Here is a 55705-nt window from a genome sequence, read left to right as displayed (position 1 = left end):
CGAGCCCTTCCACGGCCGCGCCGGGCGCGAGCGCGGCACCCTCGCGACTCGCGGCTCCGCGCGCCTTCGCAGCTCTGTCCGCGCTCTCCTGCCGCATCGTCTGCACCGCCCCCGAGAGCGATCCGACGCGGGTGAGGGCTGCGTTGAGTCCGGGGGCCGCGATGTCGACGTCGACGTCGTCAGGCGAGGCTGAGTACACACCGGTCGTGACCGGGGCGACGAGACGATCGCGCACCCTGGCTCCCATGCGCGACGACACCAGTCTGCCGAGGCTCTGACTGTGGCCGATCGTCAGCGGCGGGCGAACGCGATCCAGGTACGCACGCCATGCGCCCGACCACCCGATGATGCGGCGGACGTCCTCCTGGAACGGATTGCCGGGGATTCCGAGGATCCCGCCGACGGGCAGCGGTGCCGCGCCGATGCCGGGGATGCCAGCGAGCCAGGCGCTCCCTGCCGCGGGCGCGACGATACGGTCGGCGAGGCCGAGCTCCTCGATCAGAGCGCGCACACGGCCGCCCCTCGTCGCGTAGCTCTCCGCGCCGGCATCCACCACCACTCCGTCGAGCTCAGCGCGACGGATGGCGCCGCCGACGGCATCCGTCGCCTCGAGCAGGGTGACGCGCATGCCGACCTTGACGCACTCCCGGGCAGCGATCAGGCCGCCGATGCCCCCGCCGATGACGACGATGTGCCTCTCCGCCGCCCTCGCGGCGAGGTCGGCCGGTTCGGCGCGGGGCGTCTCACTGTTCGCTGGCTTCGACGTCATGCGTCAATCCTTCCATCCGCCGGGGAAACGGCTTCCAGCATTCGGCCGGACAAACCCGTCACGCCTCGGTCTGCACCGCGGATTCCCGCCCGGTGCCGCGCTTGCGCACCTCACGGAGCACGATCTGCTCGGGGCACACGGTCGACAGGAAGTCGCCTACGGAGAGGGCCAGCCGCTCGCCGACGAGGGAGTACAGGATGCGATTGGCATCACGACGCTCGCTCACGAGACCCGCCTGACGGAGAACGCCGAGGTGCCGCGAGATCGTCGGCCCGCTCGACGAGAACCGCGAGGCTATCTCACCCGCTGCGAGCTCGCCCTCTTTCAGATCCTGCAGGATCTGGCGCCTCGTCGGGTGCGCCAGAGCCGCGAAGACGTCCGACGCACTATCTGTCATGGGTGCAATCTAGCACTGACGCTATATTGCATCCTCATGAAGCTCGGCCGCGAAGCGCTCTGAGACTTTCAGATCGAGTGGACCAGCTCGACGATACGGGTGAGCTGATCGGGGTCCGCCTCGGGCGGCACGCCGTGCCCGAGGTTGACGATGTGTCCCCTGGCGGCACGCCCGCGCTCGACGACGTCGCGCACATGCGCCTCGAGCACCGGCCACGGAGCGGACAGCAGTGCCGGATCGATGTTGCCCTGCACCGAGACGTCGGGGCCGAGGATCGCGGCGGCCTCGTCGAGCGGCATCCGCCAGTCGACACCGACGCCGTCGGCGATGCCGTCCAGGCGCATGTCGGCGAGGAAGGGCCCGGTGCCCACGCCGAAGTGGATGCTCGGCACGCCGATGGCATCGAGGGCGACACGCGAATGCGGTGCCACGTACGCGCGATAGTCGGCGGTGCTCAGCGACCCGGCCCAGGAGTCGAACAACTGCACGACGGATGCTCCGGCATCCCGCTGGATCTCGAGGAACCGGCGTGAGACCTGCGCGAGCCAGCCCGCGAGGCGGTTCCACGACTCCGGATCGGCGTGCATCATGGCCCGCGCCCGCAGGTGCTCCTTCGACGGGCCGCCTTCGACGAGGTACGCGGCGAGAGTGAAGGGAGCACCCGCGAATCCGATCAGGGGGGTGTCGCCGAGCTCGGCCGTGACGATGCCGACGGCCTCGGCGATCGCGGTGCCGTCGAGCGACAGCGGGTCGATCGCTGTGATGCGATCGACATCGGCGGCAGACCGCACGGGGTCGGCGAACACGGGGCCGCGTCCGGGCTCGATCTCGACGTCCACCCCGGCGAGACGCAGCGGGATGACGATGTCACTGAAGAACACGGCGGCGTCCACGCCGTGACGACGCACGGGCTGCAGCGTGATCTCGGCCGCGAGATCGGGAGTCAGGCAGGCGTCCAGCATGCGCGTGCCGACGCGCAGCTCGCGGTACTCGGGCAGCGACCTGCCGGCCTGGCGCATGAACCACACGGGAGCATGTTCGGGGCGGGGGCCGGTGAGGGCGCGCAGCAGCGGAGCGTCGGAGAGGACCATGCGACCATCCTCCCATCCGCCGCCGGGCCGACCTGCATGAAGCCTCAGGTAGAATCGTCATGTGCTGCTGGTTGTCACGGCGAGTCACAAGACCGCCTCCTTCGAATTGCTCGAACGCCTGAGCCGCACCCCCGATGACGTCGCCTCCACGGTTGTGGACATGGCGTCCTGCGTGCAGGGTGCGGTCGTTCTTGCTACCTGCAACCGCTTCGAGGCCTACGTCGAGATGGACGAGCCCGTCACGGCAGCGGGTGCGATCGGTGTCGAGGCGGTGCTCGAGGCTGTCGAAGCATCGACCGGCATCCGCGCGTCCGAACTCGACGGCGCCTACGAGGTGCACTCCGGTCGTCGAGTGGCGGAGCACCTCTTCTCCGTCGCATCGGGACTCGAATCCGTCGTCTCCGGCGAAGGCGAGATCGCCGGTCAGGTGCGTCGCGCCCTCAAGTCCGCGCGCAAGGAGGGCACCACCTCGCCCGAGCTCGAGCGGCTTTTCCAGCGCGCGAGCCAGGCGCAGCGCAAGGTCAAGAACGTCACAGCCCTCGGCCGGGCCGGCCGCTCGCTCGTGCGCCTCGCCCTCGAACTCGCTGACAGCCGCATCGCCGACTGGTCGACGGAGCGCGTGCTGCTCGTCGGCACCGGTGCCTACGCAGCCGTCACCCTCGCGACACTGCGCGAACGGGGAGCCGTCAACATCTCGGTGTACTCACCCTCGGGCCGAGCCGAGAAGTTCGCCGCGAAGCACGGCATCCGCCCGGTCGCCGCAGAGGACTACGCGCGCGTCGCCTCGCGCTCGAGCCTGCTGATCACCTGCACGACGGCGACCGCTCCTGTGCTGACACCTGAGCACCTGCAGGCGCCGACCGGCATCGCACCCGAGGGATGCCCCGTCGCGTCGCACAGCCAGATGGTCGTCGACCTGGGCATGCCGCGCAACGTCGACCCCGCTGTCGCAGCGCTCGAAGGCGTCGCGCTGCTCGACCTCGAGACCATCAGCCTGCACGCACCGCTCGAAGAGCTGCAGGCGACGGATGCCGCACGCACCGTGGTGCGCGAAGCAGCTGACACGTTCCACGTCGTCGGCAGCCGACAGAGCGTCACGCCGTCGGTCGTCGCCCTGCGGTCGCATATGTTCGCGCTGCTCGAGGCCGAGATCGGCCGCGCTCGCGCACGCGGCGATGACGACGGCAGGGTCGAGCAGGCGCTTCGCCACCTGACCGGCGTGCTGCTGCACGTGCCGACCACCCGCGCCCACGAACTGGCCGCCGCCGGCCGCGCGGACGATTTCGCGACTGCGCTCTCGACGCTGTACGGCATCGAGCCGGTCGAGTCCGCGCTGTCATCCGATACCGACGGCGCCGCGACCGCCTGAGTCGCGCTCCTTCTGCACAGGAGCCCTCCGTGGTGGTCTTTCCACAGCACTCGGGAGAAGCACGGCGGTCGCCCTGGCGGCCACTTCGATGCTTCATATCGTCGAACCCCTGACAGCGTCGATCACGCGGCGCAGACTGGGGGAATGCTCGTGGATCCGAACCTGATCGGCATCATCATCGCCCTCTTCGGCGTCACCGCCACCGTGCTCGGCGGCGTCTCTCGGATGCTTGCAAAGCAGGCCAAAGGGCTCAAAGTACGGTTCGACAGGATCGACGATCGATTCGACAGGGTCGATGAACGGTTCGCGAGGGTCGAAGGCGACATCGCGGAGCTCCGCACCGAACTCAAGACCGACATCGCCGAACTCCGCACCGAACTCAAGGGCGACATCGCCGAGCTCCGGTCGGAACTGAAGCAGGACATCTACGACGTCAAGACAGAGCTCAAGGCCGATCTCGCCGATGTCCGAATCTCGGTCGCGCGTCTCGAGGGCCCCCTTCCCAAGCTCCAGCGCATCTGACTCCGGCATCGGAGCGAGTCGGTGCCAGACTGGATGCATGGCCCTTCACATCACCGGAGACACCGCCGCAGACGCGCTGCTCACCGACAATCCGCTGGCCCTGCTGGTCGGGATGCTGCTCGATCAGCAGGTTCCGATGGAGACGGCCTTCGCTGGTCCTCTGAAGATCGAGCAGCGCACAGGCGCGTCCGACGCCACCACGATCGCGGCCATGGACCCGGACGAGTTCCTCGAGGCGTTCAAGACGACGCCCGCCGTGCACCGGTTCCCGGGTTCGATGGCGGCACGCGTGCAGACCCTGTGCCAGGAGATCGTCGATCAGTGGGACGGAGACGCCTCGGCGATCTGGACCGACGGTGATCCGTCGGGCGCCGAAGTCCTGAAGCGACTCAAGGCCCTTCCCGGCTTCGGCGAACAGAAGGCGAAGATCTTCCTGGCTCTGCTCGGCAAGCAGTACGGCTTCACCGGCGCGGGATGGCGGGAGGCCGCCGGCGACTACGGCACCGAGGGTTCGTACCGCAGCGTCGCCGACATCGTCTCGCCCGAATCGCTCACCAGAGTACGAGAGCACAAGAAGGCCATGAAAGCTGCGGCGAAGGCGAACGCATGAAGCCCACGGGCGATGACGTCGCAGGTCTCATCGCCCGCTCCACTCCGGCGGTCCGCCGCCGGGATGCCGAGACGCTGACCGCGCTCATGCAGGAGATCACGGGCCGCGACCCTCAGACCTGGGGCACGATCATCGGATTCGGAAGCTGCCACTACCGGTACCCGACCGGCACCGAGGGCGACAGCGGCCTGCTCGGCTTCGCCCCGCGCAAAGCGGCGACCACCATCTATCTGTTCGACGGCGTCGATGCGCACTCGGGCGCGCTCGAGAAACTCGGCCCGCACAGCACCGGCGTCGGATGCCTCTACATCAAGGACCTGGAACAGATCGACCTCGACGTGCTCCGCGGCATCCTCGAGCGCTCGCTCGCCTGGGTAGAGGCGGGCGGCACCGATCAGGTGCAGCTGACCGTCACCGGCTGACGCGAGAGGCCCGCCGTCCTCTCGGACAGCGAGCCTCTCGTTCCGGTGGTCCGCGCGTCAGGCGCCCTTGAGACGCTCAGCCAGGTACTCGTGCAGATCGTCGATCGAGACGCGCTCCTGCGCCATCGTGTCGCGCTCGCGCACGGTGACCGCACGGTCGTCGAGCGAGTCGAAGTCGATCGTGACGCAGAACGGTGTGCCGATCTCGTCCTGACGGCGGTAGCGACGGCCGATCGCGCCCGCGTCGTCGAAGTCGACGGCCCACGCACTGCGCAGCGTGTCAGCGACCTCGCGCGCCAGCGGCGACAGGCGCTCGTTGCGGCTCAGCGGCAATACGGCGGCTTTGACAGGGGCGAGACGCGGGTCGAGCTTGAGCACGGTGCGCACATCGGTGCCGCCCTTGGCGTTCGGCACCTCTTCTTCGCGATACGCGTCCACGAGGAACGCCATCATGGCGCGAGTGAGGCCGAACGAGGGCTCGATCACGTAGGGCGTGTAACGGTCGCCGGTGGCCTGGTCGAAGTAGGTCAGGCTCTGGCCCGAGGCTTCGCTGTGGCTCGACAGGTCGTAATCGGTGCGGTTCGCGACGCCCATGAGCTCACCCCACTCCTTGCCCGTGAACCCGAAGCGGTACTCGACGTCGATGGTGCCGGCCGAATAGTGCGCGCGGTCATCTTCGGGAACGTCGAACTGGCGCATGTTCTCGGGGTCGATGCCCAGATCGATGAACCAGTTCCAGCACGCCTCGACCCAGTGGTCGAACCACTCCTGAGCCTCTGCGGGCGGCGTGAAGAACTCGATCTCCATCTGCTCGAACTCACGGGTGCGGAAGATGAAGTTTCCGGGCGTGATCTCGTTGCGGAACGCCTTGCCGACCTGGCCGATGCCGAACGGCGGCTTCTTGCGGCTGGCGGTGAGCACGTTCGAGAAGTTCACGAAGATGCCCTGAGCCGTCTCGGGGCGCAGGAAGTGCAGCCCGGACTCGTCGTCGACGACTCCCAGGTAGGTCTTGACGAGACCCGAGAACGACTTGGGCTCGGTGTACTGTCCCTTCGTGCCGCAGTTCGGGCACGGCACATCGGCGAGGCCGTTCTCCGCCTTGCGGCCCTTGCGCGCCTCGAAGTCCTCGATCAGGTTGTCGGCACGGAAGCGCTTGTGGCAGCTGAGGCACTCGACCAGCGGATCGGTGAAGGTCGCGACGTGACCGGACGCCTCCCACACGCGCTTGGGCAGGATGATGCTCGAGTCAAGGCCGACCATATCGCCGCGGCCGCGCACGAACGTCTGCCACCACTGGCGGCGGATGTTCTCCTTGAGCTCGGTGCCGAGGGGACCGTAATCCCACGCGGACCGCGAACCGCCGTAGATCTCACCCGCCTGGAAGACGAACCCGCGGTGGCGGGCAAGGGCGATGACCTTGTCTAGACGGGACTGTTCGGCCACGGTGGCTCCAATGGTCGGCGGTGGGAAAGCCCGTGATCACGGGCACCTCAATCTTATCCGCGACCGCTTCGCGTCAGGACCCCGGCGAGGCCAGGTGTGCGGCGCTCAGGCCGTGAAGAGGTAGCCCTTCTCGACATCGAACCCCGAGAGAGCGAGGCCGCTGCCCAGCAGCCCCTCCATCTGCGCGCGCAGCCGCGTGCGCCACTCGTGCGCCGCCTCCGGATCCTCGATGCGCATGGTCTCGATGTCCGAGGGGATCTCCAGCGTCTCGACGATCGCGTCGGATGCCGGTGGCTTGGCGATGTCGGCGAGAGCCCACTCGACGTCGAGTCGGTCGCTCTCGTCCCCGGCATCCCCGCCGCCGAAGATGCCGTAGCGGTTGACGGAGTATCCGGTGACACGTGCGCCGAGAACGGTGAGGAAGAAGTGCGCGTTGCGGGCGACGAGCGGATCGAACGTCCAGGTGATGCGGCCGACATCGCGCGAGAACGCCCACTGGCGCTGGTGCTCCTTGAGCTCGCGCCCCCACCCGCGTCCGCGGTAGTCGGGCAGCAGTGCCGTGATGTGCGAGTGCATCGCCCGGCGTCCAGGTGCGCCGAAGAACGCGATCGACGCGCCCACCATCCGCTCTTCGCCGCTCTCGGCGTCGAAGAGGCCGACGACGTAGTTGCCGGATTGCTGCAGGGCGCGCAGCGTGCCGGCGTCGATCACGCGCTCGGGGCCCCGGATGGAGTCGAGCAGGCCCTGCGCGTCGATGATGAGTTCAACGGTGTCCAGATCACGGATGGTTCGCACGCCCCCAGTCTGCCCCTCCGGTCGCCGTTTTCGGAATCGAGCGACGCGAACGGTCTGGGAACCATGCCGCGAGCGGGCGTACCGTGGAGGGATGTCAACCAGCGATACGACCGCCGAGAAGTCCGACACCAGGTTCTTCGGGCAGCCCTGGGCGCTCGTCCACATCTTCGGAGTCGAGATGTGGGAGCGCTTCAGCTTCTACGGCATGCAGGGAATCCTGCTGATCTACCTGTACTTCTCGGTCACCGAGGGTGGCCTCGGACTCTCGCAGGCCGTCGCCGGCGGCATCGTCGGCGCCTATGGAGGGTCGGTCTACCTCTCGACCATCCTCGGCGCGTGGATCGCCGACCGGATGCTGGGGTCGGAGCGAGTGCTGTTCATCAGTGCGATCGTGATCGTCGGCGGGCACGTCGCCCTGGCCCTGCTTCCCGGGTTCATCGGAGTCGGCGTCGGGCTCGTGCTCGTCGCCCTCGGATCCGGTGGCCTCAAGGCGAACGCCACGTCGGTCGTCGGAACCCTCTACAGCGCCGACGACACCCGCCGGGATGCCGGATTCTCGCTGTTCTACCTCGGCATCAACCTCGGGGCCTTCCTGGGCCCGATCCTCACCGGCATCCTGCAGTCGTCGCTCGGATTCCACTATGGCTTCGGCCTCGCCGCGATCGGGATGACGCTGGGGCTGGTGCAGTACTCCTTCGGCCGCAAGGCGCTGCCGGACGAGGCGCGCCGCGTGCCGAACCCGCTCCCCCGGTCGCGCTATCCGCTGGTCGCGATCGTCGCGGTCGCAGCCGTCGCGCTCATCGCGGTGCTGGTGCTCATCGGCGTGATCCAGGCCGACAACCTGGCGGACATCGTCATCATCGGAACCATCATCGCGACGGTCGCGTACTTCGCCGTCATCCTCAGCAGTCGGCGGATCGACGGCACCGAGCGCTCCCGCGTGTGGGGGTTCCTGCCGCTCTTCATCACGAGCGTCGCGTTCTGGTCGCTGTACCAGCAGCAGTTCACCGTGCTCACGGTCTATTCCGACGAGCGCCTCGACCGCAACATCTTCGGATTCGAGATGCCCGTCTCGTGGGTCCAGTCGATCAACCCCGTGTTCATCATCATCCTCTCCGGCGTCTTCGCGGCGATCTGGACGCGCCTCGGCCCGCGCCAGCCCTCCACCCCGGTGAAGTTCGCACTGGGAGCGATCATCATGGGTGCGGCGTTCCTGCTGTTCCTGCCGTTCGCAGGCGGCGGCGCCAACTCCACGCCCCTGCTCGCGATCGTCGGCATCCTCTTCGTGTTCACCGTGGCCGAGCTGCTCATCTCTCCCGTGGGGCTGTCGGTCACGACGAAGCTCGCGCCGAAGGTGTTCCACACCCAGATGGTGGCGCTGTTCTTCCTGTCGATCGCACTCGGCACCGCGATCTCGGGCTGGCTCGTGCAGTTCTACGACCCGAAGAACGAGGTGCCGTACTTCTCGATCCTCGGCGCGATAGCGATCGTGGTCGGCCTCGGTCTGCTGTTCGCCGTCAAGCCGGTGCTGCGACTGATGAAAGGCGTGAGCTGACGATCGCATCGTCCTCGCGCCTCCGGTGTCGCGGACGCCGATAGCCTGAAGCGATGGGAGAGAACGAAGATCGCGCGCGCAGAAGACTCTCCCGAACACCACCCAAGTGGGCCATCGTCGCCGTCCTGGCCTTCGCGGGCCTCTGCTCGTCGTTCATGTTCACGCTCGTCGTGCCCCTGCAGGCCGAGCTGCCGCGCCTGCTGAACGCGTCTCGCGAGGACACCACCTGGGTCGTCACGATCACGCTGCTCGTCGCCGCCGTCGCCACTCCGATCTCGGGCCGGCTCGGCGACATGTACGGCAAGCGCCGAGTGGTGATCGTGCTGCTCGGGCTGCTCATCCTCGGCTCCCTGATCGCCGCACTGTCGGGCTCGATCGTCGGAGTCATCATCGGTCGAGCACTCCAAGGCGCGGTGACGGGTGTGGTGCCGCTCGGCATCGCGATCATGCGCGACGTGCTGCCTCCCGAACGCCTGGGCACGGCCGTCGCCCTGATGAGCGCGACCATGGGCGTCGGAGGCGCGATCGGGATGCCGGTCGCCGCGCTGCTGGCCGTGAACGCGGACTGGCACTGGCTGTTCTGGCTCGCCGCGGCTCTCGGCGTCGTGGGTCTCGCGCTGGTACTCCTCGTGATCCCCGAGGATGTGCTGCGGTTCCCCGGACGCCTCGATGTGCTCGGCGCCATCGGACTCGCGATCGGACTCACCGGCATCCTGCTGTTCGTGTCTCGCGGTGCCGAGTGGGGCTGGACGGCACCGCTGACCCTCACCTGCATCATCGGCGGCGTGGGCGTACTGCTCGTCTGGGGCTGGTACCAGCTGCGGACGAACGATCCGCTCCTCGACCTGCGGGTCGCCGCGCGCCCCGCCGTGCTCTTCACCAACATCGCCGCGATCGGGATGGGCTTCGCGCTGTTCGCGTCGAACGTGACGTTCCCGCAGCTGCTCGAGGGCCCCGCGGCCTCGGGTGCGGGCTTCGGGCTCGACATGGTCTCGGCGTCGCTGATCATCATGCCCGCCGGCCTCGTGATGATGGTGATCTCACCCTTGTCGGGATGGCTCGAGCGCACCGTCGGACCTCGTCCGCTGTTCACCGTCGGCGCGGGAGCCATCGTGCTCGCCTACGTCTTCGTGCTCCTGTGGTCGAGCGAGGTGTGGCACATCCTGGTGGGCAACCTGCTGATCGGCGTCGGCATCGGCTTCACATTCGCCGCCATGCCGATGATCATCATGCGGTCGGTGCCCGCGAACGAGACCGGCGCCTCGAACGGACTCAACGCCCTCTTCCGCTCGGTCGGCACGTCGAGCGCGTCTGCCGTGATGGGCGGCGTGCTGGCCGCGATGAGCATCGACGTCGGCGGGGTATCCGTGCCGACGAGGGCGGCGTTCGACGTGTGCTTCTGGCTCGCGATCGCCGCCGGAATCGTCGCTCTCGTCCTGTCGCTGTTCATCCCCCGCCAGCGCTCGTCCGAGCAGCACCCCTCGCTGCCGGGCTGACCGCGCACGCACACCGCGCACGCCGGCGCCCGCAGTCCACGAACGATCTCCCCTCGCCATCGGGCGTGACCTCGACGATGCGCACGCGCAGGGGGCGCTCGGCCTCGCCCTCGAGCATCCACGGGTCGGCGAGCCACGCGATCCCGTGGTCCTCCAGGGCCGCCTCGGCGTCGAGCCACTCCGTCGGCCCGGACACCGCGCGCCCGAGCACATCGATCGCGACCCAGGCCTCGCCTTCCGGATGGATCCAACCGAGCAGTTCTCCGTCATCACGACGATGCGGGGTCCAGTCTGTACGGGGCATTGCTCGATGCTAACCGCGGCCGACGTCGCGTCGGGCGTGGAATGCGATCAGTGGGTGTACTCCATGAGCTCGACCCCGAGGACGCGGAAGGCGTCGTGCGCGCGGAGTCGGTGCGTGATCGACAGATCGTCGAAGCAGACGATCAGGGAGTAGGCCACACCCGCGCGCGGCCCGGCGAGCACTCCCGCTTCGGCACGCACGCCGCGGTCGCGGCCGGTCTTGTTGATGAACAGCAGGCCGTGCGCGTCGTGGTCGTGTGCGAACGGGTCGAGGCCGGTGGCGGATGCCACCAGGCTCAGATCCTGATTGAGGCTCAGCCACTCGGACACCTGAGCGCTCACCGACGCCCCCACCACCTGGGAATTCACGAGCGCCGAGAAGAGACCCGCGAACTCGCGTGCAGAGCCCACGGCGACGTGCGGAGCATCATCGGGGCCGCGCTCGTCACGGAATCGATCGAGAACGGCGGTGCGGCGCAGTCCGAGAGCCTCGATGCGCTCGCGCACCCGGTCGTGGCCGACGCGCTGCAGCAGAGCGTTGACCGCGATGGGGTCGCCGGCCGTGGCCGCGAGCACGGCGAGGTCTTCGAGCGGCAGGGCGGGCGCGTGCAGGTGGCGCCAGAGCCCCGACGTCGACACCGGATCGACGGCGGTGCGCTCGACGATCTCGAGCGGATCGAGCGTGCCCGCCTCGAACGCGGCCGCCACCTCGATCAGCAGGGGCACGACACCGAGTCCGGCGACCGGCATGGTCACATGGTCGTCGCCCGCGAGGACGTGCGTGTGGTTGTCGAGATCGACGACATGCACCGATACCTGGGCCCCGGCATCCGCCAGCTGTTCGAGCGCCCGCAAGGTCGAGGTGAACGACCTGCGCCCCGCGGCAGCACGGCGCGGCAAGCGTCGGCTGGTCCGCTGAGAGCGGCGCAGCGAGGCCAGCGGCGGGCCGTCGGCAGGCTCGGAAGCACCCACGCGTGATCCTTAACAGGGGGGTTGGATTGGCGGGATGCTGCGGTGTCCATCCGCCGCAGCACGGATATCGTAACCCCGCCAGGTGAGGATGCCCTACATACTCCGGTATACGGTCATCAGAACGTCATCCGGCAGACAGCAGGGCACCCCGACCCGGCGCGATCGCCGAGGCCGGAGCGCTCACCAGATGGTCACGCGCGAGTCCTGCGGCAGCCACAGCGCGTCGGTCTCGGTCACGTCGAACGCCTCGTAGAACGCATCGATGTTGCGGACGATCTGGTTGCACCGGAACTCGTTCGGAGAGTGCGGATCGATCGTGAGCAGGCGCAGCGTCTCGGCGTCGCGGCTCTTCTGCTGCCAGACCTGCGCCCACGACAGCAGGAGGCGCTGCACGCCGGTGTAGCCGTCGATGACCGGCGCCTCGGCGCCGTCGAGTGCGATCTCATACGCCTTGAGCGCGATGCCGAGACCGCCCAGGTCGCCGATGTTCTCACCGATCGTCAGCGCGCCGTTGACGTGGTGCTCGGCGGCGAGTCCCTCAGGCACGAGTTCGTCGTACTGCGCGATGAGGGCCTTGGTGCGCTGCTCGAACGCGGAGCGATCGGCATCCGTCCACCAGTCCTCGAGCTTGCCGTCACCGTCGTAACGGCTGCCCTGGTCGTCGAATCCGTGACCGATCTCGTGACCGATGACCGCGCCGATGCCGCCGTAGTTGGCGGCCGCGTCGCGCGACGCGTCGAAGAACGGGTACTGCAGGATCGCCGCCGGGAACACGATCTCGTTCATCGAGGGGTTGTAGTAGGCGTTGACCATCTGCGGCGGCATGTGCCATTCGTCACGGTCGATCGGCTTGCCGACCTTCGCGACGTTGCGGTCGTGCTCGAAGATCGCCGCACGGCGCACGTTGCCGAACAGGTCGGCGCGGTCGATCTCGAGGCTCGAGTAGTCGCGCCACACGGCAGGGTGCCCGATCTTCGGCGTGAAGGAGTCGAGCTTGGCGAGTGCGCGTTCGCGGGTCTCGGCCGTCATCCATTCGAGGTCGGTGATGCTCTGCCGGTAGGCCTCGATGAGGTTGCCGACGAGCTCATCCATCGCGGCCTTCGCCGTCGGCGGGTAGTGCCGCTCGACGTAGACCTTGCCGATCGCCTCGCTCAGCGCGCTCTCGGTCACCGAGACACCGCGCTTCCAGCGCTCGCGGATCGAGGGGACGCCGGTGAGCTCGGTGCCGTAGAACGAGAAGTTCTCCTGCACGAAGTCGTCGGTCAGATACGGAGCCGCGGCATGCACGACCTGGGCGCGCAGCCAGGCCTTCCACTCGTCGAGACGCTCGGCGGTCAGCAGCGACCCGAGGCCTTCGAGGAAGCTCGGCTGCGAGACCACGACCTCGGCGAACGCCTCGGGGCGACCGGGAGCGACGGCATCGCGCCACGGCTCGAGGTCGACACCGGCGAGCTCCTGGATCTCGGCCCAGGTCTTCAGGTTGTACGTGGCGACGGCATCGCGGCTGCGCACGTTGTCCCAGTGGTGCCCGGCGAGCTCGGTCTCGAGGGCGATCGAGCGGTCGGCGGTGCCCGCGGCATCCGCGACTCCGGCGAGCGCGAGCAGTCGCTCGAGGTGCGCGCGGTATGCCGCCCGGGTCTCGGCGAAGGTGTCGAGCCGGAAGTAGCTCTCGTCCGGCAGCGACAGGCCCGACTGCACGACCACCGGGAGGTAGCGCTCCGGATTGCCCGGGTCGCCGTCGACGTAGAACCCGATCAGGTGCGCCCGGCCGTCGCGATCGTAGGCGCCGACCGTGCGCAGGAACGCGGGGATGCCGTCGATCGCGTCGATCTCGGCGAGCGTCTCGGCGAGGGGCGTCGCCCCGGCCGCGGCGATGCGCTCGGTGTCCATGAAGCTGGCGAACAGGTCGCCGATCTTGCGGGCGAGAGTGCCGGGCTCGGCATCCTGCGACTCCTCGATGATCGCCCTGACGTCCTTCTCCGCCTGCTCGGCCAGCAGATGGAAGGACCCCCACCGCGCCTTGTCGCCGGGGATCTCGGTGCGGGAGAGCCAGGCGCCGTTGACATGGCGGTAGAGGTCGTCCTGCGGGCGGATGTCGGAGCTGAACTCGGAGGTCTCAAGGCCAGAGGGGAGCACGTCGGTCATGCCGACCAGCCTATGCGTCGCTCCGACATTCGGGGGGATGGGTCACGCCCTGCGCCGGAGGCCGAACCGTCGTCGCCGGGGCCGCTCCGGCGTCTCCGCAGCACGCGCCGCGAAGCGCGCCGCGCGTCGCTCGGCCCACGCCGCCACCTCGGCGTCGATGTCGCGTGGACTCGTCACGACAGGCGGACCGCCCTGCAGCTGGCGTCGGGCCTCGAGCACCCGACCGTTGAAGTCCTCGAGCACCGACCGCACGTCGGCCTCGCGACCGAGCAGGTCGAGCTGGTCGTCGAGCTCGCGATCCTCGGTGCGCAACAGGATCGCCGGCGGACCGAGACCCGTCAGGTTCTCCTGCTCGATCTTGCGTCGGATCCACCAGTCGGGGTCGTGGTGCGTTCCGAGTCCCTCGAGGGGCTTGCCCGCACCGGGGAGATCGTCGAAATCGCCCCGGCGGATCGCGACCTGGATCGCCGTCTCGATGAAGGCGGCTCGATCCGTCGCTGCGGCGATGCCCGGCTCTGCACCGGACTCGCTGTCGTCCTCGCCGTCCCCCCGGCTTCGCTGCCGCGCACGGTACCGCGCCGCGGCCTCCCGTAGATCCGTCATGATGCACCTCCGTCGCATCCTGGTCCTTCCAGGGTACGACCGCACCGGATCCGGAGGGCGGAGCGGGCGTGCTGCACCGCCTGCTGTCCGCGCCAGCCCATAGGCTCGGAGGATGACCGAGCGCACTCTCAACCGCGAGATCCTGCGCCTCGCCGTCCCCGCGCTCGGCGCCCTGATCGCAGAACCGGCGTTCCTCATCGTCGACGCGGCGCTGGTCGGACATCTCGGCACGACGCCGCTCGCGGGCCTGGGCATCGCGGGTGCGGTGCTGCAGACGATCGTCGGACTCATGGTCTTCCTCGCCTACTCGACGACCCCGGCGGTGGCCCGACTGTTCGGCGCCGGCAGACCGGGCGAGGCCGTCTCGGTCGGGATCAACGGCATGTGGCTCGCCCTCGCGATCGGGGCCGTGCTCGCCGCCGCAGGCGCGGCATCCTCCCCCTGGCTGGTCTCGCTGTTCGGCGCGAGCGACGCCGTGGCCGCCGATGCCAACGCCTATCTCGTCGTCTCGATGTGGGGGCTCCCGGCCATGCTCATCGTGTTCGCCGCGACCGGGCTGCTGCGCGGGATGCAGGACACCATGACTCCCCTGTGGATCGCCGGCCTCGGGTTCGGGGCCAACGCGCTGCTCAACGTGGTGTTCATCTACGGGCTGGGCTGGGGCATCGCGGGCTCGGCGGCCGGCACGGTCGTCGCCCAGTGGGGCATGGTCGGCGCATACGTCCTCGTGATCCGGCGGCTCGCGGCGAGGCATGACGCATCGTTGAAAGCCCGACGGGACGGCATGGGCAGCACAGCGCGCTCGGGCGGCTGGCTGTTCCTGCGCACCGTGAGCCTGCGCGTCGCTCTGCTCGCGACGGTCGCCGTCGCCACCGGCATCGGCACCGAGGAGCTCGCCGGATGGCAGATCGTCTTCACGATCTTCTCGGCGGCGGCATTCGCGCTCGACGCGCTGGCGATCGCCGCACAGGCGCTGATCGGCAAAGAGCTCGGTGCCGGCGACGAGCGACAGGTGCATCGGGTGCTGAAACGCACCGTGGCCTGGGGCGCGTGGTTCGGCGTCGTGGTCGGGGCTGTCATCGCTGCACTCTCCGGAGTCCTCGGGGTCGTGTTCACCGGCGACGCCGAGATCGCGGCGCTCGTGCAGCCGGCGCTGCTGATCCTCGCGCTCGCGCAGCCGATCGCCGGGGTGGTGTTCGTGCTCGACGGAGTGCTGATGGGGGCGAACGACGCGCGCTACCTCGCGATCGCCGGCGGGATCAATCTCGTGCCGTTCCTGCCGGCACTCTGGATCATCGCCGCGAGCGGAGTCGATGCGTCAGCGGGCCTCATCTGGCTCGCCATCGCCTTCTTCGGCATCTACCTGCTCGCTCGGCTGGGCACTCTCGGCTGGCGCGTGCGCTCGGGTCGCTGGGTCACCGCCGGCGTCTAGCACTGCACGATCGCCGCGAGTCCGGCACGGCCGAGAGGGCTTGCCAGTAGTGGTCGATCTCGGCCTGATCCTCGCACCCGATCACGAAGGAGATCGACTCGTTGAACGCGAACTCGGGGCCTCCGTCGAGGCAGCCGAACGGCGAGCCGTTCAGGGTGAAGTCGCCGTTGAGGACCTTGCCGCTCATGCCCTCGAAATGTCGATCGAGCGATTCGTCGGGGTACAGGACCACCTGGTCGATCGACGAGTTCGGGAACACCGAGACGTAGTACTCCATCGCCTCCTGCGCCCGCCCGTCGAACCAGAGAAACGGGCGGATGGAACTGATCGCTGCCATGTCGACCTCCTCAGATCGGCACTCACGCTACGCCCGAGCAGGCATCGTGTCGAGAGGGTCCGACGCCGCCGTCAGCCCGCATGCCTCCGGCACCACTCGTACATGATCACCGCGGCGGCCGCGCTCGCGTTGATCGACCGGGTCGAGCCGTACTGCGTGATCTCGATGTGGGCGGATGCCGCGGCGAGCGCGGCATCCGAGAGACCCGGTCCCTCCTGACCGAACAGCAGCACGCAGCTCTGCGGCAGATCCGCGCGGTCGACGGGCACTGCGCCCTCGACGTTGTCGACGGCGACGATCGGCAGGCCTTCGGCGGTCGCCCAGGCGGTGAAGGCCTCGACGTCCTCATGGTGCACGACGTGCTGATAGCGGTCGGTGACCATGGCGCCCCGCTTGTTCCACCGGCGCCGGCCGATGATGTGCACGGTGTCGGCGAGGAACGCGTTGGCGCTGCGCACGATCGAGCCGATGTTCATGTCGTGCTGCCAGTTCTCGATGGCCACGTGGAACGGATGCCGCTTGGTGTCGAGGTCGGCGACGATCGCGTCCATCCGCCAGTAGCGGTAGCGATCGATCACGTTGCGCGTGTCTCCGACGGCCAGCAGCTCGGGGTCGTACTGCTCCCCCGCAGGCCACTCGACCTCGCCGCCGGGCCAGGGTCCGACCCCGTATCCGGGCTGGGCCGACGATCCGCCTGTCTCCGCTGCATCCGCGGGCGCCTGCTCATCCATCCAGCCAGGCTATCCGGCGCATCCGCAACAGAGATTTAGGTACGCCGAAATATCCGCTACGATTTCGGCATGCCGAAAAATGCTGTCGTCGAGAAGGGGCCGACGCCCACCCGCGCCACCGCGCCGCGCAGCCTCTGGCTCCTCGGACCCGCACTGGTCGCCGGTGTCGCGTATCTCGATCCGGGCAACGTGGCGAGCAACATGACCGCCGGCGCTCAGTACGGGTACCTGCTGGTCTGGGTCGTGGTGGCGGGCAACGTGATGGCCTGGCTGATCCAGTACCTGTCGGCGAAGCTCGGCGTCGTCACGGGGCAGAGCCTCCCCGAGGTTCTGGGTGCGCGCCTCACGAAGCCGTGGGCCCGTCGGGCCTACTGGCTGCAGGCCGAGCTCGTCGCGATGGCGACAGATCTGGCCGAGGTCATCGGCGGCGCGGTCGCCCTCTACCTGCTGTTCGACATCCCGCTGCTGCTCGGAGGGATCATCACCGGCGCCGTGTCGATGGTCCTGCTGACGGTGCAGAGCCGCCGCGGCGCTCGGCCCTTCGAGTTCGTGATCATCGGGCTCATGGTGATCATCGCGGTCGGCTTCGTCGCCGGGCTCTTCATCGCACCGCCGGATGCCGCGAGCATCGTCGGTGGCCTGGTGCCCCGTTTCGAGGGCACCGGATCGGTGCTCCTCGCCGCCTCCATCCTCGGCGCGACGATCATGCCGCACGCGATCTACGCGCACTCCTCGCTCACTCGCGATCGGTTCGGTGCCGCCGCGGCGCACGGGCCGACGGAGACTGCGCGAACCGAGACCTCGCGCATCCGTCGCCTGCTCACGGCGACCCGCTGGGACGTCTCGATCGCGATGGTGATCGCGGGCACCGTCAACCTCGGCATCCTGCTGCTCGCGGCCGCCAACCTGGCCGGTGTCGAGGGGACGGATTCGCTCGAAGGCGCCCATGCCGCGCTCGCCGCGGGACTCGGGCCTGTCGTCGCGACCTTCTTCGCGGTCGGGCTGCTGGCCTCCGGTCTCGCCTCGACATCCGTCGGTGCATACGCGGGAGCGGAGATCATGCACGGCCTGTTGCACGTGCGCATCCCGCTTCTCGCGCGTCGACTCGTGACCCTGATCCCCGCGCTGGTGATCCTCGGCATCGGCTTCGATCCCACGCTGGCGCTGGTGCTCAGCCAGGTCGTCCTCTCATTCGGCATCCCGTTCGCGCTGATCCCCCTCGTCGCGCTCACCGCGCAGCGTCGCACGCTCGGCGTCTGGGCGAATCGCACCTGGACGACGGCGGCGGGCATCGTGGCATCCGTTCTGCTCATCGCGCTCAATGGCGCCCTGCTCTGGTTGGTGCTGACGGGCGCCTGAGCGACCGGCCTCGCGCGCGCAGCACGACCCTTGCGCGCAGAACCGCCCCGAGCCGGCACGGGAAGAGTCGACTCGGGGCGGCGTCCTGTCACCGCGCCGTCAGCGAGAGCGGAGAGTCTCGGTCCACTGCGAGGTCGCGCCGTCGGCGATGCGCCATCCGGGCTCGGGGACGGCGACGACGGTCACTTCTCCCGTCACCTTCACCTTGCCGCCCCGCGCCTCGACCCTCTCGCCGTTCACGTAGTAGCTGATGCCTGTCACGTTCTTCGGCACCTTCACCTCGTCGCGGGAGGTGCCCGGCTTGTCGGTGAAGGTCGGAGCCTTCGGAGTCGTCGGCGCGGTCACCACCGGCACCTGCGACCAGTCGATGTCGCTCGCCAGGTAGTACGAGGTGTACGCGGGCTGGTTGTAGGTGGTCTGCTGACGCGCGGTCTCGGCCCGGTACTGCACGTCGTGCATCAGGGTCGTGAGCTTGTGCGCCGTCGGCTCGGTCGTCGTGAAGAACCGCAGCGCGCTCGAGTCCACGGTGCGCACGAGCAGCTCCTCACGCCAGTCCCCCAGCACATCGGCGACGAGCGACGGGTTGCCTTTCGTGCCGTTGTTCGTGAGCGTTCCGGTCGCGGTGACGAGCGTCCCGCGGGTCCAGTCGTCGATGGTCGGCGTCTGGGCGCCGCTGCCGTTCACGAGCTGCGTCGTCAGGTCGCCCGCCCAGCGGATCGACATGTTGGTGCCTGGCGTCTCCGGCTGCAGCACCTCGCCGGTCGCGCTCAGGAGTCCGCTGCCCTCGGTGCCGCCTGGCATGCTCGACCACACCTCGATACCCGGCACGTCGGGACGCACGTCGCCGATCATGGCGCGACCGGTGTCGCGACCCGAGTACGCCCCGAACAGGGACTCTCCCGTCGCGGCATCACGCATCACCGACCCGTACGGTGCGCTCGTCGCACCCTCGTGGGCCGTCCAGATCTCGAGGCCGGGGCGGCTGGGGTCGATATCGGTCACGTGCATGGCGTCGCCATGGCCCAGGCGCACGGTCGCCCCGGGATCGGCGCTGCCCTCGGGGAGCACGTCGAACGAGCTGTACAGCAGGCTGCCGTCGTCGTCGATCGTCGCCGATCCGTAGACGAGCTCCTGCTTACCGTCGGCATCCACGTCGGCGAAGCTCAGCGAGTGATCGCCCTGCGTCGTGATCGTGCCGAACTCGGGGTCGGTGCCGTCACGGCCGTGCGGGGAGTCGTTGAACGGGTTCGTCATCGGCACGTGGCCGCTGTCGACGCCCCACCGCTCCGTGAGGCGCTTGCCGTCCCAGTCGAAGGCCGTGACGGTCGTGCGCGTGTAGTACCCGCGAGCGAAGACGGCCGACGGATGCTGCCCGTCGAGGTACCCGACGCCGGCGAGGAAGCGGTCGACGCGGTTCGCCGGCTCGATGCGCGACATCGCGTAGTCACCCCACAGCAGTCCGTCGTCTCCTCGCTCGGTCGGATACGGGATGGTCTGCAGCTCCTTGCCGGTCGCGCTGTCGAAGACCGTGAGGTACTCGGGTCCGTCGACGATGAAGCCCTCGAACTCCCGCAGCAGGTTGCGCGCGCTGCGGCTGGGCGCGTACACGTCGATGAAGGTGGTCGCCAGTTCCTGCGCGGCCTCCGGCGAGAGCGGGTAGTCGTGCGTCACGGGCATGCCCCACGCCTCTTCGAGAGTGGCCGGCCACTGGCCCGACACGACCTCCTCGCGGTCACTCCACCCGAGGAACATCTCGACCAGACGCTGCTCGTAGTCCGCGGCACTCAGGCGGTAGTCGTCGTCGTTCGAGTACCCGGCCTTGCGGTCGTCCTTGGGGAGAGTGATGTACGACTCGCTCGCGACCGAGCCGTCGTCGGCATACTGCACCGACTTCGTGCCGGGCGCCGTCTTCAGCATGGTCTCGGACCGGCCGTCGCCGTCGAAGTCGTAGACGAGGAACTGCGTGTAGTGCGCTCCGGCGCGGATGTTCACGCCGAGGTCCAGGCGATTCAGCAGCGTTCCGTCGAGCTCGTAGGTGTCGAGATAGACCGGCCCGGTGTAGCCGCGCTGCGAGACGTCCTTCGAGTTCGAGGGGTCCCACTTCACGACGTACTCGTACTGCCCGTCGCCGTCGACGTCGCCGACCGAGACATCGTTCGCCGAGTAGGTGTAGGCCTCGCCCTTCGGCGTCACCCCGTCGGCCGGCTTCTGCAGGGGCAGGTCGTGGTGACCGTCGGCCCAGGCGGTGACGGATGCCGACGCGGATGCCGTCAGCTCGATGCCGCTCACGATCGGGACGACGGAGTACTCCGAGGTGGCGGAGCCGCCGGCATCCGCGTAGTTCGTGCTGTCGGTGACCGTGGCGACCTTGGCCCCGTCGCGATAGACGGCGAAGTCGGGGCCGGCGAGGCCGGTCTCGGTCGCGCCCGTCGTCTCGGTCGCAAGGAGTCGCCAGCTGAGGAAGACGCCCTCGGCGGTCGAGACGGCGACGAGTCCGCGGTCGAGCGACTCGAGTTGCGGTGCCGGGGTGCCGTGATCGTGGCGACCCGCGGCCGGGGCTGCGGGTGACGCCGCTGCCGCGCTCTGCGCACCACCCGCGACGAGGCAGCCGGCGGCGGCCAGCGCCACGACGGCGCGGAATGATCGGTGTCGGATGTTCATCATCGAAATCCATCTCTGGGCCTGCAGCCCGCTCGGATAGCGTTTTCCCGTGCCCGGTCGAAGCTACCCGCCGCGCTCCTCTCGCGTCAAGGAATCGGGCCCGATTGACACGATTCACAGCGTCCACGGCGCCCTCGCCAGGCGATTAGGCTCGAAGGATGTCTGCCGAACCCGCGCGCCGCACCGTCCGCATCCTCACGTGGACCGGCATCGCGACCGGCGTGATCGGAGGCCTCCTCGTCGCCTTCCCGACCGCGCTTCCGTTCGGCGGCCCGTGGGTGCAGCTCGTGCTGGGCATCGCGACGCTGGTGCTGGCCTTCCGCGCCCGCAAGATCGGCATCGCCGAGATCGAGGGGTTCGACGGCCGCCTCTCGCTCTTCGCCGCTCTGCTCGGCTTCCTCATCGTGTTCTTCGCCGGCCAGGTCGCCTTCGGCATCCTCGTCGACGTCGCGAACCCCTGATCTAGGCTGGACGAGTGGCATCCCCCGCAGCAGACGACTACCTGAAGACCGTCTACGCGCACACCGAGTGGCAGGACGCGCCGATCACCCCGTCGGTGCTCGCGGCGAAGCTCGGCATCGCTCCGTCTTCGGTGACCGAGATGGTCAAGAAGCTCGCCGCCGCGGGCCTCGTCTCGCACGTGCCCTACGGTGCGGTTCGGCTGACCGATGCCGGCACGCAGCGCGCCCTGGCCATGGTGCGACGCCACCGCCTGATCGAGACCTGGCTGGTGCAGGAGTTCGGCTACGGCTGGGACGAGGTGCACGACGAGGCCGAAGTGCTCGAGCACACGATCAGCGACCGCCTTCTCGAGGGGATCGACGCACGCCTCGGCCGGCCACGATTCGACCCGCACGGCGACGCGATCCCGGATGCCGCGGGCGTCGTCGAACGCGAGCCCTTCATCCTTCTCGCCGACGCGCCGGTGGGCCACGTCGGCCGCGTGCTGCGTGTCGACGACCGCGACCCCGAGCTGCTGCGCGCCCTCGAGGCGGCTGGCGTCGCCGTCGCGGCGAGCATCACGACCACGGACCGGGGCATCGAGCTCGACGGCGTCGAGACGACGCTTCCTGACGGCGCCGCAGAGGTGGTCTGGCTCAGCGCCTGACAGCCTCACCACAACCTGACACCTGCCCGTAATCGCCGCCCCATAAGCTGTGCTCATGGCACACCGCGACAACATCGAATGCTGGCTGACCGACATGGACGGCGTGCTCGTGCATGAGAACGACGCCATTCCCGGCGCGTCCGAGCTGCTCGCCGGGTGGGAGCAGAACGACATCCCGTACCTCGTGCTGACGAACAACTCGATCTTCACGGCGCGAGACCTGTCGGCCCGCCTCCGCGCCAGCGGACTCGTCGTGCCCGAGGAGCGGATCTGGACCTCGGCGCTGGCCACCGCGGACTTCCTCGCGCAGCAGCTGCCGGGCGGTTCAGCCTTCGTGATCGGCGAGGCGGGCATCCTCACGGCCCTGCACGAGGCCGGGTTCATCATGACCGAGACGAATCCCGACTTCGTGGTCGTCGGCGAGACTCGCAACTACTCGTTCGAGGCGATCACCAAGGCGATCCGACTCATCATCAAGGGCGCGCGCTTCATCGTGACGAACCCCGATGCGACGGGCCCCTCGGCCGACGGAGTCATGCCGGCGACCGGCGCGATCGCGGCGCTCATCACCAAGGCGACGGGCAAGGAGCCGTATGTCGTCGGCAAGCCGAATCCGATGATGTTCCGCTCGGCGCTCAACAAGATCGGCGCGCACTCGAAGAAGACCGGCATGATCGGCGACCGGATGGACACCGACATCATCGCCGGCATCGAGGCGGGGCTGCACACCGTGCTCGTGATGACCGGCATCAGCGACGAGGCCGAGGTCGAGAAGTATCCGTTCCGGCCAGACGAGATCGTCGACTCGGTCGCCGACCTGCTGCCCACCGTCACCGAGTCGATTCCGACGCTCGACGAGGACTGACGTGGGCGCGCTCGACGAAGGAGAGCGGGTCGTCGCAGCGGATGCGTCCGCGTGGCGCGCCTGGCTCGAGGAGCATCATGAGCGCATCGCGGGAGTCTGGCTGCTGAGCGTTCGCGGCAACCGGGCCGGAGGTGTCGGATACGACGATGCCGTGCGTCAGGCTCTGTGCTTCGGATGGATCGACGGTCCGGTGCGCACCTTCGACGACCAGACGGTGGGCCAGTGGTTCTCACCCCGACGACGCGGCAGCGGATGGGCAGCGACGAACAAGGCGAGACTGATCGACCTCGAGGCCGCCGGACAGCTCGCACCGGCCGGCATCCGCGTACTCGAGTCCGCGAAGGCGGACGGGTCGTGGACCTTGCTCGACGGCCCGGAAGCCGGGATCGAGCCGCCCGAACTGACGGAGGCGCTGGATGCCCTGCCCGCCGCGCGGGCCCACTGGGACGCCTTTCCGAAGTCGGTCAAGAAGTTCGGCCTGACGCACATCGCGATGGCGAAGCGTGCCGAGACGCGGTCCGCTCGGATCGCCAAGATCGTGGCGGATGCCGCGGAGGGGAAACGCCCATGAACCAGTCCGACCTGCTGTTCCTGGTGATCTTCCTGATCCTCCTCAGCACGCTGACCGTGTGGGTGGTGCAGTTCTTCCGCTCACGACGTCGTGGAGGCGGCGGGGGCGATGGGCGCGCCGGCTGGTGGGAAGGCCCCTGGGACGACGACGACCGCAAGCACTGAGCGCCCCGATCCCTCGATCAGCGCAGCGTCAGGCTGCGCACTCTATCCACGGGCTCCGGCATCCGCAGCGGACCCGCACCGGGTGTGATGGTGCCGAGGATTCGGGCTTCCCGCGCTCCGGTGCCGCCGGGCGTCACGGCCGCGACGCCATGCAACGTGCACCATCCGATCAGCGCGAACAGGATCGCCTCCTTGCTGTCGACCGGGGCGCCGAGCTCGTCGGCGAGCACCACCTCGATGTCGGGGAGCGCCTCACGCAGCCCCTGCATGATGAGCGGGTTGTGGCACCCGCCACCCGAGACAGCCAGGAAGCGGATGCCGGCGGTGCGGATGTCGTGTGCGACGGTGCGGACCGTGAGCTCGGTGAGCGTGCGGATCAGGTCGGCCGGCGCGATGCCGGGTCGCATGCGGTCGACGTGCGCACGCACATAGTCGAGGTGAAAATGCTCCTTGCCCGTGCTCTTGGGCGCGGGCAGGGCGTAGTACGGGTCGGCGAGCAGCTCGGCGAGCAGCACGTCGTCGACGGTGCCGGTGCGAGCGATCGCGGCATCCGCGTCGTAGCCTCGGTCGTTCAGCCCCTCGGCGACGACCACCGCGTCGACCAGTGCATTCGCCGGGCCGATGTCGTAGGCCGACAGACCGTCGGGACCGACCACGGTCACGTTCGCGATGCCGCCGAGGTTCACCGCCGCCGAGACTCCCGCCCGACCGCGCAGCAGCAGCTCATCGAGGAACGACACGAGCGGTGCACCGTGGCCGCCCGCAGTGATGTCACGGATGCGCACGTCCGACACCACGGGTGCGCCGACCCGCTCGGCGATCCACGCCGGCTGCCCGATCTGCAGGGTGCCGAGCGCGTGGCCGTCGGCGACCCAGTGGAAGACGGTCTGGCCGTGCGTGCACACGGCATCCACGCCCCCGACGACGTCGGATGCCGTGGCGGCGACCTCGGCGAAGGCCTGGCCGATCAGGGTGTCGAGCTCGCAGACCTCGGCGAACGTCGTGGGCGCCGGAGGCAGCGCCGCGACGAGTCGGGCCCGCAGGTCGGGGGCGTACGGCACGCTGTCTTCGTGCAGCACCGTGCCGCGCAGCGCTCCGTCGCTCTCTGCGAAGTCCACGACCGTGACGTCGATGCCGTCGTGTGAGGTGCCCGAGAGCAGTCCGAGTACGCGCATGCGTGTTCCTTCCGTCGCCTGCTACGAGCGTAGGCCGGTTTTGTTAGGGGGGCGAATGGAAAGCATCGATCTTTTCTGCACGATCATCGTCTGGACCTCGTTCTCCCCCGTGCCCGAAGGATGACCCGCACCGCCGACGGCCCCGGTCGTCGCCCGCGTAGCATTCTGCGAGACCCCACCCGCCACCCCCAGAATGGGAGCATGTTCGTGTCCGCCGAGATCATCACGATCGTCATCAGCGCCGTCGGCCTCCTGCTGGCTCTGGGCGGCACCATGTTCGCGGGCTTCGCCTGGTGCATCCGCCGATCCGACTCCCTCCGCACCGATCTCGTCGGCGTCGAGACGTCGCTCGGTACGCGTATCGACGGAGTGGAACAGAGGCTCACGGCACGCATCGACGGCGTCGAAGAGAAACTCACCGCACGCATCGACGGAGTCGAACAGAGGCTCACGGCACGCATCGACGGCGTCGAAGAGAAACTCACAGCACGCATCGACGGAATCGCCGCCGACGTCACCGAACTCAAGGTCGCGGTGGCCCGACTCGAAGGGCCGCAGCGTCACCTGATCGTCGCGGGGCGCTGATTCCCCGGTGACCGACAGGTCAGCGTAGGACGAGCGCCGCGGCGCCGATGAGCGGCCCCTCGTCGCCGAGTCCCGAGCGCACGACCCGGGTACGCCGCGAGTACTCGTGCGCGGCACTGGCCGTGAGCGCCTGCTGCACGAGGTCGATGTAGTCGGCGGACACGCGAGAGAACCCGCCGCCGATCGCGACCATGTCGAGGTCGACGAGGGTCGCGGCATCCGCGAGCGCTTCTCCGACCGCCTTCGCCGACCGCTCGATGGCCGCGCGGGCGACGGCGTCACCCGCGGCGGCATCCCGAGCCAGATCCTCGCCGGTGGCTCCGGTCCAGCCCTGTTGCTGAGCCCAGGCGGCGCTCGCGGGCCCCGAGGCGATCTCCTCGAGGGTGAGCCCGCCTTCGCGACGCACCTGTCCGAGATGCCCGGCGTTGCCGGTGGCTCCGGGAATGTACGCGCCGTTGACGACGAACCCTCCGCCGACGCCGGTCGAGACGACGATCGACAGCGAGGCACCGGCATCCTGCGTGGCACCGAGCCAGGATTCCGCCAGGGCGAGCGCGCCACCGTCATGGCCGAGGACGGTCGGAACCTCGCGGCCGAGCGCAGCGGATGCCGCCGAGCGCACCGACTCCGCAAGACCGAAGCCCCGCGCGAGCGGCATGTTCACCGGCATGATCGCTCCGGCGGCACGGTCGATGGGTCCGGCGCTTCCGGCACCGGCGCCCACGAGGTCGGCATCCGCCGGCACAGCGGCCAAAGCGTGGGTCACGATCGAGATCACCGCGTCGTTCAGCGACTCGAGCGTCGCCTGGCGCCCGGTCGCCTGTCGCGAGCGGCTGCCGCCGACGAGCACACCGTGCTCGTCCACGAGCGCGGCCTCCATCTTCGTGCCGCCGACGTCGACGGCCAGCGCGTAGCGGGTCACTGGGGGTCGAGTCCGAGGTCGTCGAGGTCGAAGGCGGCACGCCATTCGAGGCCCTCGGCTTCGATCGCGGCCTGGGCGCCCGTCTTGCGGTCGACGATCACGGCGACGGCGACGATCTCGGCCCCTTCCTTGCGCAGCGCCTCGACGGCCTTGAGCGCGGACTGCCCGGTGGTCGAGGTGTCTTCGAGCACGACGACGCGCTTGCCGGCGACGTCTGCACCCTCGATCTGGCGACCGCGGCCGTGGTCCTTCGGCTCCTTGCGCACGACGAACGCGTCGAGCGGCTTGTCGGCGGCGACCGAGGCGTGCAGCACCGAGTTCGCGATGGGGTCGGCGCCGAGGGTCAGGCCGCCGACCGCCACGACGTCGAGGTCGCCGATGAGGTCGAGCATGATGCGACCGATCGCCGGTGCCGCGCGGTGGTCGAGCGTGAGCTTGCGCATGTCGACGTAGTACGTCGCCTTCTTGCCGCTCGAGAGCGTGAAGTCTCCGTGGAACACCGCCTCGTCCTTGATCAGGTCGAGAAGGGTCTGGCGGTCTGCGTCGAGTGCGGTCACGGCATCCAGTGTAGGAGGCAAGGCCTAGGCTTGACGCATGCGCTTGGCTACCTGGAACGTCAACTCCATCCGCACCCGTGTCACCCGCACCGTCGAGTTCGCCGTCCGAGAGGACATCGACGTGCTGGCGATGCAGGAGATCAAGTGCAAACCCGAGCAGTTCCCCTACGGGCCGTTCGAAGAGGCCGGCTACCACGTCGAGGTCCACGGCCTGAATCAATGGAACGGCGTCGCGATCGCCAGCCGCCTGCCGATCACCGACGTCCGCACGTCTTTCGACGGCATGCCGGGCTTCGCCAAGGGACACGAGGGACCGGATGCACCGCTCGAAGCACGTGCGCTCGGCGTGCTCGTCGACGGTGTGCGCGTGTGGAGCCTGTACGTGCCGAACGGCCGCTCGCTCGACGACCCGCACTACGCCTACAAGCTGCACTGGCTCGAGGAGTTGAAGAAGTCCACGGCGGCAGAGCTCTCGGCGAACCCCGAACTGCCGCTCGCTCTGGTGGGCGACTTCAACATCATCCCGTTCGACGCCGACAACGGCGACCCCGACATCGTCGAGGGCGTCTCGACGCACGTCTCGCCGCAGGAGCGTCAGGCCTTCTTCGCGCTCGCCGACGCGGGTCTGACCGATGTCGTCCGCCCACTGCTCCCCGAGGGCTACACCTACTGGGACTACCAGCGTCTGAAGTTCCCTCGCAACGAGGGCATCCGCATCGACTTCATCCTCGGCTCGAAGACACTCGCCGAGGCGGTCACCGGAGCGTCGATCCACCGCGAAGAGCGCAAGGGCGAGCAGCCCAGTGACCACGTTCCCGTGGTCGTCGAGTTCGACCTCGGCGGGGCCGAGGAAGACGACGACCTGCCGATGATCTTCTCCTGAGACTGTGACCGTCCGCCTGATCGCGACCGATCTCGACGGGACACTGCTCGACTCCTCGGCATCGGTCACGCGGCGCACCCGCGCGGCCCTCGACGCGGCGCGCGCCCGTGGCATCCACGTCGTCCCGGTGACCGCTCGCCAGCCGATAGGTCTACGCGCGCTCGCGGACGGCGCGGGCTTCGACGGCTGGGCGCTGTGCAGCAACGGCGCCTACGCGACGCATCTCGTCGATGGACGGATGCTGTTCGCGGAAGAGCTTCCGGCAGAGACGATCCGCACCCTGGCCGAGGCGCTGCGCGCCAGCATCCCCGGACTGCTGTTCGCGAGCGTGCGTGAGGGCGGCGAGACGTTCGTCGCGCAGCACGGCTATGCCGAGATCGCCGATCTCTCTGACCACAAGCGCGATCCACGCACGATGGGCGGCGTCGAACTCGATCATGTGCTGGCCGCACCCAGCCTCAAGCTCGTGATCCGGCACCCAGAACTCGCCCCGACGGCGTTGTTCGACGCGCTGCGCGACCTCGGGCTGACCGGTTTCGAGGCGACGCTCTCAGGCGCCCCGTTCGTCGAGGTCATGGCCGAGGGCGTGACCAAAGCCACCGGGCTCGCGCGCCTCTGCGAGCACCTCGAGATCGACCGCCGCGATGTGATCGCTTTCGGCGACGCCCTCAACGACGTCGAGATGCTGCGCTGGGCCGGCCACGGTGTGGCGATGGCCGGCGCGACGGACGTCGTGCAGGACGCCGCGGATGAGACGACCACCTCGAACGACGACGACGGGGTGGCGAGGGTGATCGAGCGGGTGCTCGGCGCCCGCTGAGCAGGACAGTGAGAACCCGGCCCCTTCCGCAGAAGTCACCGGGTCCTCGTCGCCAACGCCGTCAGCTGCGCACGCGCCGACGACGCACGAGCAACAGGCCGGCGAACAGCAGGCCGGCCGCCATCATCGACGCGAACGCGGGCACATCGGCACCGGTGTTCGCCAGCGTGTCGCCACGAGCCGCGACCGCGCCCGCACCCGCACCCGCTGCCGCCGTGGTCGGAACCGCCGCGATCGGTGCTTCGGGGGCCGGTGCCTGGGTCACCTGCAGAGCGACGCCCGCCACCACCTCCGACTGCGCGTTCAGCGCCACGAGCGTGTGCGCTCCCGGAGGCGTGTTCGCGGGAATACGGAAAGTACCGGTGAGCGCGCCGTTCGCGTCGGCGGTCAGGGTTCCCAGAGCCACCGGAGTCGAGCGCAACTCGAACGCGATCGTCGCGCCAGGGGTGAACCCGGTACCCGAGACGTCGATGTCACCGCCGGCGCGGGTGGACGCGATCGAGACCGTCAGCTCGGGCTCCGGTTCGGGCTCGGGTTCCGGTTCAGTGATCGGCACAAGAGTGAAGTCGATGCCGTCCACTGTCGTGGAGGCGACTGCCGTGACGGGGGTCGCGAGCTCCGCCGTCTCGACGCCGTCGTAGAACTGGGGCCTCGCCGTCGTCGGGCTGTCGTTGTAGAAGATCGCAGATGCCTTGAGGATGTACGTCCCGGCAGGGATGTTGAGTGTGTACGCCCCGGTCTGCCGATCGGCGATCACATACCCGACACGTTCGCTGCCGTCCCACGCTTCGACGAGCATCTCCCGGTCTTCCGAGCTCGCCATCGTGACCGTGCCGGCGATGGTCGCCGCTGCATCGAGCTGTGCGTCGACACCCGTGACGTCGTCGCCGGCCGCGACCACCACAGAGGTGGCGTCCTCGGGGACGGCGGCGTCGTCCCAATACTCGTCGAGCAGGCCGGAATCGAAGGCGTCGAAACTCACCAGGTAGGTCCCCGGCGCGACGGCGACGCGAAAACTGCCGTCACTGCCGACGAATGCGAACCGCATGTCTCGGTCGATGCCGCTGACCGTGACAGAAGCGTTGACGGGAGAACCGTCGGCGGTCTTCGTCACGGTGCCGCTGATGTAACCGACGCGTTCGAGTGCGGCATCCACATTCGTCACCGTCTGCTTCTCGACGATCGTGATGAGCGTCGCGGCGTCCCAGCCGTATGCGTCGTCCCAGAACTCCCACGCCAGGTCGGGGTCAGGCGACCCGAAATACAGGCGGTAGGAGCCGCCAGGAAGACCGCCGAGGTGGTACTCGCCGGACGCGTCGGCCTGGGTCGATGCGACGATCTCGTTGTTGTCCGAGAGTGCCGAGACAGTGGCGCCCGCGACCGCTGAGCCGTCCTGCGCCCGGGTGACGATGCCCTCGATGGCGCCGCCGGTGCTCAGCGACGCGTCGATGTCGGCGACCGACGCACCGCCGGCTATGACGACAGGAGTGGCGGCCGAGAAATCTGTGACTCCATCCCAGTGCTCGCGCATGAGATCCGTCCCGCCTCCGGCCCAGAACGACACGACGTAGGAGTCGTCCGCGAGTCCACGAAGGGTGTAGTCGCCGTTCTCGTCCGTGAGGGCCGTCGGTGTCACCCACGCGTGCCCGCTCACCGACACGCTCACGCCGGAGATCGGAGCCCCGTTGTCTTCGCGTGTCACGGTGCCGCTGATCGTTCCGGTGCCCTGAGGCGCCGGCGGCGGTGGCGGGAACAGTGCCGGAGGCGGCATCAGTGCAGGGGCGAGTGCTGGCGCAGGTGCGAGTGCAGGCGCGTCCTCGACGACCGCCGGCGCGGGTGCGGCGTCACTGAGTGTTGCATCGGCGGCGGCACTCTCGAGCGGGTCGGCGTCGAGATCGAGCGGGGCTGCTGCGATGTCGTCGGTCGTCGCGATCACCTCGCCTGTGGTCGCCCCGGGATCGATCGTCGGATCGCCCTCCACAGCTCCCGCTGCGGTCGCTCCCCCGAGTGCGAGTGCGATCGCCGCCACCCCACCCAGAACTGCATGAATCAGAGCGCGTCGTTGCGCCATAGCTCCACCCTCCGACGGAAGTCGAGCACGCCGTGAACGGACCCTGCGCCGGACCTCGGAACCGCGGCCGTTCCGGCCGCGTTGAGTTGAAGCTATCGGATCGCCACGCAGGAGGGAAGAAGCGGGCGATATACCGTTTCAGTCCTCGAAGGTGCCGACCTCGGGCACCCGATCCGTCCGTCCGTAGCGCAGCAGCATCACTCCGCTGTCGTCGGCGACCGGCGGCTCGAGCAGTCGCAGCACCGCCGGCTCGGCGCCGTCGTCGAAGACCTTCTTGCCCGTGCCCAGAAGGATCGGATAGACCCACAGGTTGAGCTCGTCGAACAAACCCTCGGCCAGCAGCGAGTGCGCGAGGTCCATGCTGCCGATCACGTGCACCTGGTCGTGTCGCTCGCGCATCGCGGCGATCTCCGCGGCGAGATCGTCACCGACGCGCTCGCTGCCCTTCCATGACAGATCGAGGTCGGCATCCCGTGTCGCCACATACTTCGGGACCCGATCGAAGAGCCTGCCGATCTCCCCCGACGGACCGTCGGTGTGATGCGGCCAGTACGCGGCGAAGATGTCGTACGTGCGGCGCCCGAGCAGCAGCGCATCGAGTCCCTGCATCCCCCGCTGCACCTGGGGCCCCATCCCCGACGACGGATACCCTGCCTGCCAACCGCTGAACTCGAAGCCTCCGGACGGATCCTCGTCGATGCCGCCCGGCCCTTGCGCGACGCCGTCGAGGGTCATGAAGAGGTCGATCAGAATGCGTCCGGTCATCAGAGTGCTCCTTCGCACGAGAGGGCGGCGATGTTCACAGTATGCGCTCGTTCTGCTCGGCGGGTGCCGGCACCTCCGCGCCCCAGCGGCCGAGAGCCTCGATCGCCTCCCGCAATGCGACGCCTCGCTCGGTGAGGGCATAGGCGCGCGTGTTGTGCCGCAGGGGCAGTCGCCGCAGCACTCCGGCCGCTTCGAGCTCGCGCAGACGTGTCGCGAGGATGTTCGTCGGAGCTCCGAGCTCACGCTGCAGATCGCCGTATCTCTGCGGCCCGTCGAGCAGCTTCTCGACGATGAGAAGGGCCCAGCGGGCACCGACGACGTCGAGGGCTGCGGCGAGGTCGCTCACGCGCCCGGATCGGCGTCCGGCTTCATCCAGAACGGCGAGTAGTGATAGCCGTCCGGATCGTCGAACTGGCGCTGATACATGAAGGGGTAGTCGTCGGTGTCGCCGATCCGACCGCCGGCGGCAGCCGCGCGGTCGACGAGCTCGTCGACCGCCTCACGACTGTCGAGGTCGAACGAGACAGTGACCTTCGAGGGGGTGTCAGGGCCGCCGATCACGTCTTCCGTGCCGCCGACGCTCGCATACATCTCGCGGCTGCCGAGCATCACGTACTGCTCGGGCGCGATCATGAAGCACGACACATTGTGATCGGACATCTCGGCGTTGAGGGTCCAGCCGAGAGCGGTGTAGAACGCGGTGGCCCGGTCGACGCTCTCGACGGGGCAGGTGATGAAGAGGCTCATGCGGCAACACTTGCAAAATACAAGTGACGCGTCAAGAGCTTCTGCGGTCCCGCCGCAATCCCACCAGCGCGAGCACTCCGGCCCCGGCCGTGAGCGCGGCCACCGCCGCGAGACCGACGCCGGGGACGGATGCCGTCGCCACGGCGCCCGCCACGAGAGGACCACCCGCATCTCCCAGCTCGCGCCCGAGTTCGGCGCTGCCCATCGTGCGGCCCATCCGCTCCGGCGGGGTCGATGCGGCCAGGTGCGAGAACGCGATCGGCGTCGCGACCCCGACGCCGATGCCGACCAGCAGCGCGGTGACGACGAGCGCGGCCGGAGTCTGCGTGACCGCGGCGAGCGCGATGCCGGCCGCGATCAGCGCCAGGCCGCCGACGGCGCCTGTGCGCACCGAGATGCGCCCGCGGTCATGCGCGGCGCCCACGAACGGCTGAGCCACGCTCGACGCGATCGCGAGCACGGTCACGATGGCCATGCTCCAGACGGTGTCGAGCCCGGCCTGCCGCCCGAGCAGCGGGAGGAATCCGACGGCGACCGCCAGGGCGCCGGTCGTCGCCGCCAGCACCAGGGTCGGGACGAGGAATCCGGGCGCGATCAGCTCTCGACCGAGATCGACGAGCGTGACTCGCTTGCGGGGCAGCACGGCGACCCGTGGCACCGCTGCAGCGACCCACAGTGCAGCGCCGAGACCGAGCACGGCGAGTGCCCAGAACAGCGCGGGCAGGCCGCCCCAGACCACGAGCACGGCGCCGATCAGCGGACCGAGCGCGTAGCCGAGACTCTTCCACGAGCCGTAGCGACCGAAGTACTTCCCGCGGGTGGCATCGTCGGTGAGCCGGGCGACGGCAGCCGACGACGACGGCGAGAAGGCTGATGCCGCCGCACCCTGCCCGAATCGACCGATGACGAGTCCGAGCATGCCGGGAACCACGGCGCCGACGACCGAGAACGCCGAGAACGCGAGGAGGCCGCCGATGATGACAGGGCGCACGCCCACCCGGTCGCTCAGCGCGCCGAACAGCGGCTTGAGCAGCACCTCGGCGAGGTCGTAGAGCGCGAGGGTGAGCCCGAACGCGAGCAGCGTCCACCCGATGTCCTCGGTCTCCGCGCCCAGCGCCGCCGCGATGCCGTGGGCCCCGAAAGCGGTGGTGAATCCGGCGAGGTAGAGCGGGGCGAGGCGGGGCTTCGCGGTGTGCGGAGTCGAGGTCACGCTCGATTCTCGCAGGATCGCTTGTCTGCACGTCACCACGGCCCCGCCACGATCCCCCGTGCGGGGGATGCCGCCGCATCCGCCCCGGCTCTACGGTAAGAGGATGTCTGCAGCGCCGTTCACCCGCATCCCCAGCGTCCGCGAGCAGCGCAGCGACCTCGTGCTCGCGGCGGTCATGTTCGTGGGCGCCGTCCTCAGCGCCGCTCTCTCGACCGTGGCCGACATCTACGGCGACACCCGGGCAGAACCGTGGACGGCTCTCGTCTACGCGGTCGCGGTCACCGCACCGCTGGCGGTGCGTCGGCGCTGGCCGGCCCCGGTCGCGATCGCCGTGTCGCTGGCATACTTCCTCGCCATCTCGTTCCAGGTGCCCGAGATCTATGTCGGCAACATCGCCATGTTCGTGTCGCTCTATACGGTCGGCGCCTGGATGAACAACCGCCGGGCCGCGATGATCGTGCGCGTCGGCATCATCCTCGGCATGTTCGTCTGGCTGATCATCACGATGTACCGCGAAGCCATCGAAGAGGCGGCGAAGGCCGAGGTCGCGGCGGGACTCCTGTCTCCGTACCTCGCGTTCATGCTCATCCAGCTGCTGCTGAACGTGCTGTACTTCGGCGGCGCCTACTACTTCGGCGAGCGCTCCTGGCACGCCGCACGCGAACGCGCGGTGCTCGAGCAGCGCACGGCCGAACTCGAGCAGGAGCGCGAGGTGACCGCGGCGCAGGCCGTCGCCCTCGACCGCGTGCGCATCGCCCGAGAGCTGCATGACGTGGTCGCCCATCACGTGTCGGTCATGGGCGTGCAGGCGGGCGCCGCTCGTCTCGTGATCGATCAGGACCCTGCGAAGACCACGAGCATCCTCAGCGGCATCGAGGACTCCGCGCGCGATGCGATCCACGAGCTGCGGCAGTTGCTCGAGACGCTTCGCACACCCGGCGGCGAGACGGCGGATGCCGCGTCGACCGTGACGCTCGACGACATCCGCTCGTTGGTCGACGCGTCGTCGGAGGCGGGACTGCCCACCGACTATGCGGTGATCGGCACCCCGAGGCCCGTGCCCTCGGTCGTGTCCGTGAACCTGTATCGCATCACCCAGGAGTCGCTCACGAATGCCCGGCGTCATGCCGGCGTCGGCGCGACCGCCGATGTGCGCGTGCGCTACGACGATGACGGGGTCGAGGTCGAGATCGTCAACACCGGTCGCGCCGTGGCCGTGCTTCGCCCCGGACTCGGTCAGCTGGGCATGCGCGAGCGCGCCGCGGCATCCGGTGGCACGCTCGACGTCGCTCCTCGCGCGGCGGGAGGTCTGCGGGTGCGGGCTCGAGTTCCGCTGACCGGCGCCGGCGGCGCGCAGGCCGCGTCGCCGATCGAGACGGGTGTCTCCTCATGAGCGGGTCCGACGCACCCATCCGCGTTCTGCTCGTCGACGATCACGCGATGCTGCGAGCCGGATTCCGGACGATCCTCGACACGCAACCCGACATCACGGTGGTCGGCGAGGCGGCGACCGGCGCCGACGCCGTGGCGCAGGCATCCGCTCTGCGCCCCGACGTCATCACGATGGACGTGCAGATGCCCGACATGGACGGCATCGAGGCCACTCGGCGGATCGTCGCCGACCCGGAGGTCGGCGCGGCCATCGCGATCGTCACGACGTTCGATCGCGACGACTACCTCTATCAGGCGCTGGACGCCGGTGCGAGTGGCTTCCTGCTCAAGAACGCCGGCGCCGAGGATCTCATCGCCGCGGTGCGGGCCCTCGCCGCGGGCGACGGGATGCTGGCACCCGAGGTCACACGACGCGTACTGGCTCGGTTCACGACGGCCCCCGGACCGGCATCCGCACCGGCATCCGCCTCCGTGCCGTCGCAGGTCGCAGCGACCGTGCTCGCCGACCCGCTCACCGACCGTGAGGCGGAGGTGCTCGTGCTGCTGGCCGATGCGCGCAGCAACGCCGAGATCGCGAGCGCCCTGTTCATCGGAGAGGCGACGGTGAAGACGCACGTGTCGCGCATCCTGCAGAAGCTCGGCGCGCGCGACCGCGTGCAGGCCGTCGTCCTCGCGCACCGGATGGGATTGGCGTGACCTCGACACGCGATAGCCTCTGACCCATGCCGACCGCCGCGCCCCTCTCCCGACCGATCCTGGCCGGGGTGGTCACCGCGCTGGTCGGGTTCACGAGCTCGTTCGCCGTGGTGCTCACGGGCCTCAGCGCCGTCGGAGCGACCCCCGAGCAGGCCGCCAGCGGGCTGCTCGCGGTCAGTCTCACGATGGGGCTCGCCTGCGTCGTCCTCGCCTGGCGATATCGGATGCCGATCACCGTCGCCTGGTCGACTCCCGGCGCCGCCCTCCTCGCCGCCACCGGAGCAGTGGACGGCGGATGGTCGGCAGCGGTCGGCGCGTTCCTCGTCACGGCCGCGCTCATCCTGCTCACGGCGCTGTGGCCCGCTCTCGGCACCCTGATCGCCCGCATCCCTCCGTCCATCGCGCAGGCCATGCTCGCCGGAGTGCTCCTGCCCCTCTGTCTCGCACCGATCACCGGACTCGTCGCGAATCCGTGGGGCGTGGTTCCCGTGGTGATCACGTGGTTGGCCTTCGCGCGTCTCGCGCCGCGGTGGGCCGTGCCGCTCGCCTTCGTCGCGGCAGCAGTCGTGGTGGCCGTCTCGTTGGTGCAGGAGAGCACGGCAGTGGATGCCGGACTCCTCGTCCCCCGGATCGAGCTGACCGCCCCCACGTTCACGGTCGGCGCTCTGGTCGGGGTGGCGCTGCCGCTGTTCATCGTGACGATGGCCTCGCAGAACGTGCCGGGCATCGCCATCATGCGCAGCTTCGGCTACGAGGTCCCCTGGCGTCCGGCGATGCTCGTCACGGGTGTCGGCACCGCGATCGGCGCGACGGCAGGCGGCCATGCGATCAACCTCGCGGCGATCAGCGCGGCCCTCGCCGCTTCACCCGACGCCGATCCCGACCCACGGCGCCGGTGGGTCGCCGGTGTCTCGACCGGCGTCTCGTACCTCGTGCTCGGCGGCTTCTCGGCAGCGTTCGCCGCGCTGGTGCTGCTCGCTCCCGACGCAGTCATCCCGGCTGTCGCGGGGCTCGCGCTGTTCGCCGCCTTCGGGTCGTCGGTGCAGCAGGCGATCGACGACCACGGCGAGCGCATCCCCGCCGTGGTGACCTTCCTGGTGGCGGCATCCGGCATCGCGGTGCTGGGCGTCAGCGCCGCATTCTGGGCTCTCGTGGCCGGACTCCTCGTGCGCACCGCTCTGCACGCCGGCCGTCGCTGACGCTGCGGAGAAGGCGCTCGGCTACCGTGGACGCGTGACAGTTCCCACGCCCGCTCCTGTGCCGTCGGCCGGTGCTCCCGCCGGGTCCTTCGACGCCCGCGCCCTGCTCGATCCGGTGAATTCCGCCGAGGTCGACGCGTTCGCACGCGCCCAGCGCACCGCTCACCCCACGTCGGCCGCACGGATCATCGCCTGGGTCGGCGTCGGATTCGCGCTGCTCTGCGTAGTCCCCATCTTCGGGATCATGATCCTCGGCCTCGGCTATGCGGTCGGTCAGGAGGCGGGGGTCGCCGTCGCCGCGCTCATCGGGCTCGTGCTTCTCGCCGGCATCGTCGTCGGCGTCGTGATGCTCGTGCGCCGCAGCATCCGCCTGCGCAACATCACTCGCTTCCGCCTCGCGCGATTCGCCCGGGCCAATGCCATGAGCTATCTCGACCGCATCGACGAGCCGCCCCTGCCCGGCATGATCTTCTCGTCGGGCTCGAGTCGGATGTCGACCGACGTGCTGCGCGGCGTGGAGCCGCGTTTCGTCGAGTTCGGCAACTACCAGTACACGACCAGCAACGGCAAGCAGTCGACGACGCATCGCTGGGGATACGTCGCGGTCAAACTCGACGTGCCGCTGCCGAACATCGTGCTCGACGCGCTCGGCAACAACACGCTCGGCAGCACGCTCGCTGGCGCCTTCAGAAGCGACCAGCGCCTCTCACTAGAGGGCGACTTCGACCGCTACTTCTCGCTCTACTGCCCGACGGGCTATGAGGTCGATGCGCTCTACCTGTTCACCCCCGATGTGATGGCGCGCTTCATCGACCACGCCGCGCAGCTCGACGTCGAGATCGTCGACGACTGGCTCTTCCTCTATGCACGACGCGATGTCTCGACCCTCGACCCGGCCACCTGGGCATGGCTGTTCGGAGCCGTCGGGGCGCTTCTCACGAAGCTCGACCAGTGGGCGCGCTGGCGCGATGACCGGCTGCGGCTCACGCAGCATCCGGGATCCCCGGCAGCACTGCAGAGTCCCGGGCAGATTCCAGGGCAGCATCCGGGCCCCTATCCGGGAGCTCCCGCCCTGCCGTTCGCTGCGCCCGCAGGGCTGCTCACTCCCCCGCCGCCGGGCGTCGCCCTGCCCGGTCAGCGCCTCCGGCGACGCAGCCCCTGGCTGATCGTCGGGATCATCGTCGGCGTCATGTTCGTCGTGACCATGGCCCCGTTCGCCCTCGGGATCCTCTCGGTGCTCTTCCTGCGCTGACGCCGGCTCTCCCCCGCACGGCGGACCACCGTCGCCTCCCGCGTTGCGCAACTCCACCCGCAGATCCGTCACGCGGGGGATGCCGCGGTCCCGCACCGCGCCATAGCGTGAGGGCATGACCACAGGAAAGCTCGTACTCACCGGCATCACCAAGAGCTACGGCTCTCGGCGCGTGCTCGACGACGTCTCATTCGAGGTGGCGCCGGGGCGCCTCACCGGGTTCGTCGGCGGCAACGGCGCCGGCAAGACCACGACCATGCGCATCGTCCTCGGGCTGCTCGGCTCCGACGGGGGCACCGTCGCACTCGACGGTCGGCCGCTGTCGAGCACCGACCGGCGCCACTTCGGCTACATGCCCGAAGAGCGCGGCCTCTACCCGAAGATGAAGGTGCTCGAGCAGATCGTCTACCTCGCCCGCCTGCACGGCTTCAGCAAGGCGGATGCCGAGTCGCGCGCGACCGCGCTGCTCACCGAGCTGGGACTCGGCGAGCGCCTGGGAGACACGATCGAGTCGCTGTCGCTCGGCAACCAGCAGCGCGCGCAGATCGCCGCCGCCCTCGTGCACGACCCCGAGGTGCTCATCCTCGACGAGCCGTTCTCGGGCCTCGACCCGCTCGCGGTCGACGTCGTCGCGTCGGTGCTCCAGGCGAGCGCCGCCAAGGGCGCGTCGATCCTGTTCTCCTCGCACCAGCTCGATGTGGTCGAGCGGCTCTGCGACGACCTGGTGATCCTCGCCGGCGGCACGATCCGCGCGGCCGGCTCGCGCGACGGGCTGCGCGCTCAGCACGCCGGCGACCGCTACGAGCTGGTCTCCGCCGGGGATGCCGGCTGGCTGCGCGCCGAGCCCGGCGTGACCGTGATCGATTTCGAGGGCGGCTACGCCCTGTTCGACGCCGAAGACGCCGACACCGCGCAGCGCGTGCTGCGCACCGCCGTCGAACGCGGAGACGTCGCGAGCTTCGCCCCCAAGCATCCGTCCCTCGCCCAGATCTTCAAGGAGGTCATCCAGTGAGCACCTCGAACACCACCGGGTCTGCAGGCTCGCCCTCGCAGGCATCGATGATCTGGCTCGTCGCCGAGCGGGAGATCGGGTCGAAGCTGCGCAGCAAGGCGTTCCTGATCTCCACCGGAATCCTGCTGCTGCTCGCCCTCGCCGGCATCGTGATCGGGGGCTTCGCGAGCAAGAACACCGATGCGATGCCCGTCGCAGTGACCTCCGAGACGGCATCCGAGGTGTCGGCTCTCCCCTCAGTCGAGATCACCGAGGTCGCCGACCAGGCCGCGGCCGAAGAGCTCGTGCGATCGGAGGAGGTCGACGCCGCGGTGCTCCCCGGCGACGGACCGACCGGGGTGACGATCATCGCTCTCAAGGATGCCCCGACCAGCCTCGTGTCGGCGCTGTCGCAGGCACCCGACATCGAGATCCTCGAACCGGCCACGACGAACCCGCTGCTGCGGTACTTCATCGCGATCGCGTTCGGAGTCGTCTTCATGGGTGCGGCGGCGACCTTCGGCGGCACCATCGCGCAGAGCGTCGTGGAGGAGAAGCAGACCCGCGTGGTCGAGATCCTGCTGTCGACCATCTCGGCCCGCACGCTGCTGGCGGGCAAGGTGATCGGCAACACGATCCTCGCGATGGGTCAGATCCTCGCCCTCGCCGCGGTCGCCACCATCGGTCTCATAGCGACGGGTCAACGCGAGGTGCTGTCGACCCTCGGCGCCCCGATCATCTGGTTCGCCGTGTTCTTCCTCTTCGGCTTCATCCTGCTGGCGGCTCTGTTCGCCGCTGCCGCATCGATGGTCTCGCGTCAGGAGGACATCGGCTCGACCACCACCCCGATCACGATGCTGATCATGGCGCCGTACATCCTGGTCATCTTCTTCAACGACAACCCGCTGGTGCTGACGATCATGTCGTACGTGCCGTTCTCGGCTCCGGTCGGCATGCCGATGCGGCTGTTCGTCGGCGAGGCGCAGTGGTGGGAGCCGCTGCTCAGCCTCGTGATCCTGCTCGCCAGCTGCGTCGCGGCGATCATGATCGGCGCGAAGATCTACGAGAACTCGCTGCTGCGCATGGGGTCGCGGGTCAAGCTCGGCGAGGCGCTGCGCGGCTGAGGTCGCTCGGACATCCCTCCATCGACGAGGCCCCACCCCGCAGACGTCTGCAGGGTGGGGCCTCGTCGTTCAGACGGTCACAGTCCGGGATCAGATCAGGCCCTCCGACAGGGTCGTCGGGTTGCCGAACCGGTGGTTCGTGATCGAGACGGCCTGCTCGTGCAGGAACGGCAGCATCTCGACGCGACCCGCACCCGTCACGGCGTGCGACCAGACGGCGACATCAGGCGTGCCACCGAGGGCCTCGAACAGGGCCGACGCATCGCCGCCCACCAGGCGCACGCGCTGCCAGGTGTGCTCGGCCTTCGCCGCGGCCTTCGCGTAGCGCTTGACCCAGGCGGCGTCGTTCTCGATCTTCGGAGTCACGCCCTGCGCGCGCAGCGCCTTCTCGACGCGAGACGGCAGAGCGGATGCCGACACCGTGAACGGGCTGCCGCTGCGCAGCGCAGAGGCGATCACGCGGATGCCGTCGGCGAGCGACGCCGCCTCGGCGATGCGCACGTCGACGGCGACCGGGCGGTACCGGAACACGTTGCGCTCGACACCGAGACCGGACTTGTCGCTCACGGCGCCGAACTCGTCGACCCAGGCACGCTCGTCGGACGCGGCGGCGCGATGCAGCCACTCGATCTCGACGGCGCCGAGGTCTGCACCCGCAGCGGCGAGCACGGCCTCGACGGCCGAGTTCACGGCGGCGCCGGGCGCTGCGGCGGGAAGTTCGGCCGGGGCCCACTCTCCGAGGCCGAACAGGTAGTTCGGGCCACCGGCCTTCGCGCCGGCACCGACCGCGGAGCGCTTCCAGCCGCCGAACGGCTGACGCTGCACGATCGCGCCGGTGATGCCGCGGTTGACGTAGAGGTTGCCGGCCTCGACCTGGTCGAGCCAGGTGGCGACCTCATCGGAGTCGAGCGAGTGGATGCCGGCGGTGAGGCCGTAGTCGACGGCATTCTGCAGACGGATCGCCTCGTCGAGGTCCTTCGCGCGCATGATGCCGAGCACGGGTCCGAAGAACTCCGTCAGGTGTGTGGTCGAGCCCGGAGCGACGCCGATCTTGACGCCGGGAGTCCACTGACGCCCCTCGTCGTCGAGCTTCTTCGGCTCGACGAGCCAGCGCTCGCCCTTTTCGAGAGTCGTCAGCGCGGTGAGCAGCTTGCCGTTCGCCGGCTCGATGATCGGTCCCATCTGGGTCGCCGGGTCGTCGGGCAGGCCGACGCGCATCGAGGTGACGGCGTCGACCAGCTGACGCTCGAAGCGCTGCGAGTCGGCGACCGAGCCCACGAGGATCGCGAGCGATGCCGCCGAGCACTTCTGCCCCGCGTGACCGAACGCGCTGCGGGCGACGTCGGCGGCCGCGAGGTCGAGGTCGGCCGACGGCGTCACGATGATCGCGTTCTTGCCGCTGGTCTCGGCGAGCAGCGGCAGGTCGGAGCGGAACGAGCGGAACAGCTGCGCCGTCTCGTAGGCACCGGTGAGGATGACCCGGTCGACCTCGGGGCTGGCGACGAGGCGCGTGCCGAGATCGCGGTTCGCGAGATCGACGAGGGCGAGCAGGTCACGCGGCACACCGGCCGCCCACAGCGCCTCGACCATGACCGCGCCGCAGCGCTGCGTGAGCTTGGCGGGCTTGATGATCACACCGGAGCCCGAGGCGAGGCCGGCGAGCACTCCACCGGCGGGGATCGCGACCGGGAAGTTCCACGGCGGCGTCACCACGGTGACCTTCGACGGGACGAACTCCGCACCCGAGACGTTCTCGAGGTCGAGGGCACGCTCGGCGTAGTAGTGCGCGAAGTCGATCGCCTCCGAGACCTCCGGGTCGGCCTCGGCGATGGTCTTGCCCGCCTCGTGGGCCATGATCTCGATCAGCTGGCCGCGACGGGCTGCGAGCTCGTCGCCCGCGCGGTGCAGCACGGCCGCACGCTCGGCGGCCGGCAGGGCGGCCCACCGCACGGCGGCGGCGGATGCGGCGGCGAAGATGCCGTCGAGCTCGTCGGTCGTCTCGACCTTGGCGAGAGCGATCGAGTCGAGACCCAGAGTCGACTCCACCGACCGCGCCAGGATCTCGCGACCCCAGGTGCGGTTCGCGGCGATCGCCGGGTCGCTGTCGGGCTGGTTCTCGAAACCGGTGGTGACCTCACCACCGGCACCCGCGGCGGCCTCGGCCGCACGGTCCTGCACGCGGTTCGACGAGGGCACGGAGCGGTCGGCCTCGAGACCGGCCAGGGAGCGCTCGAAGCGCTCACGCTCGCGAGTGAGCAGTGCGGGGTCCGATGCCAGCTCGAACACGGCCGACATGAAGTTCTCCGGGCTCGCGTTCTCCTCGAGGCGGCGCACGAGGTACGCGATGGCCACGTCGAACTCGGCCGGGTTCACCACGGGCGTGTAGAGCAGCAGCTGACCGACGTCCTTGCGGACGGCCTCGGCCTGACCCGTCGCCATGCCGAGGAGCATCTCGTACTCGACGGCATCCGTCACCCCGCGGGCCTGCGCCAGCAGCCAGGTGTATGCGATGTCGAAGAGGTTGTGTCCCGCGACGCCGATGCGCACGGCATCCAGTCGCTCGGGCGTCATCGACCAGTCGAGCACCCGCTTGTAGTTCGTGTCGGAATCCTGCTTGGTTCCGTAGGTGGCGAGCGGCCAGCCGTGCACCGCCGAGTCGACGTGCTCCATGGCGAGGTTCGCGCCCTTGACGACGCGCACCTTGATCGGCGCACCGCCCTTCGCGCGGCGAGCCGAGGCCCACTCCTGGAGATGCTGCATCGCGCCGAGCGCATCGGGCAGGTAGGCCTGCAGCACGATCCCGGCCTCGAGCTTCTCGAGCCCGGGCTGGTCGAGGATGCTGGTGAACGCCGCGATCGTCAGGTCGAGGTCGCGGAACTCCTCCATGTCGAGGTTGATGAACTTGGTCTTGCCGGCGGCCTCCGAGGTCGCGGCGAGCTCGTACAGGGGGGTGAGCTTCTCGACGACGTCGGCCACGGCCTCGTCGAACGACCACATCGACAGCTGGCTGACGACGCTCGACACCTTGATCGACACGTAGTCCACGTCCTTGCGGGCGAGGAAGTCGTAGGTGCCCTGCAGGCGGCGGCCGGCCTCACGCTCGCCGAGCACCGCCTCGCCGAGGAGGTTGAGGTTCAGGCGGTTGCCGCTCTTGCGCAGCTTCGCGATCGCCGGGCCGAGCTTCGACGGCGTCGCGTCGAGCACGAGGTGCCCGACCATCGCGCGCAGCACGCGGCGCGAGATCGGCACGACGACGCCGGGCAGCTTGGGCGCCCAGAAGCCGCCGGTCTTGATCGCGGCGCGGAGGTAGCCGGGCAGCAGCGAGGGCGTGATGTCCGAGAGGTCGGCGAGAGCGCGGCCGGCGACACTGAGGTCTTCCGGGCGCATCACGCCGTCGACGAAGCCGACCGTGAAGGCGAGTCCGTTCGGGTCCTTGAGAACCTCGGAGAGACGCTGCGCTGCGGGCTCGACGGGGTGCGTCTCGCTCTCGGTGAGCCAACGCTGCACGAGGGCGGCGACCTCGTCGGTGCTCGGCGTGGTGTCGGGGGTGGTGGTGTCGGCGACGACAGTCATCGGGGTGAGCCTTCCAGGGGGATCGCACACCCGGGAACGTGTGCGGCTCGATCATTGTCAGCCTCGCCGGTAGGCTACGTCTATCAACCGATTCGGGACCATTCTGTTCAGCCGGAGTGAACGATGGGGACGACTCCGAAAGGCTCAGGATGCTCGACGTCAACCGACTGCGGATGCTGGTCGAACTGTCCCGTCGCGGCACGCTCTCGGCCGTCGCCGATGCGCTCTCGTACAGCAAGGCTTCGGTGTCGCAGCAGCTCAGCGCCCTCGAACGAGACGTCGGCGTCCCGCTGCTCCGCCGGGTGGGGCGCGGCGTGCAGTTCACCCCGCAGGGCACCGTGCTCGTGGCCGAGGCGATCGGCATCCTCGATCAGCTCGAACACGCCGAAGTGGCGGTCGCCGAGTCGCTCACGGAGGTGACCGGCACCGTGCACATCGCGGTCTTCCAATCGACGGCGCACTCCCTGCTCCCCGGGGCGCTCAACGCGCTGCGCGAGCAGCATCCGGCCCTGCGCGTGGAGGTCACCGAGAGCGATCCCGAGACCGGGCTCGTCGGCGTCTCGAGCCGCGACTTCGACCTGATCCTCGCCGAGCAGTACCCCGGTCGCACCCGCCCGATCCACGCCGATCTCGATCGCGTGGTGCTCGTGCACGACTCCATCACGCTGGCCAGGAAGCCGGGGACCCGGGATGCCGAGGACGCCGTCGCCGCGCTCTGGTCGACCAGGGATGCGCCGTGGGTGCTCGAACCCGCAGGCACGGCGTCGCGAGCCTGGGCCGAGCAGCTGTGCCGCACCGCCGGCTTCGAGCCCGACGTGCGCTTCGAGGTCGCCGATCTCACGGCGCACGTGCGTCTGATCCGCGCCGGTCTCGCCGTCGGACTCCTTCCCGAGCTCGTGTGGGCCGGCGAGGCACCGACCGTCGCGCTCACGCCGCTGCCCGATGAGCCACGTCGGGAGATCTTCTCCTCCGCTCGTCGGGTATCGGCCGCAGCGCCGTCGATCCGTGCGGTGCGGCGAGCTCTCGCCTCCGCCGCATCCCGCAACCTGCTGGACTGAGCGCGGATCGTCCCCCGACGTCATCTCGCGTCATCGGGAATATGCGTTCACATACATCTGTTGAGACCCTCGTACCCGGACGAAGGAGTCCGATCGACTCCTTTTCGAAAGGCACTTCCGTGAGCACTCCCGTGATCGACCGCACCGCCCCCACCGAGCACCCCGTCCTCGACGTCCTCGCCGGGCGCTGGAGCCCCCGCGCCTACGACGCCGAGACCACGATCGACGACGCCAAGCTGAACGCCGCCCTCGAGGCCGCACGCTGGTCGCCGTCGGCCTACAACCTGCAGCCGTGGCGGTTCATCGTCGCTCGCCGCGGCACCGCACTGTTCGACCAGGTCGTCGACTCGCTGGTCGAGTTCAACCAGCTCTGGGCCTCGAAGGCCTCGGCGCTCGTCGTCGCGATCGCCGAGACCGAGTCCGAAGAGGGCAAGGCGATCAGCCACGCGGTCTACGACCTCGGCCAGGCCGTCGCGCACTTCTCGGTGCAGGCCCACCACGAGGGTCTTCTCGTGCACCAGATGAGCGGCTTCGACCCCGAGGTCATCCGCGAGTTCGCCGACCTGTCGCCGCGATTCTCCGCCCTCACCGTCATCGCTGTCGGTGAGCTCGGTGACGCCGCCGGTCTTCCTGAAGGACTCCAGCAGGGCGAGGTCGCCCCGCGCGTGCGTCGCCCGATCGACGAGACCGTCATCCTCAGCGCCTGACGCATCGCCCACGGGCGACACACAAGAGGGGCGGATGCCATGGCATCCGCCCCTCTTGTCATGCCCGGGGGTGACCGAGGCACATGGCCGGGTCCTACTCGTCGAGCAGCTCGGCGTCGATCACATCGTCGTCGTCGGATCCGAGATCGGGCTCGGGCTCGGGTGACGTCGACGTGAGCATGAGCCCGCTGCCGTCGACCGCGACGTCGACCCTGACCAGGTCGCCGTCGTGCACGCCGCCCGAGAGCAACGCCGTGGCCAGCTTGTTCTGCACCTCGGTCTGGATGAGACGCCGCAGCGGCCGGGCGCCGAACATCGGGTCGTAGCCGCGCTCGGCGAGCCACGACCGCGCGTCGGGCGTGACCGCCAGAGTGAGTCGCCGATCGCGCAGGCGGTCGTGCAGCTGGTCGATCGACAGCTCGACGATCTGCGCCAGGTCGTCCTGACTGAGCGCGGAGAACATCACGATGTCGTCGAGACGGTTGAGGAACTCGGGCCGGAACGCCTGGTGCACGAGCGCCATCACCTGCTCGCGCTTCTCATCGGGCGACAGCGTCGGATCGATGAGGATCGGCGAACCGAGGTTCGAGGTGAGGATCAGGATGACGTTCGAGAAGTCGACCGTGCGGCCCTGTCCGTCGGTCAGTCGACCGTCGTCGAGAACCTGCAGCAGCACGTCGAAGACCTCGGGGTGCGCCTTCTCGACCTCGTCGAGCAGCACGACGCTGTAGGGACGCCGTCGCACCGCCTCGGTCAGCTGACCGCCCTGCTCATAGCCCACGTACCCGGGAGGGGCTCCGACGAGCCGGGAGACGGAGTGCTTCTCGCCGTACTCCGACATGTCGATGCGCACCATGGCGCGCTCGTCGTCGAACAGGAAGTCGGCCAGGGCCTTCGCCAGCTCGGTCTTTCCGACACCGGTCGGGCCGAGGAACAGGAACGATCCGGTCGGGCGACCGGGGTCGCTGATGCCCGCACGCGAGCGCCGCACGGCATCGGAGACGGCCTTCACGGCATCCTTCTGCCCGATCAGGCGCTTGCCGAGCTCGGATTCGAGGTGCAGCAGTCGCTCGCTCTCACCCTGCAGCAGTCGCCCGACGGGGATGCCGGTCCATGCGGCGATCACGGCGGCGATGTCCTCGTCGGTGACCTGCTCGTTGACCATGCGACCCTCGGTCGACACCGTCGCCTCGGCCTGCTCGGCCTCGGCGATGTCGCGTTCGAGGCGCTTGATCGTCTCGTACTCGAGCTTCGAGGCGCGCGTGTAGTCGGCCTCCCGCATCGCGAGGTCGCGCTGGGTGATCGCATCGTCGAGCTGCTTCTTCAGGTCGCCGACACGGTTGAGGCCCTGGCGCTCGCGCGCCCAGCGGGCTTCGAGCTCGGCGAGCTGCGCCTCCATGCCCACGAGCTGCTCGCGGAGGGCCGCGAGCCGCTCTTTCGACGCGGCGTCCTTCTCGCGCTTGAGCGCCAGCTCTTCGAGCTTCATGCGGTCGACCTGACGCTTCAGCTGGTCGATCTCGACCGGCGACGAATCGATCTCCATCTTGAGCCGCGACATCGACTCGTCGATCAGGTCGATCGCCTTGTCAGGAAGCTGCCTGGCCGGCAGGTACCGGTTCGACAGTGCCGCGGCGGCGACCAGCGCGCTGTCGGCGATCGTCACCCCGTGATGCGCTTCGTAGCGGCCCTTGAGCCCCCGGAGGATCGCGATGGTGTCCTCGACCGTGGGCTCACCGACGTAGACCTGCTGGAAGCGACGCTCGAGAGCGGCGTCCTTCTCGATGAACTCCCGATACTCGTTGAGAGTCGTCGCGCCGATCAGACGCAGCTCGCCCCTGGCCAGCATCGGCTTGAGCATGTTCGACGCCGCGACCGAGCCTTCGCCGCCGCCCGCGCCCATGAGCACGTGCAGCTCGTCGATGAAGGTGATGATCTGCCCGTCGGATTCGGTGATCTCCTTGAGGACGCTCTTCAGCCGCTCCTCGAACTGGCCGCGGTACATCGCCCCGGCGACGAGGGCCGAGATGTCGAGCGACACGAGCTCCTTGTCCTTGAGCGACTCGGCGACGTCACCCGCCACGATGCGCTGGGCGAGCCCCTCGACGACGGCCGTCTTGCCGACGCCGGGCTCGCCGATCAGCACGGGGTTGTTCTTCGTGCGACGGGTGAGCACCTGGCTGACTCGACGGATCTCGCTGTCTCGCCCGATCACCGGGTCGAGCTTGCCCTGTCGGGCACGGTCGGTCAGATTGATACCGAACTGCTGGAGGGCGGACTGCTGGTCATCGTTCTGGGGACTGCTCTGCGGGCTTGGCATGTGTTCCTCCTGGGGAGACTCCTTCGGGTCGGCATCCACAAAGTTGAGTGGATGTGACTCAAGTTTAGCGCATTCTGCGCGCGGCATCCAGGATCACGCGGGCGACCTCGAGCTTCGATCCCGCGGCGGATGCCACGACCTCACCTCCCGCCCCGACGATCTCGACCGCGTTGTCGCGCTTCTCGAAGCCGTGATCGGCGTTCGCGAGGTTCACCGCGAGCAGGTCGACGCCCTTGCGCTCGCGCTTGCGGCGAGCGCGCTCGCGACGTTCGTCCGCGTCCTCCGACGTCTCGGCCGCGAAGGCGACGATGGTCTGCCCCTGCGGCGCACGGCCGTCGGCGCGGGATGCCGCGAGCGCGGCGACCACGTCCTCGTTCTCGACCAGGTCGAGGTGCGTGAGCACGCCCTGCTCCTTGGTGAGCTTGTGCTCCGACACCGTCGCGGGGCGGTAGTCGGCGACGGCGGCGGCCATGATGACGATGTCGGCAGCCCCGGCGGCATCCTTCATCGCGTCGGCGAGCTCGACCGCGGTCCCGACCGGGACGACCCTGACGGACGGATGCCGGGCATCGGCCAGCACATCGGCTGAGATGTTGGCGGCGACCAGCGTGACGTTCGCGCCGCGGGCTGCGGCGTCCACCGCGAGCGCGATGCCCTGTCGGCCGCTCGACCGGTTGCCGAGGAAGCGCACGGGATCGATCGGCTCCCTGGTGCCGCCCGCGGACACGACCACACCCAGCCCGCCGAGGTCACGCGGCGCGAGGAGCGCGACGGCCGCCTCGAAGATCTGCTCCGGCTCCGACATGCGGCCGGGCCCTCTGTCGCCCCCGGCGAGCTCGCCGTCGGACGGGCCGACCAGATGCACTCCGCGCGACCTCAGGGTCGCGATGTTCGCCTGCGTGGCGGCGTTGCGCCACATCTCGGCGTGCATGGCCGGCGCGATGAGCACCGGAGCCTCGGTCGCGAGCAGCGTGGTGCCGAGCAGATCGTCCGCGATGCCCGCGGTGATCTTCGCGATCGAGTTCGCCGTCGCGGGGGCGACGATCACCAGGTCGGCGTTCTGGCCCAGTGCGACATGACGCACCCGCGCGACGTCGTCATGCACGCTCGTCGTGACCGGATGCCGGCTCAGAGCCTCCCACGTCGGGGTGCCGACGAATCGCAGGGCGTCCTCGGTCGGAACGACGGTCACCTCGTGTCCGGCCTTCGTCAGCAGACGCACCAGGTGCACTGTCTTGTATGCGGCGATGCCACCCGTAACCCCGACGACGATGTTCACGGTTCGATTCTGCCCCAGCATCCGACGTCGCGGGCCCGGGACTGCGACGCGCTTCTAGACTGGATCCCGTGTGCACCGTGGTGATCGATGTGGCCGGATCCGAGACCGCGCGACTGCTCGCGGTGCGCGATGAAGACCCGCAACGGGAGTGGGATGCCCTCGGCGAATGGTGGCCGGACGCCTACCCCGGGGTCTCGGGCATCCGCGACCGGCGTGCCGGTGGCGCGTGGCTCGCGGTGAATGCGGCGGACAGACGACTCGCGGTGCTGCTGAACCGCGCCGACGTCGTGGATCTCGCGGCAGACGTCGCCGTCTCTCGCGGTTCGCTCGCCCTCGAATCGGTCATGGGGCGGTCCCCGGTGGCTCCGCTTCCCATGCACGGCTTCAACCTGCTCGAGGTTCGGCCGGAGGGAGCGCGCGTGCTGAGCTGGGACGGCGCGGAGCTGCGCGAGACACCGCTCGGCGACGGCATCCACATGATCGCGCACGACGACCTCGACGACCTCGGCACTCCCCGGATCGCGGCGTGGCTGCCGGAGTTCCGGGCGCTCGGGCCCGCCGCCGACAGCGGCGACTGGACCGGCGAGTGGACGACGCTGCTCGCCTCGTCGGCACGGTTGGACCCGGAGGACGATCGGGCGATCATCCGCGACAACCGTCCGCACGGCTACCCGACCCAGTCGCTGCTGTACTGCACCGCCGAGGTCACCCCCGACAGCGTCGACGTCGACTATCGCGCGCTTCCCAGCCCCGGCCACTGGGACCACTGAGCAGCGAGCTCCGCTGAGCGCCGCGTGCGTCGCGCCGTGCAGCGTGCTCCGCTGAGCGCCGCGTGCGTCGCGCGGTGCCGCGCTCAGGCCGCAGACGACTCGCCGTCGTCGGCGCACGAGAAGCGCGCACGGTAGGCCGTCGGGGTGGTGCCGAGCACCCGCGAGAAGTTCTGCCGCAGCACGGCAGCCGACCCGAAGCCGCACTCGTCGGCGATCTGCTCGAGCGACAGATCGCTGCGCTCGAGCATCCGCTGGGCGTGCAGCACACGCTGCCGCGCCAGCCAGGCCGCCGGAGTCGCGCCGTACTCCGCCTTGAACCGTCGGGCGAACGTGCGGGGAGACATGAGCGCGCGGGCCGCGAGCTGGTCGACGCCGAGATCGTCGCGGAGGTGCGCGACGGCCCAGTCCGCGACGGCGGCGAGCGAATCGTTCTGCGCGACGGGGATCGGACGGTCGATGAACTGCGCCTGGCCTCCGTCGCGCTGCGGCGGCACGACCATGCGACGGGCGATGCGGTTGGTGAGCTCTGCCCCGAGCTCGATCCGCAGCAGGTGCAGGCAGGCGTCGATGCCCGCCGCCGTGCCTGCGCTCGTGATGATGCGGTCGTCCTGCACGAAGAGCACGTCGGGGTCGATGTCGATCTCGGGATACATCTCGGCCATCACGTCGGAGTACATCCAGTGCGTGGTCGCCCGACGCCCGTCGAGCACTCCGGCGGCGCCGAGGATGAAGGATCCGCTGCAGATCGTCAGCACCCAGGCGCCGCGCGCGACCGCGTCGCGGGCGACCTCGAGGAGCAGCGGGTCGATCTGCGTCCAGTACTCCCGGGGAACCGGACACAGGATGACGAGGTCCGCTTCGTAGGCGAACGACAGGTCGTGCTCGACGTTGATCGAGAAGCCGAGCTTCGACTGCACGACACCGGGGTGCGGAGCGACGACCCGGAAGTCGAAGTTCGGGACCCCGTCGTTCGACCGGTCCAGTCCGAACGCCTCGCAGGCGAGGCCGAACTCGAACGGCGCGAATCCGTCTTGGACGACGCAGGCGACGGTCTTCATCATGGCGCTCTCCCGGTTTGGCAGTTTTCCTACGTGCAGAGTCTATTCTGCCACTCGTGGCAGATCAACAGTGATCGTAGCTTTTCTGCCATGTTCCTCATCATCGCACTCATAGCCCTCGCCGTGTGGGCTCTCGTGTCCACGGTCATCGAACTCCGCCGCGACGGATACCGACGCGTTCCCACCGACTGGTCCCGCGTCGCCGATCGAGACGCGCTCGACCGAGCGGAGACCGGGCGCGTCTATCGCTGAACCGGAGCGGAATCTCCCAGCGCGCCGGCATGCGCGGCTACGCTCGTGTGCATGAGCGAGCCCCAGCAGCCTCCCGCGCAGCCACACGGAACTCCCCCGGACTACGCGGGCTCGCACTATCCGGCGCAGCCGGTACCGCAGCCGACACCGCAGCCGACGCAACCGCAGCACGCGCCGCACGACGGCCAGCCGTACGCCGGACAGCCCTACCCCGGACAGCAGCATGCCGGACAGCCCTATGCCGGACAAACATATGCCGGACAGCCGTACCCGGGCGAGCAGCGTCCGGCCCAGCCCGGAGCCGGCCTCGGGCGCACCGCCTTCCTCCTCGCTCTGGTCTCGCTCGCGATCGGGCTTGTCGTCACGCTGTCGTACCCTCTGATGTTCCGGATGACGGGCGACCCCTTCGCGATCGGCGCGTTCTCGGCGATCGGCAACGGACTCGTGCTGGTCGTCGCCGTCGTCGGACTCATCCTCGGCCTGATGTCGGTGCGACGACCGGGGCCGAAGATCCTCGCCGGCATCGCGATCGGCGTCACCGCATCGCAGCTCGTCGGAATCGTCATCTCGTGGGTGTCGAATCTCTTCTACGCACTTCCCTTCTGACCGTCCGGAGAATCGATGAGCGACCAGCAGCAGAACCCAGACGCCCCCCAGGATTCGGGCCAGCCGTATACGCAGCCAGGCCAGCCGTACGCGCAACGCGGCCAGCCCTATGCGCAACCCGGCCAGCCGTACGCGCAACCCGGCCAGCCCTCCGGACAGCCCGCCCAGCCCTACGGAGTCGCGACGCCGCCGTACGCATCAGGGCAGACAGCACCGCGGCCCGGGAGCCTCGGTCGCACCGCGTTGATCGTGGCGGTGAGTGCCGCGGCCGTGGGGCTCTTCTTCCAGATCGTCACCCCGTTCATGTACATGAGCGTCGGCTACCAGTTCGTCGATCTGCTGTCGAACCTCGTGAATCTCATCGTGCTGGCCGGCGCGGGTGCCGGTCTGGTGCTGGGACTCATCGCGCTTCGGCGCCCGGCACCTCACCTGCTCGCGGCGATCGCGATCGGCGTGGGCGGCAGCGCCGTCGTCGGCACCCTCGTCTCGTGGGTGTCGAACCTGTTCTACTACTTCGGGTTCTGAGTGCGAGACTCGGCCGCGAGCACGCGGTCGTAGACCTCGATCATCGCGGCGGTGCGCGACGACTGACGGAACGACTCCGAGACTTCGCGCATGGGCAGAGGTGCGGTGCCGGCAGCGATGTCGGATGCCGCGCGGCGCAGCGTCTCGACGAGACCCGCCCGTCGCTGGTCCTCGGTGCCTGACGCACCCGGGACCGCCCAGAGACCGCCACCCAGTTCTGCGGCGATGTCGGGGTCGCTGATCACAGACGGCGTGCCGAGCGTCGCCGCCTCGAACGGCGTCATCCCCTGCGTCTCGAAGCCGATCGAGGTCTGCACGAGCGCGTCAGCGGCGGCGATTCGCGCCAGCGTGTCGGGATAGCTGAGCTTGCCGGCGAATCGGACAGTCGGCAGGTCCTCGACGATCTTCTCGGCCGCGGCTCGCTGGGCGCCTCCGCCGATGATCTCGAGATCGGCATCGACCCCCGATTCGACGAAGGCCTCGAGGAAGGGGAGCAGTCGCTTCTCGGGGCTCATGCGCCCGAGCCAGACGAAACGGGGGCGCCCCGGTTCACGCTCGCCGGGCGCGGCGGCGAGGGTCGCGTCGCGGATGTCGTCGTCGATGCCGTTCCACACCACATCGACCGGACTGAATACCCCATGCTCTTCGAGGCGTCGGGCGAAGTGGGTCGACGGTGCTGTCACCGCTGACGCGCCGCCGGCGATTCCACGCAGGAACGCCCAGCCGTCACTGCCGCCGATCGTCGGCACCACCCCCGCGAGCGCCCGGCGCCGCCAGATGTTCAACGCAGAGAGCACCGGTCCATGCAGCGGGGTGACCGCGGCGATCCCCACGTCCACGCGGTTGTGCATGGTGTGCACGACGGGAATGCCGTGTCGAGCCGCATATCGGTGCCCGATGAACGCACCCCAGAAGTCCGCCTGGACATGCACGAGATCCACGGGCGGTCGATGCGTCAGCGCCCGATCGAGGAAGCGATCCGTGCGGCGTCCGGGCCAGCTCATCGAATACTCGCGGTCGACGGTGATCGGCACCGACGGCAGGTCGAGGTTCGAGGGATCGGTGCCGCCTGCAGCCCGCGATCCGTGCATCTTCGGTGCCACGACGGTCACGGTGTGGCCCGCGCGCTCGAGGAACTCGCGCTGCAGCCGCATCGACACCTGCGCCCCGCCGAGCGAGTCGAGGTGCTGATCGCCGAAGAAGACGATGTGCATGGCGGGTGCCGTCACTCGGGCAGGGGCTCGTCGCGGTACAGCGCCTCGAAGGTGTCGAGCGTGCGGTTGATGTCGTGGATCGCGACGCCGTCGAGAGATGCCTGCTGCATACGGGCGTACTCCCCGGGTGACGCGCTCAGCACATCGGTGAGCCGCGCCGCCAGGGCATCGGCATTGCCCGGTTCGAACAGGTAGCCGTTCTCGCCGTCGTGCACGAGGTGGGGCAGTGCGACGGCATCCGCCGCGACGATCGGGAGCGCGGAGGCCATGGCTTCCATCGTCGCGATCGACTGCAGCTCGGCGATCGAGGCGATCGTGAAGACCGAGGCACGCGAGAGCAGCGCCCGCAGTTCCTCATCGCTGGTGCGTCCGTGGAACGTCACGCGGTCGGCGAGGCCGAGCTGGTGCGAGAGATTCTCGAGCTGCTTGCGCTGGTCCCCGCCGCCGACGATGTCGAACGTGGCGTGCAGTGCGGGGTCGAGCTTCGTCATCGCCTGCAGGATGACCTCGACCTGCTTCTCGGCGGTCAGTCGGCCGACGAAGATGATGCGATTCGCGTCACGGGGCGCGACGACCGGCGTGTACTGGGTGCGGTCGATGCCGCAGCTGACGGGAATGACGTTCTCGACGGCGACGGTGCGCTCGAGGAAGTCGGCTGCTCGACGCGTCGGCGTCGTGATCGCGCGGGTCAGTGCGAAGGTGCGCTTCGCGTCTCCCCACGCCCACCGCAGCACGAGATCGTCGATGAACTTCGGCATCGTGGTGTGGTCGAGGATGTTCTCGGCCATCACATGGTTCGTCGCGATCACCGGGATGCCCCGCTCGTGGGCGATGCGCGAGAGGCCGCGACCGATCACGATGTGCGACTGGATGTGCACGACGTCGGGCTGCACGTCGTCGATGATCTTGCGGGCGTAGTGCTTCACGCGCCACGGCCAGACGAAGCGGAGCCAGTCGTGCGGAGCCCAGCGCACCGAGGGCAGTCGGTGAAGAGTCATCGGCTCGCCCTCGATGACCTCCGTCCGCGCGGGCGTGCGGCGGTAGACCAGGTTCGGGGCGACGACATGCACGTCGTGGCCGCGCTGCACGAGACCGGCGGCGAGGCGCTCGGCGAAGCGCGCGGCGCCGTTGATGTCGGGCGCGAAGGTGTCGCATCCGATCAGGATGCGCAGCGGACGGGGTCCCGTGTGGGGAGCGACGTCGGAAGCACTCGTCGGATCGGAGGTAGAGGAGGACATTCTGCCTTACGGTACGGCGGCCAGGGGAGCCCGATCGGGCGCTCGCCACTCTACCCGAGGGGCTTGTTCGAGCTGCTGAGGCATACCGGCATCCCTCAGCCTCACCCCCTACCGTGGAGGCATGCGACTGACTGCCGACGCCGACCCGCAACTGTGGATCCCCGTGACGGATTCGCTCGGATGGAGGGGTCGCCGGCACCGCAAGGCGGCGATCCGGATGCTGTTGGGGCAGGTGAACTCGGCGATCGGCGCCACGCAGCGTCCGGGCTCGCGGCTCGGCGCCTGGGCGATGAGCCAGGCGGCGCCGATGCTGATGCGCCGGGCGGACGGGCGCGTGCTCGTCTGGACCTGGAAGGCGGACCCTGAGCTGGTCGTGGCGATGGCGACCGCGCAGGCGCTGACTCCCGAAGTCCGGATCGCCCGCGCCTCGATGCCGATGGACTACGACGACACCCAGTCCTTCTCGAGCCGCTGGCTGGGCACGGGAGAGAAGCTCGTCGTGGCGATGCCGCCGTCCCCTGCATCTCCGCCGTTCGTCACCTACACCTGGGACACCGGCACGCACCTGGTGACGTTGACCGCGATGTGCAGCGACCGCGGACGCTTCGGCACGCTCGACGGTGCGCTCGATGACCTCGCGCGCAGCATCCGGGTCGCCGATGAGGTCACGGGCGGCGAATCTCCCGAGGTGCTCCGCCTCGGACCCGCCTGAGCTCGATTCTCCCGCCCGAGCGGCGGTTGCCAGAGTTCGATCGCGGGACCTTCCCGGGTCGTGGATGCGGGCGAAGGTGCCCTATTCGGCTGTTCTTCTCCGGTCAACGCCGTCAGGTCAGACCCGCATAGGGGCAGCTCGAACGTGCACGTTCCGCAGGACGCTGAGCCTCGGTGTGCGCCATCGTTCGTCGGGATCCCACCATCCCGGTCCCCGCACCTGCGGGACCCCGTCGTCCATGCGGATCTCCCACCCCGAGGTCCCGAGGGATCGGTGGTGCCACCAGC

At 69.2% G+C, this 55705-nt stretch carries 55 protein-coding genes (1 of these 55 cut by a window edge); 29 read left to right on the top strand and 26 right to left on the bottom strand.

Translation table 11 applies throughout. From position 1 onward, the window contains the following. The 3 genes from LQZ85_RS14160 to hemE all read right to left on the bottom strand — a co-directional run. On the bottom strand, positions 1-769 hold the start of the coding sequence (locus LQZ85_RS14160) for an FAD-dependent oxidoreductase (protein ID WP_230101055.1). 794 nt of this gene lie to the left of the window's left edge; the window shows 769 of its 1563 coding nt (coding positions 1-769); its start codon is at positions 767-769; its stop codon lies beyond the left edge, outside the window. A 58-nt stretch (positions 770-827) separates the two neighbouring features. After that, complete coding sequence (locus tag LQZ85_RS14155; protein WP_053097999.1) at positions 828-1166, bottom strand: metalloregulator ArsR/SmtB family transcription factor; 339 nt, start codon at positions 1164-1166, stop codon at positions 828-830. A gap of 68 nt (positions 1167-1234) precedes the next feature. Then, positions 1235-2257 (bottom strand): uroporphyrinogen decarboxylase, encoded by a 1023-nt coding sequence (gene hemE / locus LQZ85_RS14150; protein ID WP_053098000.1) that lies wholly within the window; start codon positions 2255-2257, stop codon positions 1235-1237. A gap of 61 nt (positions 2258-2318) precedes the next feature. Between hemE and LQZ85_RS14145 the strand changes: the two genes are divergently transcribed. The 4 genes from LQZ85_RS14145 to LQZ85_RS14130 all read left to right on the top strand — a co-directional run bounded on the left by LQZ85_RS14145 (position 2319) and on the right by LQZ85_RS14130 (position 5180). Then, the gene (locus LQZ85_RS14145; protein WP_230101054.1) at positions 2319-3626 is read left to right on the top strand and encodes a glutamyl-tRNA reductase; all 1308 of its coding nucleotides are present in this window, start codon (positions 2319-2321) and stop codon (positions 3624-3626) included. 144 nt (positions 3627-3770) lie between these two features. After that, positions 3771-4148 carry a hypothetical protein gene (locus LQZ85_RS14140; RefSeq protein ID WP_230101053.1) on the top strand — a complete coding sequence of 126 codons (378 nt, stop codon included), beginning with the start codon at positions 3771-3773 and terminating at the stop codon, positions 4146-4148. A 37-nt stretch (positions 4149-4185) separates the two neighbouring features. Then, the gene (locus tag LQZ85_RS14135; RefSeq protein WP_053098003.1) at positions 4186-4758 is read left to right on the top strand and encodes an HhH-GPD-type base excision DNA repair protein; all 573 of its coding nucleotides are present in this window, start codon (positions 4186-4188) and stop codon (positions 4756-4758) included. Next, positions 4755-5180 carry a DUF1801 domain-containing protein gene (locus LQZ85_RS14130; RefSeq protein WP_230101052.1) on the top strand — a complete coding sequence of 142 codons (426 nt, stop codon included), beginning with the start codon at positions 4755-4757 and terminating at the stop codon, positions 5178-5180. The genes LQZ85_RS14135 and LQZ85_RS14130 overlap by 4 nt, the downstream gene beginning before the upstream one ends. A 57-nt stretch (positions 5181-5237) precedes the next feature. Here the strand turns inward: LQZ85_RS14130 and LQZ85_RS14125 are convergent, their stop codons facing one another. Next, positions 5238-6623: a glycine--tRNA ligase gene (locus LQZ85_RS14125; RefSeq protein ID WP_230101051.1), complete on the bottom strand. Its 1386-nt coding sequence runs from the start codon at positions 6621-6623 to the stop codon at positions 5238-5240. 105 nt (positions 6624-6728) lie between these two features. Next, positions 6729-7418, bottom strand: coding sequence for a GNAT family N-acetyltransferase (locus LQZ85_RS14120; RefSeq protein WP_053098006.1), 690 nt, complete (start codon positions 7416-7418; stop codon positions 6729-6731). A gap of 91 nt (positions 7419-7509) precedes the next feature. Between LQZ85_RS14120 and LQZ85_RS14115 the strand changes: the two genes are divergently transcribed. Both LQZ85_RS14115 and LQZ85_RS14110 read left to right on the top strand, forming a co-directional pair. Then, complete coding sequence (locus LQZ85_RS14115; protein WP_187250630.1) at positions 7510-8973, top strand: peptide MFS transporter; 1464 nt, start codon at positions 7510-7512, stop codon at positions 8971-8973. A 53-nt stretch (positions 8974-9026) separates the two neighbouring features. Continuing rightward, positions 9027-10469, top strand: a complete 1443-nt coding sequence (locus LQZ85_RS14110) for an MFS transporter (RefSeq protein ID WP_230101050.1) — start codon at positions 9027-9029, stop codon at positions 10467-10469. Here the strand turns inward: LQZ85_RS14110 and LQZ85_RS14105 are convergent. From LQZ85_RS14105 to LQZ85_RS14090, 4 genes are all read right to left on the bottom strand, one after another. Further along, positions 10420-10773, bottom strand: a complete 354-nt coding sequence (locus LQZ85_RS14105) for a hypothetical protein (RefSeq protein ID WP_230101049.1) — start codon at positions 10771-10773, stop codon at positions 10420-10422. The genes LQZ85_RS14110 and LQZ85_RS14105 overlap by 50 nt on opposite strands. A 47-nt stretch (positions 10774-10820) precedes the next feature. Further along, entirely contained in the window at positions 10821-11744 is a 924-nt protein-coding gene (locus LQZ85_RS14100) for a serine hydrolase (RefSeq protein ID WP_072592014.1), read from the bottom strand. A gap of 180 nt (positions 11745-11924) precedes the next feature. Further along, positions 11925-13889, bottom strand: coding sequence for a M13-type metalloendopeptidase (locus LQZ85_RS14095; RefSeq protein ID WP_230101048.1), 1965 nt, complete (start codon positions 13887-13889; stop codon positions 11925-11927). Between the two features lie 42 nt (positions 13890-13931). Further along, on the bottom strand, positions 13932-14492 hold the full coding sequence (locus tag LQZ85_RS14090) for a DUF1992 domain-containing protein (RefSeq protein ID WP_230101047.1): 561 nt from the start codon (positions 14490-14492) through the stop codon (positions 13932-13934). 112 nt (positions 14493-14604) lie between these two features. On the opposite strand from LQZ85_RS14090, the gene LQZ85_RS14085 reads away from it, so the two are divergent. After that, a complete protein-coding gene (locus LQZ85_RS14085) occupies positions 14605-15924 on the top strand; it encodes an MATE family efflux transporter (RefSeq protein ID WP_072592017.1) in 1320 nt (439 codons plus the stop codon). Here the strand turns inward: LQZ85_RS14085 and LQZ85_RS14080 are convergent. Together LQZ85_RS14080 and LQZ85_RS14075 are read right to left on the bottom strand one after the other, a co-directional pair. Continuing rightward, positions 15908-16261 (bottom strand): VOC family protein, encoded by a 354-nt coding sequence (locus LQZ85_RS14080; protein WP_230101046.1) that lies wholly within the window; start codon positions 16259-16261, stop codon positions 15908-15910. The two genes, LQZ85_RS14085 and LQZ85_RS14080, sit on opposite strands and share 17 nt — an antisense overlap. Positions 16262-16332: 71 nt before the next feature. Then, on the bottom strand, positions 16333-16992 hold the full coding sequence (locus tag LQZ85_RS14075) for a TrmH family RNA methyltransferase (RefSeq protein WP_053098015.1): 660 nt from the start codon (positions 16990-16992) through the stop codon (positions 16333-16335). A gap of 69 nt (positions 16993-17061) precedes the next feature. On the opposite strand from LQZ85_RS14075, the gene LQZ85_RS14070 reads away from it, so the two are divergent. Further along, positions 17062-18351: an Nramp family divalent metal transporter gene (locus LQZ85_RS14070; RefSeq protein ID WP_056280409.1), complete on the top strand. Its 1290-nt coding sequence runs from the start codon at positions 17062-17064 to the stop codon at positions 18349-18351. 99 nt (positions 18352-18450) lie between these two features. Here the strand turns inward: LQZ85_RS14070 and LQZ85_RS14065 are convergent, their stop codons facing one another. Beyond that, positions 18451-21015: a rhamnogalacturonan lyase gene (locus LQZ85_RS14065; protein WP_230101045.1), complete on the bottom strand. Its 2565-nt coding sequence runs from the start codon at positions 21013-21015 to the stop codon at positions 18451-18453. A 155-nt stretch (positions 21016-21170) separates the two neighbouring features. Between LQZ85_RS14065 and LQZ85_RS14060 the strand changes: the two genes are divergently transcribed. From LQZ85_RS14060 to LQZ85_RS14040, 5 genes are read left to right on the top strand one after another with little or no spacing between them, the layout of a single operon-like run. Beyond that, positions 21171-21473 carry a hypothetical protein gene (locus LQZ85_RS14060; RefSeq protein WP_230101044.1) on the top strand — a complete coding sequence of 101 codons (303 nt, stop codon included), beginning with the start codon at positions 21171-21173 and terminating at the stop codon, positions 21471-21473. A gap of 14 nt (positions 21474-21487) precedes the next feature. Further along, complete coding sequence (locus LQZ85_RS14055; RefSeq protein ID WP_230101043.1) at positions 21488-22120, top strand: metal-dependent transcriptional regulator; 633 nt, start codon at positions 21488-21490, stop codon at positions 22118-22120. Between the two features lie 55 nt (positions 22121-22175). Further along, the gene (locus tag LQZ85_RS14050) at positions 22176-22985 is read left to right on the top strand and encodes an HAD-IIA family hydrolase (protein ID WP_053098019.1); all 810 of its coding nucleotides are present in this window, start codon (positions 22176-22178) and stop codon (positions 22983-22985) included. A 1-nt stretch (position 22986) separates the two neighbouring features. Further along, positions 22987-23556 carry a YdeI/OmpD-associated family protein gene (locus tag LQZ85_RS14045; protein WP_053098020.1) on the top strand — a complete coding sequence of 190 codons (570 nt, stop codon included), beginning with the start codon at positions 22987-22989 and terminating at the stop codon, positions 23554-23556. Beyond that, entirely contained in the window at positions 23553-23720 is a 168-nt protein-coding gene (locus LQZ85_RS14040) for a hypothetical protein (RefSeq protein WP_230101042.1), read from the top strand. The genes LQZ85_RS14045 and LQZ85_RS14040 overlap by 4 nt, the downstream gene beginning before the upstream one ends. A 17-nt stretch (positions 23721-23737) precedes the next feature. Here the strand turns inward: LQZ85_RS14040 and LQZ85_RS14035 are convergent, their stop codons facing one another. Then, positions 23738-24895, bottom strand: a complete 1158-nt coding sequence (locus LQZ85_RS14035) for an anhydro-N-acetylmuramic acid kinase (protein WP_072592020.1) — start codon at positions 24893-24895, stop codon at positions 23738-23740. A gap of 201 nt (positions 24896-25096) precedes the next feature. Here LQZ85_RS14035 and LQZ85_RS14030 point away from each other — a divergent pair, with 201 nt between their 5' ends. Further along, positions 25097-25480 carry an apolipoprotein A1/A4/E family protein gene (locus LQZ85_RS14030; protein ID WP_230101041.1) on the top strand — a complete coding sequence of 128 codons (384 nt, stop codon included), beginning with the start codon at positions 25097-25099 and terminating at the stop codon, positions 25478-25480. Between the two features lie 19 nt (positions 25481-25499). Here the strand turns inward: LQZ85_RS14030 and LQZ85_RS14025 are convergent, their stop codons facing one another. After that, the gene (locus LQZ85_RS14025) at positions 25500-26402 is read right to left on the bottom strand and encodes an ROK family protein (protein ID WP_056280396.1); all 903 of its coding nucleotides are present in this window, start codon (positions 26400-26402) and stop codon (positions 25500-25502) included. After that, positions 26399-26959 (bottom strand): orotate phosphoribosyltransferase, encoded by a 561-nt coding sequence (gene pyrE, locus LQZ85_RS14020; RefSeq protein ID WP_053098023.1) that lies wholly within the window; start codon positions 26957-26959, stop codon positions 26399-26401. The genes LQZ85_RS14025 and pyrE overlap by 4 nt, the downstream gene beginning before the upstream one ends. Positions 26960-26996: 37 nt before the next feature. Here pyrE and LQZ85_RS14015 point away from each other — a divergent pair, with 37 nt between their 5' ends. Together LQZ85_RS14015 and LQZ85_RS14010 are read left to right on the top strand one after the other, a co-directional pair. Further along, positions 26997-27842 (top strand): exodeoxyribonuclease III, encoded by an 846-nt coding sequence (locus tag LQZ85_RS14015; protein ID WP_230101040.1) that lies wholly within the window; start codon positions 26997-26999, stop codon positions 27840-27842. A gap of 4 nt (positions 27843-27846) precedes the next feature. Further along, a complete protein-coding gene (locus tag LQZ85_RS14010; RefSeq protein WP_230101039.1) occupies positions 27847-28662 on the top strand; it encodes an HAD family hydrolase in 816 nt (271 codons plus the stop codon). A 61-nt stretch (positions 28663-28723) separates the two neighbouring features. Here the strand turns inward: LQZ85_RS14010 and LQZ85_RS14005 are convergent, their stop codons facing one another. The 5 genes from LQZ85_RS14005 to LQZ85_RS13985 form a co-directional block, all read right to left on the bottom strand. Beyond that, positions 28724-30733 (bottom strand): carboxypeptidase regulatory-like domain-containing protein, encoded by a 2010-nt coding sequence (locus LQZ85_RS14005; protein WP_230101038.1) that lies wholly within the window; start codon positions 30731-30733, stop codon positions 28724-28726. Between the two features lie 138 nt (positions 30734-30871). Then, the gene (locus LQZ85_RS14000) at positions 30872-31498 is read right to left on the bottom strand and encodes a dihydrofolate reductase family protein (RefSeq protein ID WP_230101037.1); all 627 of its coding nucleotides are present in this window, start codon (positions 31496-31498) and stop codon (positions 30872-30874) included. Positions 31499-31532: 34 nt separating this feature from the next. After that, a complete protein-coding gene (locus LQZ85_RS13995) occupies positions 31533-31844 on the bottom strand; it encodes a helix-turn-helix domain-containing protein (RefSeq protein ID WP_056280383.1) in 312 nt (103 codons plus the stop codon). Continuing rightward, a complete protein-coding gene (locus LQZ85_RS13990; RefSeq protein WP_053098028.1) occupies positions 31841-32245 on the bottom strand; it encodes a VOC family protein in 405 nt (134 codons plus the stop codon). The genes LQZ85_RS13995 and LQZ85_RS13990 overlap by 4 nt, the downstream gene beginning before the upstream one ends. 31 nt (positions 32246-32276) lie before the next feature. Next, positions 32277-33455, bottom strand: a complete 1179-nt coding sequence (locus LQZ85_RS13985; protein ID WP_230101036.1) for an MFS transporter — start codon at positions 33453-33455, stop codon at positions 32277-32279. Positions 33456-33558: 103 nt separating this feature from the next. Here LQZ85_RS13985 and LQZ85_RS13980 point away from each other — a divergent pair, with 103 nt between their 5' ends. The 6 genes from LQZ85_RS13980 (at position 33559) to LQZ85_RS13955 (ending at position 40109) form a co-directional block, all read left to right on the top strand. Then, positions 33559-34848 (top strand): sensor histidine kinase, encoded by a 1290-nt coding sequence (locus tag LQZ85_RS13980; protein ID WP_187250614.1) that lies wholly within the window; start codon positions 33559-33561, stop codon positions 34846-34848. Further along, entirely contained in the window at positions 34845-35543 is a 699-nt protein-coding gene (locus LQZ85_RS13975; RefSeq protein WP_053098030.1) for a response regulator transcription factor, read from the top strand. Before LQZ85_RS13980 ends, LQZ85_RS13975 begins: the two co-directional genes overlap by 4 nt. 26 nt (positions 35544-35569) lie before the next feature. Next, positions 35570-36742 carry a benzoate/H(+) symporter BenE family transporter gene (locus tag LQZ85_RS13970; protein ID WP_230101035.1) on the top strand — a complete coding sequence of 391 codons (1173 nt, stop codon included), beginning with the start codon at positions 35570-35572 and terminating at the stop codon, positions 36740-36742. A gap of 34 nt (positions 36743-36776) precedes the next feature. After that, positions 36777-37994: a hypothetical protein gene (locus tag LQZ85_RS13965; RefSeq protein WP_230101034.1), complete on the top strand. Its 1218-nt coding sequence runs from the start codon at positions 36777-36779 to the stop codon at positions 37992-37994. A gap of 115 nt (positions 37995-38109) precedes the next feature. Continuing rightward, a complete protein-coding gene (locus tag LQZ85_RS13960) occupies positions 38110-39006 on the top strand; it encodes an ATP-binding cassette domain-containing protein (protein ID WP_053098032.1) in 897 nt (298 codons plus the stop codon). Positions 39007-39053: 47 nt separating this feature from the next. Continuing rightward, positions 39054-40109, top strand: a complete 1056-nt coding sequence (locus LQZ85_RS13955) for an ABC transporter permease (RefSeq protein ID WP_230101065.1) — start codon at positions 39054-39056, stop codon at positions 40107-40109. Between the two features lie 90 nt (positions 40110-40199). On the opposite strand, the gene LQZ85_RS13950 is transcribed toward LQZ85_RS13955, so the two are convergent. Beyond that, a complete protein-coding gene (locus LQZ85_RS13950; protein ID WP_230101033.1) occupies positions 40200-43682 on the bottom strand; it encodes a bifunctional proline dehydrogenase/L-glutamate gamma-semialdehyde dehydrogenase in 3483 nt (1160 codons plus the stop codon). 149 nt (positions 43683-43831) lie between these two features. Between LQZ85_RS13950 and LQZ85_RS13945 the strand changes: the two genes are divergently transcribed. Further along, positions 43832-44740, top strand: coding sequence for a LysR substrate-binding domain-containing protein (locus tag LQZ85_RS13945; RefSeq protein WP_053098034.1), 909 nt, complete (start codon positions 43832-43834; stop codon positions 44738-44740). Between the two features lie 119 nt (positions 44741-44859). After that, a complete protein-coding gene (locus LQZ85_RS13940) occupies positions 44860-45447 on the top strand; it encodes a nitroreductase family protein (RefSeq protein ID WP_053098035.1) in 588 nt (195 codons plus the stop codon). Between the two features lie 94 nt (positions 45448-45541). Here LQZ85_RS13940 and LQZ85_RS13935 read toward each other — a convergent pair whose 3' ends face one another. Both LQZ85_RS13935 and coaBC read right to left on the bottom strand, forming a co-directional pair. After that, positions 45542-47764 (bottom strand): AAA family ATPase, encoded by a 2223-nt coding sequence (locus LQZ85_RS13935; protein WP_230101032.1) that lies wholly within the window; start codon positions 47762-47764, stop codon positions 45542-45544. 64 nt (positions 47765-47828) lie between these two features. Next, positions 47829-49043 carry a bifunctional phosphopantothenoylcysteine decarboxylase/phosphopantothenate--cysteine ligase CoaBC gene (gene coaBC, locus LQZ85_RS13930; protein ID WP_230101031.1) on the bottom strand — a complete coding sequence of 405 codons (1215 nt, stop codon included), beginning with the start codon at positions 49041-49043 and terminating at the stop codon, positions 47829-47831. Positions 49044-49111: 68 nt separating this feature from the next. On the opposite strand from coaBC, the gene LQZ85_RS13925 reads away from it, so the two are divergent. Further along, positions 49112-49813 (top strand): NRDE family protein, encoded by a 702-nt coding sequence (locus LQZ85_RS13925; RefSeq protein WP_056280366.1) that lies wholly within the window; start codon positions 49112-49114, stop codon positions 49811-49813. Between the two features lie 83 nt (positions 49814-49896). Here the strand turns inward: LQZ85_RS13925 and LQZ85_RS13920 are convergent, their stop codons facing one another. Beyond that, positions 49897-50871 carry a helix-turn-helix domain-containing protein gene (locus tag LQZ85_RS13920; protein ID WP_171822003.1) on the bottom strand — a complete coding sequence of 325 codons (975 nt, stop codon included), beginning with the start codon at positions 50869-50871 and terminating at the stop codon, positions 49897-49899. A gap of 90 nt (positions 50872-50961) precedes the next feature. Between LQZ85_RS13920 and LQZ85_RS13915 the strand changes: the two genes are divergently transcribed. Genes LQZ85_RS13915 through LQZ85_RS13905 form a run of 3 tightly spaced genes read left to right on the top strand, consistent with a single transcriptional unit; the run spans position 50962 to position 52254 of the window. Beyond that, positions 50962-51123 carry a hypothetical protein gene (locus LQZ85_RS13915; RefSeq protein WP_171821952.1) on the top strand — a complete coding sequence of 54 codons (162 nt, stop codon included), beginning with the start codon at positions 50962-50964 and terminating at the stop codon, positions 51121-51123. A gap of 51 nt (positions 51124-51174) precedes the next feature. Next, a complete protein-coding gene (locus tag LQZ85_RS13910; RefSeq protein WP_157538304.1) occupies positions 51175-51729 on the top strand; it encodes a hypothetical protein in 555 nt (184 codons plus the stop codon). 15 nt (positions 51730-51744) lie between these two features. Then, positions 51745-52254: a hypothetical protein gene (locus tag LQZ85_RS13905; RefSeq protein WP_082586710.1), complete on the top strand. Its 510-nt coding sequence runs from the start codon at positions 51745-51747 to the stop codon at positions 52252-52254. Here the strand turns inward: LQZ85_RS13905 and LQZ85_RS13900 are convergent. Then, the gene (locus LQZ85_RS13900; protein WP_321163945.1) at positions 52239-53483 is read right to left on the bottom strand and encodes a glycosyltransferase family 4 protein; all 1245 of its coding nucleotides are present in this window, start codon (positions 53481-53483) and stop codon (positions 52239-52241) included. The genes LQZ85_RS13905 and LQZ85_RS13900 overlap by 16 nt on opposite strands. Beyond that, positions 53480-54706, bottom strand: coding sequence for a glycosyltransferase (locus tag LQZ85_RS13895; RefSeq protein WP_056280360.1), 1227 nt, complete (start codon positions 54704-54706; stop codon positions 53480-53482). The genes LQZ85_RS13900 and LQZ85_RS13895 overlap by 4 nt, the downstream gene beginning before the upstream one ends. 121 nt (positions 54707-54827) lie before the next feature. Here LQZ85_RS13895 and LQZ85_RS13890 point away from each other — a divergent pair, with 121 nt between their 5' ends. Next, positions 54828-55418: a hypothetical protein gene (locus LQZ85_RS13890; RefSeq protein WP_056280357.1), complete on the top strand. Its 591-nt coding sequence runs from the start codon at positions 54828-54830 to the stop codon at positions 55416-55418. Positions 55419-55705: the final 287 nt, after the last annotated feature.

The organism is Microbacterium sp. Bi98 (assembly GCF_918698045.1).
In the GTDB taxonomy this organism is placed as follows: Bacteria; Actinomycetota; Actinomycetes; order Actinomycetales; family Microbacteriaceae; genus Microbacterium.
This window is presented reverse-complemented; position numbering and strand designations above follow the sequence as displayed.

Excerpts from the sequence above, each read along its gene's own strand:
- LQZ85_RS14115 (WP_187250630.1), top strand. The coding sequence starts at position 7,510 with ATGTCAACCAGCGATACGACCGCCGAGAAGTCCGACACCAGGTTCTTC.
- LQZ85_RS13990 (WP_053098028.1), bottom strand. The coding sequence starts at position 32,245 with ATGAGCCTCTTCATCACCTGCCCCGTCGAGAGCGTCGACCGGGCCACC.
- LQZ85_RS13905 (WP_082586710.1), top strand. The coding sequence starts at position 51,745 with ATGAGCGACCAGCAGCAGAACCCAGACGCCCCCCAGGATTCGGGCCAG.
- LQZ85_RS13945 (WP_053098034.1), top strand. The coding sequence starts at position 43,832 with ATGCTCGACGTCAACCGACTGCGGATGCTGGTCGAACTGTCCCGTCGC.
- LQZ85_RS14050 (WP_053098019.1), top strand. The coding sequence starts at position 22,176 with ATGGCACACCGCGACAACATCGAATGCTGGCTGACCGACATGGACGGC.
- LQZ85_RS14075 (WP_053098015.1), bottom strand. The coding sequence starts at position 16,992 with ATGGATGAGCAGGCGCCCGCGGATGCAGCGGAGACAGGCGGATCGTCG.
- LQZ85_RS13910 (WP_157538304.1), top strand. The coding sequence starts at position 51,175 with ATGAGCGAGCCCCAGCAGCCTCCCGCGCAGCCACACGGAACTCCCCCG.
- LQZ85_RS14155 (WP_053097999.1), bottom strand. The coding sequence starts at position 1,166 with ATGACAGATAGTGCGTCGGACGTCTTCGCGGCTCTGGCGCACCCGACG.
- LQZ85_RS13935 (WP_230101032.1), bottom strand. The coding sequence starts at position 47,764 with ATGCCAAGCCCGCAGAGCAGTCCCCAGAACGATGACCAGCAGTCCGCC.
- LQZ85_RS14070 (WP_056280409.1), top strand. The coding sequence starts at position 17,062 with ATGCCGAAAAATGCTGTCGTCGAGAAGGGGCCGACGCCCACCCGCGCC.
- LQZ85_RS14110 (WP_230101050.1), top strand. The coding sequence starts at position 9,027 with ATGGGAGAGAACGAAGATCGCGCGCGCAGAAGACTCTCCCGAACACCA.
- LQZ85_RS14080 (WP_230101046.1), bottom strand. The coding sequence starts at position 16,261 with ATGGCAGCGATCAGTTCCATCCGCCCGTTTCTCTGGTTCGACGGGCGG.
- LQZ85_RS14040 (WP_230101042.1), top strand. The coding sequence starts at position 23,553 with ATGAACCAGTCCGACCTGCTGTTCCTGGTGATCTTCCTGATCCTCCTC.
- LQZ85_RS13960 (WP_053098032.1), top strand. The coding sequence starts at position 38,110 with ATGACCACAGGAAAGCTCGTACTCACCGGCATCACCAAGAGCTACGGC.
- LQZ85_RS14140 (WP_230101053.1), top strand. The coding sequence starts at position 3,771 with ATGCTCGTGGATCCGAACCTGATCGGCATCATCATCGCCCTCTTCGGC.
- LQZ85_RS14130 (WP_230101052.1), top strand. The coding sequence starts at position 4,755 with ATGAAGCCCACGGGCGATGACGTCGCAGGTCTCATCGCCCGCTCCACT.
- LQZ85_RS14005 (WP_230101038.1), bottom strand. The coding sequence starts at position 30,733 with ATGGCGCAACGACGCGCTCTGATTCATGCAGTTCTGGGTGGGGTGGCG.
- LQZ85_RS13890 (WP_056280357.1), top strand. The coding sequence starts at position 54,828 with ATGCGACTGACTGCCGACGCCGACCCGCAACTGTGGATCCCCGTGACG.
- LQZ85_RS14000 (WP_230101037.1), bottom strand. The coding sequence starts at position 31,498 with ATGACCGGACGCATTCTGATCGACCTCTTCATGACCCTCGACGGCGTC.
- LQZ85_RS14135 (WP_053098003.1), top strand. The coding sequence starts at position 4,186 with ATGGCCCTTCACATCACCGGAGACACCGCCGCAGACGCGCTGCTCACC.
- LQZ85_RS13950 (WP_230101033.1), bottom strand. The coding sequence starts at position 43,682 with ATGACTGTCGTCGCCGACACCACCACCCCCGACACCACGCCGAGCACC.
- LQZ85_RS13975 (WP_053098030.1), top strand. The coding sequence starts at position 34,845 with ATGAGCGGGTCCGACGCACCCATCCGCGTTCTGCTCGTCGACGATCAC.
- LQZ85_RS13970 (WP_230101035.1), top strand. The coding sequence starts at position 35,570 with ATGCCGACCGCCGCGCCCCTCTCCCGACCGATCCTGGCCGGGGTGGTC.
- LQZ85_RS14060 (WP_230101044.1), top strand. The coding sequence starts at position 21,171 with ATGTCTGCCGAACCCGCGCGCCGCACCGTCCGCATCCTCACGTGGACC.
- LQZ85_RS14095 (WP_230101048.1), bottom strand. The coding sequence starts at position 13,889 with ATGACCGACGTGCTCCCCTCTGGCCTTGAGACCTCCGAGTTCAGCTCC.
- LQZ85_RS14090 (WP_230101047.1), bottom strand. The coding sequence starts at position 14,492 with ATGACGGATCTACGGGAGGCCGCGGCGCGGTACCGTGCGCGGCAGCGA.
- LQZ85_RS14030 (WP_230101041.1), top strand. The coding sequence starts at position 25,097 with ATGTTCGTGTCCGCCGAGATCATCACGATCGTCATCAGCGCCGTCGGC.
- LQZ85_RS13895 (WP_056280360.1), bottom strand. The coding sequence starts at position 54,706 with ATGTCCTCCTCTACCTCCGATCCGACGAGTGCTTCCGACGTCGCTCCC.
- LQZ85_RS14085 (WP_072592017.1), top strand. The coding sequence starts at position 14,605 with ATGACCGAGCGCACTCTCAACCGCGAGATCCTGCGCCTCGCCGTCCCC.
- LQZ85_RS13955 (WP_230101065.1), top strand. The coding sequence starts at position 39,054 with ATGATCTGGCTCGTCGCCGAGCGGGAGATCGGGTCGAAGCTGCGCAGC.
- LQZ85_RS13915 (WP_171821952.1), top strand. The coding sequence starts at position 50,962 with ATGTTCCTCATCATCGCACTCATAGCCCTCGCCGTGTGGGCTCTCGTG.
- LQZ85_RS14035 (WP_072592020.1), bottom strand. The coding sequence starts at position 24,895 with ATGCGCGTACTCGGACTGCTCTCGGGCACCTCACACGACGGCATCGAC.
- LQZ85_RS13920 (WP_171822003.1), bottom strand. The coding sequence starts at position 50,871 with ATGAAGACCGTCGCCTGCGTCGTCCAAGACGGATTCGCGCCGTTCGAG.
- LQZ85_RS13980 (WP_187250614.1), top strand. The coding sequence starts at position 33,559 with ATGTCTGCAGCGCCGTTCACCCGCATCCCCAGCGTCCGCGAGCAGCGC.
- LQZ85_RS14015 (WP_230101040.1), top strand. The coding sequence starts at position 26,997 with ATGCGCTTGGCTACCTGGAACGTCAACTCCATCCGCACCCGTGTCACC.
- hemE (WP_053098000.1), bottom strand. The coding sequence starts at position 2,257 with ATGGTCCTCTCCGACGCTCCGCTGCTGCGCGCCCTCACCGGCCCCCGC.
- LQZ85_RS14105 (WP_230101049.1), bottom strand. The coding sequence starts at position 10,773 with ATGCCCCGTACAGACTGGACCCCGCATCGTCGTGATGACGGAGAACTG.
- LQZ85_RS14065 (WP_230101045.1), bottom strand. The coding sequence starts at position 21,015 with ATGATGAACATCCGACACCGATCATTCCGCGCCGTCGTGGCGCTGGCC.